This window comes from Sphingobacterium faecium, assembly GCF_003054045.1.
In the GTDB taxonomy this organism is placed as follows: domain Bacteria; phylum Bacteroidota; class Bacteroidia; order Sphingobacteriales; family Sphingobacteriaceae; genus Sphingobacterium; species Sphingobacterium faecium.
In genome coordinates this window covers 57,672-107,574 of sequence record NZ_QBKH01000011.1, presented here as the reverse complement: position 1 = coordinate 107,574, position 49,903 = coordinate 57,672, and the positions used below count along the sequence as shown (strand labels likewise).

General features: G+C 32.9%; 49 protein-coding genes and 2 pseudogenes. 29 read left to right on the top strand and 22 right to left on the bottom strand.

Features of this window, described 5'->3' with window-relative positions:
- A partial coding sequence (locus tag C8N37_RS21860) for an Rpn family recombination-promoting nuclease/putative transposase (protein WP_170114579.1) occupies positions 1-910 on the top strand: 910 nt, incomplete at its 5' end.
- Positions 911-1,189: 279 nt separating this feature from the next.
- Here C8N37_RS21860 and C8N37_RS21855 read toward each other — a convergent pair.
- Positions 1,190-1,750: a hypothetical protein gene (locus C8N37_RS21855; protein WP_108160898.1), complete on the bottom strand. Its 561-nt coding sequence runs from the start codon at positions 1,748-1,750 to the stop codon at positions 1,190-1,192.
- Positions 1,751-2,526: 776 nt separating this feature from the next.
- Here C8N37_RS21855 and C8N37_RS21850 point away from each other — a divergent pair.
- Complete coding sequence (locus tag C8N37_RS21850) at positions 2,527-2,976, top strand: nuclear transport factor 2 family protein (protein ID WP_108160897.1); 450 nt, start codon at positions 2,527-2,529, stop codon at positions 2,974-2,976.
- Positions 2,977-3,068: 92 nt separating this feature from the next.
- Here the strand turns inward: C8N37_RS21850 and C8N37_RS22695 are convergent, their stop codons facing one another.
- From C8N37_RS22695 to C8N37_RS21830, 4 genes are all read right to left on the bottom strand, one after another.
- Complete coding sequence (locus C8N37_RS22695) at positions 3,069-3,683, bottom strand: hypothetical protein (RefSeq protein WP_146171122.1); 615 nt, start codon at positions 3,681-3,683, stop codon at positions 3,069-3,071.
- Positions 3,684-4,911: 1,228 nt separating this feature from the next.
- Entirely contained in the window at positions 4,912-5,469 is a 558-nt protein-coding gene (locus C8N37_RS21840) for a hypothetical protein (RefSeq protein ID WP_108160895.1), read from the bottom strand.
- Positions 5,470-5,672: 203 nt separating this feature from the next.
- A complete protein-coding gene (locus tag C8N37_RS21835; RefSeq protein WP_108160894.1) occupies positions 5,673-6,206 on the bottom strand; it encodes a DUF4304 domain-containing protein in 534 nt (177 codons plus the stop codon).
- Positions 6,207-6,230: 24 nt separating this feature from the next.
- Complete coding sequence (locus C8N37_RS21830; RefSeq protein ID WP_108160893.1) at positions 6,231-6,863, bottom strand: hypothetical protein; 633 nt, start codon at positions 6,861-6,863, stop codon at positions 6,231-6,233.
- A 161-nt stretch (positions 6,864-7,024) separates the two neighbouring features.
- On the opposite strand from C8N37_RS21830, the gene C8N37_RS21825 reads away from it, so the two are divergent.
- From C8N37_RS21825 to C8N37_RS21800, 6 genes are all read left to right on the top strand, one after another.
- Positions 7,025-7,645 carry a hypothetical protein gene (locus C8N37_RS21825; protein WP_108160892.1) on the top strand — a complete coding sequence of 207 codons (621 nt, stop codon included), beginning with the start codon at positions 7,025-7,027 and terminating at the stop codon, positions 7,643-7,645.
- A 524-nt stretch (positions 7,646-8,169) separates the two neighbouring features.
- Positions 8,170-8,502, top strand: a complete 333-nt coding sequence (locus tag C8N37_RS21820; protein WP_108160891.1) for a HEAT repeat domain-containing protein — start codon at positions 8,170-8,172, stop codon at positions 8,500-8,502.
- 86 nt (positions 8,503-8,588) lie between these two features.
- Positions 8,589-8,867: a hypothetical protein gene (locus C8N37_RS21815; protein WP_108160890.1), complete on the top strand. Its 279-nt coding sequence runs from the start codon at positions 8,589-8,591 to the stop codon at positions 8,865-8,867.
- A 284-nt stretch (positions 8,868-9,151) separates the two neighbouring features.
- Positions 9,152-9,250: a CPCC family cysteine-rich protein gene (locus C8N37_RS23320; protein ID WP_211322325.1), complete on the top strand. Its 99-nt coding sequence runs from the start codon at positions 9,152-9,154 to the stop codon at positions 9,248-9,250.
- A 41-nt stretch (positions 9,251-9,291) separates the two neighbouring features.
- Positions 9,292-10,305: an outer membrane protein assembly factor BamB family protein gene (locus C8N37_RS21805; protein ID WP_170114578.1), complete on the top strand. Its 1,014-nt coding sequence runs from the start codon at positions 9,292-9,294 to the stop codon at positions 10,303-10,305.
- A gap of 293 nt (positions 10,306-10,598) precedes the next feature.
- The gene (locus C8N37_RS21800) at positions 10,599-10,922 is read left to right on the top strand and encodes a heavy metal-binding domain-containing protein (RefSeq protein ID WP_108160888.1); all 324 of its coding nucleotides are present in this window, start codon (positions 10,599-10,601) and stop codon (positions 10,920-10,922) included.
- Between the two features lie 98 nt (positions 10,923-11,020).
- Here the strand turns inward: C8N37_RS21800 and C8N37_RS21795 are convergent, their stop codons facing one another.
- The 9 genes from C8N37_RS21795 to C8N37_RS21760 all read right to left on the bottom strand — a co-directional run bounded on the left by C8N37_RS21795 (position 11,021) and on the right by C8N37_RS21760 (position 21,716).
- Positions 11,021-12,358 (bottom strand): HlyD family secretion protein, encoded by a 1,338-nt coding sequence (locus C8N37_RS21795; protein ID WP_108160887.1) that lies wholly within the window; start codon positions 12,356-12,358, stop codon positions 11,021-11,023.
- Positions 12,358-14,577, bottom strand: coding sequence for a peptidase domain-containing ABC transporter (locus tag C8N37_RS21790; RefSeq protein WP_108160886.1), 2,220 nt, complete (start codon positions 14,575-14,577; stop codon positions 12,358-12,360). Before C8N37_RS21790 ends, C8N37_RS21795 begins: the two co-directional genes overlap by 1 nt.
- 17 nt (positions 14,578-14,594) lie before the next feature.
- Positions 14,595-16,751 carry a glycosyltransferase gene (locus tag C8N37_RS21785; protein ID WP_108160885.1) on the bottom strand — a complete coding sequence of 719 codons (2,157 nt, stop codon included), beginning with the start codon at positions 16,749-16,751 and terminating at the stop codon, positions 14,595-14,597.
- A gap of 109 nt (positions 16,752-16,860) precedes the next feature.
- Complete coding sequence (locus C8N37_RS21780; RefSeq protein ID WP_108160884.1) at positions 16,861-17,706, bottom strand: hypothetical protein; 846 nt, start codon at positions 17,704-17,706, stop codon at positions 16,861-16,863.
- A 22-nt stretch (positions 17,707-17,728) separates the two neighbouring features.
- Positions 17,729-17,884 carry a hypothetical protein gene (locus tag C8N37_RS22885; RefSeq protein WP_153198562.1) on the bottom strand — a complete coding sequence of 52 codons (156 nt, stop codon included), beginning with the start codon at positions 17,882-17,884 and terminating at the stop codon, positions 17,729-17,731.
- A 27-nt stretch (positions 17,885-17,911) separates the two neighbouring features.
- Positions 17,912-18,772, bottom strand: a complete 861-nt coding sequence (locus C8N37_RS21775) for a hypothetical protein (protein ID WP_108160883.1) — start codon at positions 18,770-18,772, stop codon at positions 17,912-17,914.
- Positions 18,773-18,785: 13 nt separating this feature from the next.
- A complete protein-coding gene (locus C8N37_RS21770) occupies positions 18,786-19,907 on the bottom strand; it encodes a hypothetical protein (RefSeq protein WP_108160882.1) in 1,122 nt (373 codons plus the stop codon).
- A 48-nt stretch (positions 19,908-19,955) separates the two neighbouring features.
- Positions 19,956-20,591 carry a glycosyltransferase family 32 protein gene (locus tag C8N37_RS21765; RefSeq protein ID WP_108160881.1) on the bottom strand — a complete coding sequence of 212 codons (636 nt, stop codon included), beginning with the start codon at positions 20,589-20,591 and terminating at the stop codon, positions 19,956-19,958.
- A 3-nt stretch (positions 20,592-20,594) separates the two neighbouring features.
- Positions 20,595-21,716 carry an alpha-mannosyltransferase gene (locus C8N37_RS21760; RefSeq protein WP_108160880.1) on the bottom strand — a complete coding sequence of 374 codons (1,122 nt, stop codon included), beginning with the start codon at positions 21,714-21,716 and terminating at the stop codon, positions 20,595-20,597.
- Positions 21,717-22,248: 532 nt separating this feature from the next.
- On the opposite strand from C8N37_RS21760, the gene C8N37_RS23010 reads away from it, so the two are divergent.
- From C8N37_RS23010 to C8N37_RS23000, 4 genes and pseudogenes are all read left to right on the top strand, one after another.
- Positions 22,249-22,575, top strand: coding sequence for a hypothetical protein (locus C8N37_RS23010; protein WP_211322324.1), 327 nt, complete (start codon positions 22,249-22,251; stop codon positions 22,573-22,575).
- The gene (locus C8N37_RS21755) at positions 22,550-23,392 is read left to right on the top strand and encodes an ImmA/IrrE family metallo-endopeptidase (protein WP_211322323.1); all 843 of its coding nucleotides are present in this window, start codon (positions 22,550-22,552) and stop codon (positions 23,390-23,392) included. Before C8N37_RS23010 ends, C8N37_RS21755 begins: the two co-directional genes overlap by 26 nt.
- Positions 23,392-23,892 (top strand): annotated as a pseudogene (locus tag C8N37_RS21750) (DUF4411 family protein). The gene C8N37_RS21755 and the pseudogene C8N37_RS21750 overlap by 1 nt, the downstream one beginning before the upstream one ends.
- A gap of 426 nt (positions 23,893-24,318) precedes the next feature.
- Positions 24,319-24,465, top strand: a complete 147-nt coding sequence (locus C8N37_RS23000) for a hypothetical protein (protein ID WP_211322320.1) — start codon at positions 24,319-24,321, stop codon at positions 24,463-24,465.
- Here C8N37_RS23000 and C8N37_RS21745 read toward each other — a convergent pair.
- Positions 24,445-25,260: a hypothetical protein gene (locus C8N37_RS21745; protein WP_146171121.1), complete on the bottom strand. Its 816-nt coding sequence runs from the start codon at positions 25,258-25,260 to the stop codon at positions 24,445-24,447. The two genes, C8N37_RS23000 and C8N37_RS21745, sit on opposite strands and share 21 nt — an antisense overlap.
- Positions 25,261-25,787: 527 nt before the next feature.
- Between C8N37_RS21745 and C8N37_RS21740 the strand changes: the two genes are divergently transcribed.
- Positions 25,788-26,237, top strand: a complete 450-nt coding sequence (locus tag C8N37_RS21740) for a nuclear transport factor 2 family protein (RefSeq protein WP_108160878.1) — start codon at positions 25,788-25,790, stop codon at positions 26,235-26,237.
- Positions 26,238-26,456: 219 nt separating this feature from the next.
- Positions 26,457-27,398, top strand: a complete 942-nt coding sequence (locus C8N37_RS21735) for an Rpn family recombination-promoting nuclease/putative transposase (RefSeq protein WP_108160877.1) — start codon at positions 26,457-26,459, stop codon at positions 27,396-27,398.
- Positions 27,399-27,618: 220 nt separating this feature from the next.
- Here C8N37_RS21735 and C8N37_RS21730 read toward each other — a convergent pair whose 3' ends face one another.
- Positions 27,619-27,951, bottom strand: coding sequence for a hypothetical protein (locus C8N37_RS21730; protein ID WP_244914502.1), 333 nt, complete (start codon positions 27,949-27,951; stop codon positions 27,619-27,621).
- A 147-nt stretch (positions 27,952-28,098) separates the two neighbouring features.
- Complete coding sequence (locus C8N37_RS21725; RefSeq protein ID WP_108160876.1) at positions 28,099-28,587, bottom strand: hypothetical protein; 489 nt, start codon at positions 28,585-28,587, stop codon at positions 28,099-28,101.
- Positions 28,588-29,149: 562 nt separating this feature from the next.
- Here C8N37_RS21725 and C8N37_RS21720 point away from each other — a divergent pair.
- From C8N37_RS21720 to C8N37_RS21670, 11 genes and pseudogenes are all read left to right on the top strand, one after another.
- Positions 29,150-29,599, top strand: a complete 450-nt coding sequence (locus tag C8N37_RS21720; protein WP_108160875.1) for a nuclear transport factor 2 family protein — start codon at positions 29,150-29,152, stop codon at positions 29,597-29,599.
- 216 nt (positions 29,600-29,815) lie between these two features.
- Entirely contained in the window at positions 29,816-30,589 is a 774-nt protein-coding gene (locus tag C8N37_RS21715; protein WP_108160874.1) for an RpnC/YadD family protein, read from the top strand.
- 52 nt (positions 30,590-30,641) lie between these two features.
- Complete coding sequence (locus tag C8N37_RS21710; RefSeq protein ID WP_146171120.1) at positions 30,642-30,824, top strand: hypothetical protein; 183 nt, start codon at positions 30,642-30,644, stop codon at positions 30,822-30,824.
- 460 nt (positions 30,825-31,284) lie between these two features.
- Positions 31,285-32,016: a hypothetical protein gene (locus C8N37_RS21705; RefSeq protein ID WP_108160872.1), complete on the top strand. Its 732-nt coding sequence runs from the start codon at positions 31,285-31,287 to the stop codon at positions 32,014-32,016.
- 357 nt (positions 32,017-32,373) lie between these two features.
- A complete protein-coding gene (locus C8N37_RS21700) occupies positions 32,374-32,718 on the top strand; it encodes a hypothetical protein (RefSeq protein ID WP_108160871.1) in 345 nt (114 codons plus the stop codon).
- A gap of 2 nt (positions 32,719-32,720) precedes the next feature.
- Entirely contained in the window at positions 32,721-33,632 is a 912-nt protein-coding gene (locus C8N37_RS21695; RefSeq protein WP_108160870.1) for an ATP-grasp domain-containing protein, read from the top strand.
- Positions 33,629-34,390 carry a hypothetical protein gene (locus tag C8N37_RS21690; protein WP_146171119.1) on the top strand — a complete coding sequence of 254 codons (762 nt, stop codon included), beginning with the start codon at positions 33,629-33,631 and terminating at the stop codon, positions 34,388-34,390. Before C8N37_RS21695 ends, C8N37_RS21690 begins: the two co-directional genes overlap by 4 nt.
- A gap of 795 nt (positions 34,391-35,185) precedes the next feature.
- Positions 35,186-36,706 carry a toll/interleukin-1 receptor domain-containing protein gene (locus C8N37_RS21685; protein WP_108160868.1) on the top strand — a complete coding sequence of 507 codons (1,521 nt, stop codon included), beginning with the start codon at positions 35,186-35,188 and terminating at the stop codon, positions 36,704-36,706.
- Between the two features lie 94 nt (positions 36,707-36,800).
- Complete coding sequence (locus C8N37_RS21680; RefSeq protein ID WP_108160867.1) at positions 36,801-38,066, top strand: hypothetical protein; 1,266 nt, start codon at positions 36,801-36,803, stop codon at positions 38,064-38,066.
- 1 nt (position 38,067) lies between these two features.
- Positions 38,068-38,952, top strand: coding sequence for a hypothetical protein (locus tag C8N37_RS21675; RefSeq protein WP_108160866.1), 885 nt, complete (start codon positions 38,068-38,070; stop codon positions 38,950-38,952).
- A 202-nt stretch (positions 38,953-39,154) separates the two neighbouring features.
- Positions 39,155-40,339: pseudogene (locus C8N37_RS21670) on the top strand (IS256 family transposase).
- Between the two features lie 47 nt (positions 40,340-40,386).
- On the opposite strand, the gene C8N37_RS21665 reads toward C8N37_RS21670, so the two are convergent.
- The 4 genes from C8N37_RS21665 to C8N37_RS21650 form a co-directional block, all read right to left on the bottom strand.
- On the bottom strand, positions 40,387-40,956 hold the full coding sequence (locus tag C8N37_RS21665) for a 3'-5' exonuclease (RefSeq protein ID WP_108160865.1): 570 nt from the start codon (positions 40,954-40,956) through the stop codon (positions 40,387-40,389).
- Positions 40,957-41,170: 214 nt separating this feature from the next.
- A complete protein-coding gene (gene drt3b, locus C8N37_RS21660) occupies positions 41,171-43,360 on the bottom strand; it encodes an antiviral reverse transcriptase Drt3b (RefSeq protein WP_108160864.1) in 2,190 nt (729 codons plus the stop codon).
- Positions 43,360-44,865 carry an antiviral reverse transcriptase Drt3a gene (drt3a, locus tag C8N37_RS21655; RefSeq protein ID WP_108160863.1) on the bottom strand — a complete coding sequence of 502 codons (1,506 nt, stop codon included), beginning with the start codon at positions 44,863-44,865 and terminating at the stop codon, positions 43,360-43,362. Before drt3a ends, drt3b begins: the two co-directional genes overlap by 1 nt.
- A gap of 32 nt (positions 44,866-44,897) precedes the next feature.
- A complete protein-coding gene (locus tag C8N37_RS21650) occupies positions 44,898-45,893 on the bottom strand; it encodes an ion channel (RefSeq protein ID WP_108160862.1) in 996 nt (331 codons plus the stop codon).
- A 691-nt stretch (positions 45,894-46,584) separates the two neighbouring features.
- Between C8N37_RS21650 and C8N37_RS21645 the strand changes: the two genes are divergently transcribed.
- The 4 genes from C8N37_RS21645 to C8N37_RS21625 all read left to right on the top strand — a co-directional run bounded on the left by C8N37_RS21645 (position 46,585) and on the right by C8N37_RS21625 (position 48,480).
- Positions 46,585-46,818: a hypothetical protein gene (locus C8N37_RS21645; RefSeq protein ID WP_108160861.1), complete on the top strand. Its 234-nt coding sequence runs from the start codon at positions 46,585-46,587 to the stop codon at positions 46,816-46,818.
- Positions 46,819-46,848: 30 nt separating this feature from the next.
- Positions 46,849-47,088, top strand: coding sequence for a hypothetical protein (locus C8N37_RS21640; protein ID WP_045752350.1), 240 nt, complete (start codon positions 46,849-46,851; stop codon positions 47,086-47,088).
- 528 nt (positions 47,089-47,616) lie between these two features.
- Positions 47,617-47,838 carry a GNAT family N-acetyltransferase gene (locus C8N37_RS23135; protein WP_244914501.1) on the top strand — a complete coding sequence of 74 codons (222 nt, stop codon included), beginning with the start codon at positions 47,617-47,619 and terminating at the stop codon, positions 47,836-47,838.
- Positions 47,839-48,300: 462 nt separating this feature from the next.
- A complete protein-coding gene (locus C8N37_RS21625) occupies positions 48,301-48,480 on the top strand; it encodes a CPCC family cysteine-rich protein (protein WP_066852668.1) in 180 nt (59 codons plus the stop codon).
- Between the two features lie 83 nt (positions 48,481-48,563).
- Here C8N37_RS21625 and C8N37_RS21620 read toward each other — a convergent pair whose 3' ends face one another.
- Positions 48,564-49,733 (bottom strand): IS4 family transposase, encoded by a 1,170-nt coding sequence (locus C8N37_RS21620; RefSeq protein WP_108160860.1) that lies wholly within the window; start codon positions 49,731-49,733, stop codon positions 48,564-48,566.
- Positions 49,734-49,903 lie beyond the last annotated feature (170 nt).

The window sequence follows — 49,903 nt, the reverse complement described above, 5'->3', positions numbered from 1 at the left end:
TATTATTATAAAAAAAACAAAAAGTAACTTAGGTAAGTATGTTGGTTTTAGTGGAGACTGGAGTTTTAAATTTTATTTTGGCAGGGAAGAAAATAAGCCGATTTTAATTGGGTTCTTAAATGGGCTCTTTGAGGGAGGGAAAGTTATTCAAGATCTTCATTATCGGCCTGTGGAGCAGGATGGCGATCTTGAAAATGAAAGGAAGGTTATTTTCGATCTGTATTGTACCGGTATTGATGGTGAGCATTTCATTATTGAGATGCAACAGCTATATCAAGATTTTTTTAAAGACCGAACCGTTTTTTATACATCCAGGCTTATCAATAAACTTATACCCAAGGGCTATAAGGGAAATACATACGAACTTCCCGAAGTATATTTTATTGGTATCTTAGAATTTGAGTTAGGAGAAACAGAATCCGGAAAGTATTTTTATGATGTTGCCCTTTGCGATAAGCAGAGTAATCGTGTTTTTTATGAAAAGCTTGGTTATAAGCTGTTAGTATTACCAAATTTTAATAAGAATGAGGCTGATATAAAGACGGATATGGATATGTGGCTATACTTATTGAAAAACATGAGTAAACTTGATAAAATACCGGATTTTTTGGATAAGCGGGTATTTGGTCTTATCTTTGACATAGGCGAAGTAGCAAAATTAACACCGGAGGATAAGATGGCATACGAAGCAAGTTTAAAACATAAGCGTGATGCAGAGAATACCTATTCTACTGCTCAGCGCATTGGACATGATCGAGGTTTAAAAGAGGGTTTAAAAGAAGGTATTGCAAAAGGCGAGCAGAAAAAAGCTATTGAGACAGCTTTGAAATTTAAAAATATGGGTTTACCTTTAGAACAAATTGCTGAGGGTACCGGCCTTACCATCGACGAGATTGAAAAGCTGAAATAAATCAAATAGATCATATATAAATAATAAATAAAGCCATTCTGTCAAGAATGGCTTTATTTGTTTTATACCCTCCTTACGGCTTTCAGTATTTTTTAATCAAACCGATCACCACAAAAATCTCTTTTCAGCACCAGCTGTTATTGGAGTCAATGCTTTGAGTGCGATCCGGAGCGAGCTTCGTCTTGTTTGCTTCGCAGATCTCTTCGGGATTTTTCGGTGGGCGCTCCCGCAATTATGAAAACAAATTCCAGTAGCTATATTGACTACTTTAAGTCACCCTTATTCTAGATAATTCTCCTTTTCCATTTCTTGTATCTCTTTTTCGATTTCATCATCGACAATGCTAGAAAGATTAGTTTTAACTTCTTTAATAGATTTGTATCTCCTTACGTCTTTATAAAATCGTGATATATAAATATCTTTTTCCCATTTTAGAAGATTAAAACTGAATGTAAAATAGTCTGAAGGTGATTTTATTACACAAGTCACCACGTAGTTGTCGCTACCTTTTTTATCAAAATATGTTTCGTGATAGGAAGAGTTCGTATCAATGTTCAGTTTATTGGCTTTAACTTTTAGTTCATTCCAAGCAACGGGTAATTCCAATTCCGAACCTTGTAGCATTCCTAAGACAAATTCAGCAGGACTATCTTTAAAACTAGAAAAATCTTCTTTTGGAAACAGACTTTTAAGTTTAAGCGCATACTTGAAATCTTCGATTTTTCCTCTTTGTATTAAAAATTCGGTGGTTCTTTTTCCAATATCTTCAATTTTGGTATTGATTTGTGATAGCAAAATGTTGTGTGTAAAAAGGGAGATGATAAGTAAAATTAATTTCATAAATGTATTATAGTATTAAAGGTATTTTTCAAGGGATAAGTACTTCCCATTGTTAGTACAATCATCATCAAAAGAACCATTAACAGTTAATATATGAAAATCGTATATATAATTCCCAGTGATTCAATTTGGAAAATAATAATTATCAAATGCGATTGAAATCTCAATATACAATACTACTAAAAAAGTATAATTTGTTTTAATTTCTTTTTTCTTAGCATTGCGTATAATCAAGTTCTAAAATTTAGTGATTTAAACACCATTTAGATGATATAGGTAGCTATTGTCTTTTAATGACCTTAACTTTAGCCATTATAAGTATATAGGTTAACCGCGTTAAGATACAGATAAGAACCAAATATCTATCATGTAGAATAGTTGCGAATTCTTGAGAATCCATATACATCAAAAGGGCCTAATTCTCATTAGACCCTTTATCTTGGCGTTCAACTGCACAGTAATTTTTATGTTTCTTATCGTTTCCTCTATTTTGTTTCATCATCCAGATTGCTTTCAAGCAATTGGATTTATTTACTGTACTACGTCATTTATCGTTTTACACTTTCCTGTTGAAAGTATATTTGTTATCGCTTTGTATTATAAGAACACCTGTCGAATAGAATAGTTCAAAAAAGTTTAAAATAATTTCACCTATTCATTTCGATCATTCACCGAGTTTTTAGTTGGTTTAGTCTAATTGCCATAGGGTAAGGACGATTTACACCCTACTTTTGAATCAACAAATAAGAACTAACAAACTATAAAATAAAGACATTATGAACACTTTAGCAAAAACATTCGCAGCAGCAGCCTTAATAGCAGTATCTACATTCACTATCGCAGCAGGCAAACCAGAGGTATCAAACCCTAAAAAAGCAGTGGTCAATTTATCTACAGCAGATCTAGCCATTGATCATTATGTTGCGGTTATGACAGCAGGTCAATCGGCTGGAGTAGAGCAGCTGTTTACAACAGACTTCAGTCAAAAAGTTCAGACATCAGAAGATAAAACCAATAGCCGTTTGGAAGTTATCTCCTTCTTGAAAAAACAAAAAGGAGAGCAATTAAACTGTAAAACCAGAACTACCATCGTACAGGAGTCAGCAGACTATATGATCGCCAAAGTAACGATGCAGTTTGAAGGTTTTACCAAAACAGATCTTGTGACTTTAGTCAATGACGGCGGTAATTGGAAAGTATCTCAATCGATCAATTCTTATAAGTAATCAAGTTTAATCCATATATTAACTAGAAGCCATGTCGTAAGATGTGGCTTTTTAGTGTCTCTGTTTTTGATATAAAGAGTGATTTCAATAAGTTATAATTTAATTTTAAATATAGGAGTTTGTACTTTTTTTATTGGCCAATCCTTTTTTCTTGTAACCAATTCCTCCTTAAGCCCGTCAGAGGAGTAAGATGGTCTTGACTGCCTAACATATATCGGGACATTATAATTTGGGATCACATCCAATTCAGCATAACATTTTTTTGCCATGTCAACTATTGCTGTCCTGTTTTCCTCTGTACCTGCGATCTGACTAGCAATGTAAGACTCAGGGCCATAAATTTTTTCATAGATCTTTGAAGCTTCAAATGTCGTGAATTTTGCACGCATCATAATTTGAACTAATACTGAGTATAAGCTATTATCTTGAGGAGATAATTCTATTTGTTGCAATATATTAGGGATCTCCTCCCACATGATCAATTCTACCAATAGATCTTTTGTGTTATCACCAATAAATTTTAAATCGGACCACATTTGATCCACGTAACCAATGATTTCTTTTCTATTCTTATGTAAAAATTGTAATTGTCTATCGCTCCAATACTCTAAAGGTAAATCTGATCGATAAAAGGCACCGTATATTCCTGTTGATTTAAATCGACCAAGACTTCCACAATTTTGCATATAGAATTCTTGTGTCATCATACAGTAGTTAAATCTATCGCGATTGTTTAGCGAATTAAATGTTTTGGCTGAAAGATGGTGGCTCAATGCATAATAGCGATCCTTACTTAAGGTCTCATTTCCTGAGACCAATTCGTCAATATAATATTCTCGCAACAGAGTACTTACAATTGATTTTCTATCAATAACCGGTATATTTTTATATTTATACTGGTCCAACCTGTATACATAAGCCGGCAAATTATTTGTTACAAATTTCGTGGTATCCTTAAGTTTATATTGAGAAAAACAGAGTAAAGGACAACCCCAAAAAAGTAATATTGAAATGTATTTTAATAAGTTTTTAAGAAAAGGCGTACAATTGGTCAATATCATATTTAGCGAAGCTCTAAGTCAATAATATTATAATTTCTTTTATTAAGATAATGAAATTAATGTCCTCATCCTATTTTTTAATACAATAAATTGAGAAATCAATGATAAAGAGATTATTCGCTAACTGCTTTATAAATATTACTAATTTAAAACTGAAGAAAAAAATACCAATACCATCAAGGGGAGAGAAGTCCTGCGTTATTTTGATCTCATTTCAGCAACAGCTGTTATTGGAGCCAATGCTTTGAGTGTGATCCGGAGCTAGCACATGTTGGCGATATGGGCGTACTGGAGTTTGGGAAAATATTAAATACGTTTATTTCGACTATCGATCTGCCTTTGGATAAAAGTAGGGGATCACAAGCTAACCACCATTACTTTTCATAGCTATATTATTTACGAGCAGAATTCCTTTTCAATTGAAAGATAATATAACCAATAAGCGGAAGTGTGGACGAAAGAATAATGTAAATGCATTGAGCTTGAAAATGAGTTACACTTGGAGCTTTATTCAAAATTTTATATATTAATACATCATAGACTATATAGTAAGCCTCAAATGTCAGCCACAAGATCGAGATATCTCTGTTGGTATTAAACTGATAACCTCCTGTTATCAGTATACACGAAACAAGTATTAACAGTCCAATCAATCCGGGCAAGAATATGGATAGATCCTTTTATTATTTTGCCCCTGTACATATCCAGCATACATAAGCCCTGCTGCTTGTATCCCAAAAATAACTAGATTAAAATTTAAATTCTCAGTAAAATAATGTAGCCAATCCCGATCTGTGAATAACGCATAAAAGTCATGATCATAAAACAGAGATGAACAAATAGTGGGGCGTTCATTTTTTTCATTTTACCAATGTTACTTCTTATAAAATCGCAATGTCTTTACCGCATTTAGAAGATCCTTTTCGTTTTGTACTTTTAAATCTGCTGCAGCAAGGTTAAATCGGGTTTTTGAAGAACCTCTCTGCCATAGACTGTCGATGTAAACTCCTGTCAATCCATTACCGGATATTCTAGCAAATACTATTTTAGCATGTCTATTATGAATCGTATCCCAAGATACATTTTGTTTTCTAAACCGATCGGCATCAAAATCTAGCGGTATGTCCTTTACAATAATATCTTTCATGGAGTCAGTAGCACTTTCCTCCATCATCTGTCTCGTGATTATTTCTATGTTATGCTCAGTCAAATTATTAGAGTACATACCCAGATCAAAGTACAGTGTATCAGATTTATCTACAGCAATGGCACCTACATAACTATCTATTCCATTTTTTTTAACCTGCTGCCATTTATAAGGGACATCAAGTGTAAATAGACCAAAATCCATTTTCTTTCTTCGATGTGGATCTTCACAGCCAATAAAAAGCATCATAAGGATAATAACTTGGGCTATTTTTAAAAAATTCATACTATGGATTACTATCTTTTGAATTTACAAAACAGGACTCAAAAATCAAAGTATTTAATAAGTCAACATCATTTCGTCAAGTTTTTTTTATTTGATGTTAATACCTTAAAAAGAATAGGACAGTTCCCATATTTTAAATTATGGATGGTTGGTGCTTGACTAATGATGGGACAAACGATTATATTATTCTTTGGATATTTTTTCTATTCGCCTTTGGCTTTATCAACGATCTTTAGCTCAGCAAAGAATTTCATTTTAGCTGCAGTATGTAATAACGATTCTTCAGATATTTCTAGTTCGTTGATAATGTTCTCCACAGTGTTTAATTTTTCAAAGAATGGTAAAATGAAATCTGAAATATTATATTTCATTTCAACAATGAGCTCATCGACATCTGTCAGACCATTTATATTATACCACACATCTGGCAAATCCTTAATCTCTCCAATTCTTTTTCTTATTAAACATTCGGGTTCGGTTGGAAATGTTGGAATTTCTTTATTTAGGAAATTAAAACAGGCTAGCCAATACTCAGGTGAAAAGATTCCAATGTTAATTGTGAAATTGATATCATCCTTGGTGCTGTAATAACTTTTTTGAATATTTATTATGTGACCTATTTTTTCAAGGGGTAGATAGAAATTATTAGCCTTCTTTTTAAAGCCCAGTCCTTTTAAAGTATCATGAAAACCTTCTTTTATGAGCTTTTCAAATTTTTCTTGAGTATTTGTTTTCATATCTTACTTTTAGCTGGCTTAAAACTAGTCGCGTTTTTTGACAGATTCATCTATAAGTTTCATCATCTGCTCAACAGTTTTTCCTACTTCTTCTTTCCCTACAACTAATGTTTTTTTTTCTAAACCCTTCGGAAGAGTAATTTTACCGTTAAATTCGGGAAGAAACAAATTAATTTTTTCCTGATCCATTTTATTGAAATTTAAGAAAGTCCATCTTTCTGGTTCACCTTCTTTTAACGCTAATAAGTTCGCTGAAGTGATAGCTATTTTGTCTTTTTCAGGCATAGACATTACCAATACTTGAGGAATAAAGCAATATGCTATCCCATCAATTTTTGAGATCTCCATATCAACGTAATTGATGACAGAATCAAATTTAATTCCATAATTTGTAAGCGAAGAATAGACTTCCTTAGTCAGTTTTGTTGCTTGTTCTATTCCGCCCATACATTTAATTAAGCGGAAAGAAGTTTGGCTCAGAATACCTTCAACATCTCCGGAAATCGATGCTTTTGTGATGATTGACAATGCATCCCTAAGCTGCGGATCTTTTTGTGCAGAGCTTGTATTATAGAAAATAGTTAAAAGTATAAAAATTAAAAATGTTCTTTTTGGTTTGAGGTTTCTATATTGGTTAAACAAATCGATATTGTGCATAATTGAGCGAGGGTTAATTCCAATGAATTTACAGGTTTTTAGTGAAAAATCAAATTTAGATAGATATCCTGATTTTCCAATATAATAGCAATACCATTAATTCTTACATACCACAACCGGTTATAGTTTTATCGTCAGTCACTAAATCCTCAAGAGATCTTATGAAGTTTGTCCCCCTGAGTAGAGTCATACTATTAGAATTAAAACGTAACGGTTATAACATTTTGACATCTAAAAATACAGTTGACGACGAAAACCCAACATGGTATCCGTTAACTGTTCCAGATGTTGATGATTATTTGTTACACCTAGATTGTAGTGGAAGCATTGTTCCTATGGAAGAGCAAGCGCTATTGGTCATCGACGATGCACTAGCCAATATAGCGGAGGGGCAGCTTTTAGGAGAAGTATTTATTGAAATAGATCATTTAGGGGAATTGGAGGATAAAATCCAGTTTTACGGCAAGCAATATAAGTTTATCTCCAATCCAGAATATTATGTTTTTTCATTCGATCCGAAGCGGGTCTTAATTCGTAATTATGCCTTGCGCACTGGCAATCATCTCCTTTATCTAGCTTATATTGGCGTAAATTATCCCACTCATATCATCGATGAGATGCGAGATCTTGAAGATCTAACCCGTTCCCTGATCTGTCTAGATCAAGAACAGGCAAGAGAATGGTTTAGTACACATGATGTTACTATGGTACAATCCGATATCTCGATATATGACAAGGATGCTATTTTAACCATATTTTACTTGGAACGGATCAGCAAATAACAATTCCTTTAGAAGAGAAAGATGAGCTGGTTTATAACTTGATGGATACAGAAGACCTACTGCAACTCCGTGATCTATTCTGGATAGATCCGCGAATAAATTAAAAGTTCATTAGTTCAATATTTATTTGTTAATGGTTGAGATGGAGTAAATGACAGACGATGAGGATTATGTTGATAACCAAAAGTTCAATAAATCATCTTTTTACTTACTGCAGAGTCATTTATTGTGGCGAAGGAGAATCCGTATTAAGAAAAATGAAAGTCTAATAAAAAAGAAGTAATATTGTTAGACCACCGGCTTGAATTAGGATTTACATTTAATAATTTGATTAATAGCTTTAAAGTAATTAAGTAATCTTTAATTTTTGGAAATTTTATAAAGGACTATTTAATAGGGATGATTATTTCGATAATTATTGGGATAAGTTCCCTGAGGGGCGACATTTACAGTTTAAAAAAGAAACACTTTCTTTACTGAAAAACAATGTTACAAATAAAGATGAAAAGGGATTAGCTAATACATTGGCCGTTCTTTCTACTGATGGAGCAGACAGTGACTATACAGATATTTTGCTACAACTTTTAGATGAGAAATGGCACATTTCAGAAGAGGACATTATAACCGTTCTTGAATTAATTAAAGACCCTAAAAGTGTGAACAAATTATATGAATTTGCTCTTGACGTTCCTGATTACGACGAAATGAGAGCTATAGCAAAAAAATGTATATGGGCATTAAGTGCAATTAATACACCTGAAGCAGTTCAAAAGTTAAAGTTGTTAACAAAAGTTGATGACCCAATTATAAAGGAAAATGCAATATTTGAACTTGAAGTGGTTCTCAAAAAGAAATAACTGGTAAGGTAATTATGATTTGGAGGAAATAACAAAAGAGTTTTGACAATATGCTTGACTGCAGGTATTACACTACGAAAAACTGAATGACGACAAAAAAGGCATACGAAATATTGGCTTCTTTGCCAGTTTATGGACCAATGTATGTGTCTGTAACAGAAAGTGGAGAACCATTTTATTCCGAAGGTTTTCCTGTTCGTTTCTATAAAAATGACGGCACAGAATGGGTAGCGAACTTTCAACCAGGTTGGACAGACTTTGCAGAAATTATAGAACTTGAAAAAACTCAAAACTTGTTAGTAATTGCTCGTGGCACTTGTTACATAATGAATCCCAACGACACAAAACCTATCGTCGTTTTCTGAGTTGGCTATTGCGATATTTTTAAAGCAAGTAAAAATAGATATGTATTTCAAGACCAGATCGATCTGACAATTTTTGAGCAAGATGGAACACATTGGAATACAGAACCAATTTCGTGTGATGGATTAAAAGAAATTAAAGTTGAAAATAATTTAGTATCGGGATTAGCGTTTTATCCAATGAATGATGCTGACGAATGGATTGAGTTTCAGTATGACCTTGACACAAAAACTTTGACGGGTGGAAGTTTTATTCATTTTGAGAATAAAAAACCTTGGTGGAAAATATGGTAACAGAAAAGTTTGCTTGCCGCTGTTGTAGCTACAAGACATTTAAAGAAAGACCCAATGGTTCATATGATATCTGTGAAGTTTGCTTTTTTTGAAGACGATCCAATTCAACTTGAAGACCCAAATGGTTAAAATTATGAAGCATATATTTTATATTATTCTTGTTATTTTAATAATAAGTTGCAAGAACAAATCTGTCACCACAGAAAAGAATAGAGATATATTAACATCAGTATTACATGGCGATACCCTTATTTATAATACTTTTTCAAAAAGTATTATAATTGAAGATTTGAGAACAAATAATGTAATAAAGAAGTTATCTGTTAATGATTTATTTTATTATTCACCTATTATTAATAGTGGAAAATTATATTTTTCTGAATCAAATAAAAAATTTGTGTGCTATGATTTAACAGAGCAACGAAATATATGGGAACTAGAAACGATAAGCATTGTTAAATCTGTTTTAATTAGAGGAAATGAAGTTATACTAAATTTAAAGAATAACGGATTTATTATCTTAGATAAGGTGACGGGAAAGGAGAAACTCAAAATTCCTTATACTTATTCAGAAGTATGTGCACATCCAGATGTATCCCCTTACTCAATGGAGATTTTGAACGGAAATTTGTATGTAGCAAATTGGAATTGTAACTCCATAAGCATGATAAATCTTGATACTGGAAAACTTTTGAAAAAGGTTAATCTGGGCTCCGGATATACGTATTTAACTGTCATAGGTAATAAGTTATTTGTCGGCTTAAATGGTAATTATAATGGCGGAAAGATTTTTATATTGGATGGAAACACCCTTAATATCGAGTTTTCCGAACGGGTGAATTTTGAAGACAGAATGAAACCCTTAATCTGGAAGGGGAAGTTGATTTATTATACTTTTGATAATCAAATTTACCTGTTTGATCCTGTAAGTCATTCGAATGAAGTCTTATTAAAGTTGTCAGAAAAAGACAATTTATCAGGATCTAAGATGATTCTATCACTAAATAATCTATATTTCCATACTGTCAATTTCGAACTTTTAGAATACAATCTAGAAGACAAAAAGTTGAAAAGATTAGGTATTTTTGGTACGAGAAAGATTGATAATATCTTTTTAAAGGATGGTAAAGTAATAAAAATATTTTAAAGATATAACTATTGAGCATCTGTGCCAAAGTAATGAGCACACAGGCTCTTAGTGATTCTCATGAATACGTGTTATAAAAAGATTATAAATGTAACACGTGTTAATTACGTGTTATATAAAGATTAAAAATGTAACACGTAAATTAAATCAAATAGATCATATAAGTAAAACATCTAAAGCCATTCTGTCAAGAATGGCTTTAGATGTTTTATTCCTTCCTTACGGCTTCCCGTATTTTTTAATCAAACTGATGCTTTATTTTCGGGCTTTTAAAACAGTATTCATCGTACACCATGATCGTTACCAGTACCAATACTATCGAGGGGAGAGAAGTCCTGCGTTATTTTGATCCCATATCAGCAACAGCTGTTATTGGAGCCAATGCTCTGAGTGAGATCGGAGCCAGCTTCGTGGACTTTTTCGGTGGTCGTTCCCGCAATTATGAAAACAAACTACAGGAGCTATATAAGAGCGTAGTGGAGTCTTTAAAGCAAAATGCGCGTAGCTATAGGGCAGATGCCGTTATAGGCTTCAGCGTCAATATTGATGAGCTCTCGGGCAAGGGAACCCCAATCATTTATGCTCACCGCTATCGGCACTCCTGTATTGCTCAATGAAATTAAACATATACAATCAGAAGCGGTAGGTGGAGATATCGATGGGTCTGTTATAAAGAACAAATTCTATACTCGTACTTCAATCCTATATTTCTAATTTAGTTTTGTGGTTGTGCTATATACTTAAGGTTATCAAAAAAGCGTTCTATCAAGCGCCTATCTTTAGTTATTATTTCTGCGACACCTTTAGATTCATATCTGAATTCGAGGTTTGATCCATAGTTTGTTGTTAATCCTTTCGGAAAATGAAGCGTTACTAGATATGTTTCAATATCTCCATCTGCAGTTTTTGTACTGTTACTTACTAGATCTATATTGTTTACTGTAGCTTTAATATATCCAAATTCCATATATGGATAATCTGCTAATTTCACGATTACACTTTGACCGCTTTTTACTTTACCGGCACCATTTACAGGAAGCATGACTTGACCGATCAAATTATTTTGAGATGGAACAATAGAAAATAGATGTTCTCCTTGCTGCACGAATTGATTGTCGTTCCAGAATTTTAAAAATTGAATCTTACCGTCAAAAGGTGCTCTAAATAGATATAATTTTTCCCAGTTATTTAGCTTATCAATTAAATTGTTATAAGAAGTTAAAACTTCTAGATTAAGTTGCAGCTCCCGTTCACTTTTATTGACTTTTATTTCCTGTATATTTTTTTCAGTACCTTGAATCTGTTCACGTATGCTACCTGTGTTACGGATTGACGTTTGGAAGTAGTCATTTGAACCTAAATAGGAGGCTTTCGATTTTTCAAACTCGGACAAACTAATTACTTTTCTATTGAAAAGAATAGAATCCCTTTCATACATTCGATCTGATAACGTTAAATTTTCTTTACTAATGGATTCTTTATGTTTTAAAACTGTTAGTGCTTGAGTTTGTTCGTGTAGTATTCCATATAATGCTTGTTCCTGTTTATCATATAATCGATTGTGTTGATAATCTGCTAACTGTTTTAAGGCTGATAAAAAATTTGTATATGGAGCGGTAATGTCACCTAAGTTTTTATTGTTATACAAATTATTGTAAATATTGTACGCATCATTTGTGGGTAGGTTAAGTTTAGAAATTTGTGTCCTTATTTCTGAAATTAAATGTGGATCTGTAGCATTATCGATCCAGCCAATTACTTGGCCGGCTTTGACCTTTTCTAAAGATTTAATACCATTAAGTCTCAATTTCCCATTGATTTCCGTAACCAATCTTAGTGGAGCCTGATCAGCATTGATTGTTAGTTGTCCAGTAATTATATCAGGATATTTAATGATGTAACCAAAGGAAACCAATAAAATTACAATAAAACATACCACAAGCGTTATATTTTTTGCAAATGTATTAGGCATGCGTTCAATAATATCTGTGATTTCTTCTGTTCTCTTGTCGAGCGAAATAATCTCAGTGGGTTTCTTTTCGATTATCATCATTAATTGGCTAAAAATTTAACTTCAGATTGACTTTCAACCAACTGAAAGTATCTTCCCCCGCGATTCATTAAACTATCGTGATTACCAACTTCCACTATGCAACCATCTCTCATTACAACAATCTGTTCCGCCTTCCGGATGGTGCTCAAACGATGTGCTACAACAATTACTGTTTTTCCATGAAAAACTTCGTCGAGTGCAGTAGTTATTTTGTGCTCATTGATAGTATCTAAGGCATTTGTTGCCTCATCAAAAAATAAGATATCTGGATTTTTATATAATGCCCGGGCTATTAGTACGCGTTGTCGTTGCCCTCCACTCAACCCACGTCCATCTTCTCCCATCTTCGTATGATAACCCAGAGGCAGCTGTTCAATTTCTTGACCGATATTAGCTGCTGTAACCGCTTTAATTAATCTTTCGTTGTCAGGCTTTTCATCATCAAGAATGATATTATTCAATATCGTATCGTTAAAAATTTTGCCTTCCTGCATCACCGCCCCACATTTAGAGCGCCACTGTCTGAGACCTATATTATTAACATTCATATTTCCCACTGATATTTCTCCATAACTTGGTTTATATAAGCGTAGGAGTAATTTTAATAATGTTGATTTCCCGCTGCCACTGTCTCCCACAATTGCTGTTACCTTACCATGAGGGATAATGAGGCTAACATTTTTGAGGATCACAGGAGATACATGTGTGTATTGAAAAGAAACATTTTTTACAATAATATCACTAATACCAGCAAGAGTCATATCATTGTTGCCGATGTCTTCATCCTCATCTGCAAGTGACTGAATTTCATTTAGTCTCATGAAGCTGATTTGAGCAAATTGAAAGGATACCATAAACGATATTAATTGTTGAACAGGACCATTTAGCATCCCGATGATGAATTGTGTTGAAATCATTACTCCAAAAGTAATTTCACCTGCAATAACAGCTTTAGCGCAAAAAAAAGTAATCAGTAGATTTTTAACACTGTCAATAAAGCTTGCTCCAAGATTTTGAATATTATTGATCCCCAGCATTCGCAGATTAATTTTAAAGAGTCTGGCCTGTATACCTTCCCATTTCCATCTTTTTGCCTGCTCATAATTATTAATCTTAATGTCCTGAATCCCTCCAATTGTTTCGACCCAATAACTTTGGTTCTTGGCGGTTAATTCGAAATAGTCCCAGTCCAGTTTTTTGCGTAGATTAAGAAACGCTATTACCCATAATATATATAACACACTGCCTACTATGAAAATATAAAAAATAGTATTGTTGTACATCCAAAGTATGATACTAAATATAAAAAAGGTCAATGTTGAAAATATCAGATTTAGTGAATTATTCATGATGAAAGTTCTGATCCGTTCATGATCGTATGCCCTTTGTAATATATCTCCAAGCATTTTATTCTCGAAAAATGACACAGGAAGCTTCATCAATTTAATTAAGTAATCGGAGATAAGAGCAATATTAATTCGGGAAGATAGGTGTTGAAGAATCCAATCTCGGACAGCTGAACTTAAAGTAATGCTGACAATTAAAGCAAGGTTTGCAAAAAGTACAATATTGATAAAGCTAACATCTTGGGTCTGTATCCCTACATCAATTACCGCTTTTGAAATAAAAGGTAGTATAGCTTGCATTCCCGTAATCAATAACATTACAGTTGCTAAATAAAAAAAGCTTTTTTTATATGGAGTGAAATACCCTAAAATATTTTCTAACTGTTTATTGCGGTGCGATTTCTCACCAGTTTGTCTTTGAGCAAAGTCCGCTTGCGGTTCAAGAATTAAAGCAACACCTTTTGTTACAGTTTCTTTGTTTTTAAACCATCCGTTTTCAAATTCATCTTGATTATATTCAACTTTTCCTTTTGCGGGATCTGCTATAAAAAAACGTAGATCTTTATTTCGCTTTTCTTTTATTTTATACAAGACGACAAAGTGACTATTATCCCAGTGCATGATAATGGGTAAAGGAACTTTTTCGAGAATCTGTGTTACGCTACAATGTGCGGCTAACGTGCGGATACCAATTGTTTCAGCCCCGTGTGAAATACCAGCGAGCGAAACTCCTTCTCTCGTATTACCACATAGATCCCTTAAGTATTGTAATGAATAGTATTTACCATAAAATTTTGCAATCATTTTTAAACATGCGGGACCACAGTCCATCATATCAAGTTGCCTGTCCAGTGGAAATTTCCGAAGATCCATAATGCTTAAATCAATTTTTAATTAATATTGCAGTAATTACGCTTTATGTGATCTTTCATCGTATTTACTGTGAGGACAGAAAAACCCAGCTGTTTTTGTTGAGACCGCAATACCTTCTCAATCCACTCATCTAGTAATTGTATACGCATCGGATTATTGAATATTTTATTGCCCAAATTTTGACTAATTGCAATATGAATTTTTAATTCCTCAACAGAATGATCAATCTTTAATTTATCAAGTTCAGATGAAATTAGACTAGCTGCACTTTCTCGTTGCTCTCTACCATTTTTATTTGATGTATTTTCATCATGAATCCGGTAATGTGTCAGATATTCTGGAATATTAGCAGCTTTATATTTTTTTAAAATTTTAAACCAAAGATGATAATCTTCAGCATGTGGATATTTTTTTGAATACTTGATTTTTTTTGCAATATCTGCACGTATTAAGACTGAGGGATGAGAAAATGGATTTTGGAATAGCATTGCTTGCTGAATTTCCTCATGACTGCTGGGATATTGTTTTAGTCCCATTAATTGTCCTTTGCTGTTAATCACACGATGATGACTACCTACCAGTGCTAATTCATCATTATTTGATTCCTCAAAGTACTTCACCTGTTTGTACAATCGGTTTTGTTGCATGACATCATCCGTGTCGATTCTAGCAACATATTTACCTTTAGCATATTTTATTCCGTAGTTTAAGCTATCAACTATCCCTATATTCCGTTTATTATTCAGTAAGATGATCCGAGTGTCTTTATAACTTTCTAAAATAGTACTACTACTATCTGTAGAGCCGTCATTTACGATAATTATTTCTAGATTAGTATAGCTCTGGCAAAGTATACTATTGATGCATTCCCGCAGATACTTTTCGCCGTTATAACACGGGAGAATTACACTTACAAGTGGATAATTTGAATTGCCATTCAACGTTTTTTGTGCTTCTTGTTCCTCCATCAGTCTATTATATATTTTGACTGTCTGTTGCCCCATATTACTTACTTCAAGATGTTGCTCAGCATATTTTTTAGCTTTTCTGGCTCTACTATTAGCTTTATTTTTATTATTGAGTACGCTTAAAATATTTTGCGAAAGTTTGTTTACATCAATATGTGCATCATTATCGTTTAAGACTAAAGGAGTTCGTAGACTATATTCATCCGGGACTAATTCTTTTAACCCATCGACATCAGCTACAAGCAACGGGAGACTATGATGCATCATTTCTATTGTAGTGTAACTGCATTGTTCTATATAAGATGGAACTATACCTAAATCAGCCATTTGATAAAAATCAAACAGTACTGATTTTTCTAAAGAACCAGTTATCGTTAAATTTGCCCATCGCTGGTTTGCATATTTCAATATCTCGCTGTGGTTTCCATTTCCAGCAATTATTAGTCTAACATTCGGTTTTTCTTCCAATATTTTATCCAGAGCTTTCACAAGTTCAAATACTCCCTTCCTCTGATTCACTACGCCTGCATACAATATAATTTCATCGTCAAGACTAAATCCGTACTTTTTTCTTAATATCTTCGGATCTTTTAATTCGAGCTTTTCAACTTTAAGTCCATTGTGGACAATACTCATTTGATTTTCGGGATATTGAAATAGTTTTTGTAGTGTGAAAGCTGCAAATTTTGTCACACATATTACATGATCTACGGCATTGTAGGCTACCCATTCATGTAGTAGCGATCGATCGACATACTTTATCTCTTCTTTTGAAAGAAGTAAGCCATTTATGTGTTTAAATAAGGGATAATTGTTCGTTATATTATCTCTCCAGGGTATACAATGTTTGGTCAGTATTGTTTTGCATATCATTTTTGCTTTAAGAAATTGCGCAAAAGGCGCGTGATTTATCCAATTAAAATGTAAGATTGTTGCCCGATTTGGATCTATTTCTTTGCTAAGGTATATGGCGAGGTTCTCATCCTTTGTGGTATGTTCAGGAAGCGCGATGTCGTGTGGAACATAGTAGTTTATCCCATATTCACCTTGTTCTTTATAAATATTTTTTTGTTGATCTGCATTGACAAATATAAAGTGGAGTCTAATATTTAGATCTTCCGAAATATAGTTTGTAAGTTGATCTACATATGTAGTCAATCCAGTACTATTTCGATTATAGTAGTCAATAATAAATAGACTAAGCATGATACTTTATTAAATTAGTGCAATTCATTGCAGAATTTTTAGAATTAACTTACTTGTTGAAAAATATAGTTAACTTTTCTAGGTACAGAATGGTTAACTATGATTTATGTTAAAGTATCATTAAAAAATCCTGATCTTCTTTCACGTATTTTTTAATTTTTAATTTTCTTTCACGCCCATTAGCTGATATTGTAAAAGTTTTGTCTGCATTTGCACGTATATAAACATCTATTATACTTTGAAATGGTCTACCACCTTTTGTGTATGGGATTATTAATCCGCTATAGATATTTATTTTATCAGAATTTAAAATGTTTTTATTAAAATATTCGTAATTTTTGAAGAAATAGGTATAAAGTTGATCTTTATTACCATGTAATGCCTCGTTTTCAGCTATTATGCCATTTCTATTCACAACTGCCTGAAAAATTAAAATCGAATCTTCAGGAGCAATAACTAGATCTTTATTGTTGTCATTTAGAAATAAAAGAAATTTTTCTAATATTCCCTTATTAATGCTTGTGTTTAAGGAGGTTGCATGAATGTTGTTTCTAAAATATGCATTTTTACGATCTATGACTATTCTAAAAACTTTCTCATCTTTCGGTTTCTTAATACTCGCCTTTAATTTTTTATTAAAAATAAGATCATATATTAAGGGATAATTTTTCTTTATAAAGCACACATCGCCTTGAAAGTCCAGCGCTGAGTAATATATATGTCTATAGGTCTGATTAGGAATATTTGCTGAATCGCGTTGCACATATATATACAAATCCTTAGGTTCATTGTCCTGAAACTGAATAGATATAGAATCTATTTTTTCGTATGTCGCAAATATAACATCAACTGATCTCTTTATTTGATTTTTGTATGAAACTTTTTGCTGACCCAAAACATTATTGGTTGCACTCAAAAGTACTACCAATAACATTGTTTTAATTATAATTTTCATGTATTTTTACATTTAAATTTTGTTATAAATTATAATATTTTCTAGCGGCCATAGCATACATTGCCCCAGTAGCTCCATCAGCATAAAAATCATTTAAGCTATTGTAATGCTGCGTTACACCTATATCAGATTTACTCCATACTTCGCCAGTAAGTGGATCTCTTCTTAAAGAATTCATAAGAGTATATGATGTGTTTATTAATGTTTAATAAAATATTGGATCATTAGGATTTTTATGATAATCTTTAATTTTTAAACGTCTGTAATTTCCTTGTGCCGAAAATGTAAAAGTTTTATCTGGATTGAGTCGAAGATAAATATCAATTAAACTTGTCCTTTGTGTATTACTAATTCTAGGTTTAAAAAGCCATTTTTCATTTCTGTTTTGAAAATCTCTGCGGTCTTTCTTTTGAAGAGGTTGACTGGCCTCAAAAGAGTGATATGTTTTCATGAAATAATTATAAAGAAATTCCGATTTTCCATAAATTATTTCGTTATCTCCGATTTCACCGTTCCTTAAGATAACAGCCTGAACTATTAACACCGAATCTTTAATAACATCTGTACAATCTCTGTAGTTAGTATTAAGAAGCTTAATAAAATCTTGTTTTTTTTGGGGATTTATAACAGCTCCAACTCCTCCTGATTGTAAAAAATCGTTAATAGCTGATTTTTTCGAAGTAATCGTTAAAGTATAATCTTCTTTATCCGTAGTTTTTTGTATTTCCGATTCTAATTCATCTTGAAAAATAAATTGGTGTATCAGTTTATAATCCTGATCTAACCACAACTGATCCCCTTCAAAATCTACTTTATAAGTAGTTATATCTTTTGTAATATATGGATTTGAATGTTTTTCCTTTAAAGGTTCATATATGAATAAAGTCGATGGGGCCTTATCTTCATACTGAAGATATATAGAATCAATATTTTGATAGGTATTAAATATCTCAGCTATCTTTTCATTTTGTGCATTATTTTTAAATACGGATTGTCCATAGTTCTTTAGAATAGAAGTTGCAAAAATTATATAAAATAGAAAAAGTGTTTTTATAAAGCATCTCATTATAATTGAAGTTTTAAAATTTATAATATTGTTTTACGTTATCTTCATATTTAGTTCTATTTCCATCTGTAGCATAGAAATCCTCTAAACTATTAAAAGTTTGCATTTCCGCATTGTCAGTTTTACTCCATATTTTCCCTGTTGCTGGATCTCTTCGAACCGAATGAGAGAAAACTCCATTATTGTAAAAAGAGATTATAGTAGCATCGGTTTGGTTCGAAGTATAATTATTATTCATCATATCTCTAAATGACTGGTCTTCATGTGATGAATCTATTAGGTTTGGATTATTAGGAATAGGAACAAATGGATCGTGAATCCACAGATTCAGCCCTGTTGCCGAACCATGACAATTTGCCTTATATCTTTCTGGAATGTCAAAGTGTTCGATGTTTTGTGCATCAAAATAGCTAGTGACTTTATATGCTAATACATCCAAGTTGTTTGGTCCTTTTATTATGACTGGTATTAGATTTAATTTTACTTTGTCAAATTTATCTTCAATACTACCTGTATAATCTATAGAAGTGTTAAATTTTCTCGGATCCGTAGGGTCCAGTAAGTATTCTATAACCTCTCCATTAATATCTCGTTCCCATGGGTCATTTGATATATCAGGATCAGCGGGAATAGTTATTCCTCCATTACCAGGTCCCCAATCACCACCAGCACTACCACTACCAGTGCTGCCATTTCCAGTACTATAATTATAACCGCTTCCATTTTGATATCCAGTGCTAAAATGATCGTAGCCGTGACCCGTACTATTTGACCCCGTGCTGTTTATAATTACTTCGTCTAAAACATAACCTGTACTGCTTAGACCAGTCGATCCGTACCCGCTACTAGATCCACTACTGTCACTACTTGAAGTTGTGTAGTTATTCAAGTAAGCATTAAAAGTTGTTTCATTCAATGCTATTTTTGATCCATAAAATAAATCTTGTTCAGATTCAATATTGGTTGCTGTACCAGGATCTGTAAGAAAATCTACTGATTCCTCAAAAGAATGATTAAAGAGTCCGGCATTATTTCCTGAGCTAAATCCACCAACTACCTGAACAAGTTCGACATCGGAAACAAGCGCCAATTCTCTTTCCAATTCTTCAAAAGCGAGTTTTAATTTTTTTTTCATAATTTTTTATTACTGTAAATAATATTCCATTTAATTTTCATCATTAAATTACAGAAACCAAGAGTGTTCCCAATAATGAGTCATAATTCCTGACTTCATGAATACTTTATGGTTTCTAATCTCGTCATATGCATATTCGAATATGTCTTTTACCTGGATCTTTGATTGTTCAATATTTTGAAACTTTCTCATCGTAGCTCGCATACGATATGGACCTGAATAATTTGGTGTTGCCATTAAATCACGCTCATCTTTTATATAAGTACTTATGATGTCTTCAACAATTGTATACAAATATGTATTGCTTGCTAGAGCTGAAAAATGTTCAGATGCCAATGTTTCATTGAGCGGGTCAATGACTACATAACCTCTTTGTTCCTTATCAGCAAGGGAAAGAAAAGCTTGTGAATTATTAAGACTGATGTCCCAGTCAACATAATAGCCACCATAATGATATATCACCAGATAGCGAGCAATATCCGCAGCTTCTGCATGATTTCTGGCATTCAGAAATGCATCTAAGGCAAATTCATATTTGTCTTTTATAAATTTTGCTAAACTATCGTCGTCCCAGTACACAATTTTAAAACCATGGCTAATTGTAGCTTTCCACGATTCAAGACACATTTTAACGAGTTCAGAAGGCTTTTTACCTACTATCTGATGAATAATTTTAGGAACCATATTTTAGACTTCAATTGATTGTGTTGAGTTTTGTAAATTACGTTTATGAATGAAATGTATATATTCATAAAATTTAAAATATGTATCGCTTTCCCTCCAGATCTTCAAATAATCTAAGCATTTATTTTCTAGGTTCTTAATATCTGGTGAGGTCTCCTCGTAAATAACATTTCCTCCGAAATCCACTGTCATCATTCCGTTGACATTTTGTAAATAGACTTCTTTCAAACTGTTGTCATTAGGAAACGACTTTATTCCTTCCCAGCCTCTTTCGTGCAATAATGTGATATCCCATTTTAGCAGATTTCTGTGAAGGAAAGCCACTGCATTTTTATCATCATATTGAATCATGGTATTACCATTAAAAGAATCATTTAACCATGTACCACAATTTGAAGGAGATTTCTCTATCATATAATAAACTGTTTTTAAAGCTGACCAAGCAAATTTGAATGTATCCTTATCCCCATATAAAAATTTATAATAATATTCACCCAGTTGATTAAAATGCATACATAAGTTTAGTTCCTTCCAACAAGTTTCCTTGTTTATTAGTATTTGTCCGCTTTCTTGCTCAGGTAAATGGTACGCATCAGATCCTATAATTTCCCATATCGGATTTTTACTATCTGTGAACCAGTAATCTGGCCAAAATGTTGTACCAGTTCGCTGATAGCCTTCCATGTCAAATAATTCAGATGGATTATTAAAGCAAATATTATCAGCATCCAAATACAGTATTTCTTTAAATTGACTATTTAATATTGCTAGTGGTTTTAAGTGAAATCCAGGTTTATCAACATTGCATACTTCTTTGAAATTTCGGAATTGTACATTCAACTTATTGAAATATTTTATTATGTCCAGTGAGATCTCATTTCCAAGGTGCCAAATTTCAACGGGTAGTATACATCCTGACTCCCGCAGTATATTTATTGATATCCACAAACAAGATACATAGGTAATCCCGCCAGCTGTGTACACAATACCTTTTCCGCCGAATTTATCTATTGGATATGGTGGTATAATTTTGACATGTTCTTTCCATTCGTGGGCCAAAAGCTCAATACTTGATTGTGAGATTTTAAAATCAATTGATCGAATTCTATTCTTCGTAAATCCCATTTAAATATTTAATCTTATATATTGGTTTAATCGATATACTACAACAGTTTAACAACGAACTACATTCTTCTGAAACTTCTTTTCTTTGAAATTTTAAATATTACTTATTGTTGATCTTTAAATTATAAAAACCAGGTTATATTGGTGTGTTATTCTTTTTGTTAATCAATTATACATCGAATTGTCGTAAATAAAAATATTTTATCTGTCATTAACAATCCATTAACAACTTTAATGATTTAGTACCATTATTTATTTAAGAAATATAGGGGTAAAAGGAGTGGAGTTATGGGTTAAAATATAACGTATGTTCAATGGATTCCATATCTTGAACTGTTGTTTCGACCAAAAAGTCAATACATATTTGAGTCAAGAAGAAGTAAGGTTATACATTTAACTCCTACTTTTATCAGGCGAATTACAGTAAAAAGTCGTATCTTAATATAATTAATAATCTAGAAAAAGCAATCTAATACTATTATCATTTTTTTTGAGTGCTTTTAAAATGCCAGAAAATCAATAACCTTGCCTTATGGCTACTACTGTACCAATTAAAGAAAATATTATAACATGGGCGCTAAACCGTGCAGGGTACGATTTGGCCAAATTTTCCAGTAAGTATCCAGCTTTAAAAGTTGATCATTGGTTGCAAGGAGATAAACAACCAACTGTAAAACAACTTGAAGACTTTTCTAAAAAAGTACACATTCCTTTTGATTATCTTTTTTTGCAGGAACCTCCCAATGAAGATATTGATTTTCCTTTTTTTCGTACAGGTAATTTATCTCCCAACTACCAAGTGAGTCCAAATGTTTACAATACAATACTTGATTTTGCAACGAAGGCAAGACTGGCTTAGAGACTATTTAATACAATTAGAGATTCATCCTTTAGCATATGTTGGCAAATTTGGTACTGATACATCCATTGATATCTTTGTTAAAGATCTGAGAGATAAGCTAGGCTTACAAGCTGGCTGGACTATGACGTGTCCCACTTGGGAAGATACATTAGGTATATTGATAGATACTATTGAACGCATTGGTATTATTGTCATCCAAAATGGGATAGTAGGGAATAATACATCTAGACCAATACCAGTTGAAGAGTGCCGAGGATTCGTTCTTGTAGATGATTACGTGCCTTTTATGTTTCTAAATAATGCCGATGCCAAAGCTGCACAGCTTTTTACTCTTATTCATGAGCTTGCTCATGTTTGGTTAGGTAAAAGTGCTGGATTTAATCAAGACCAATTATTACCTGCAAGTAACGAAACAGAGATTTTATGTGATCGTGTTGCGGCCGAATTTTTAGTGCCAGCTCATATTTTACGGGAATTCTGGAAAGATTTAGCAGATATTCAAAAACTCGCAACTCGCTTAAAAGTAAGTACAATAGTTATAGCGCGACGTGCTCTGGATTTAGAGTTGATCAGCAAGACTCAGTTTTATACTTTCTACAACAAATATATAGAGCAATTTAGAGTTAAGAAAGGGGGCAGTGGTGGAAATTTCTACAGTACTTCAAAGCGTCGTGTGAGTCCAACCTTTGCAAGTTTTGTGGATAGCGCTGTTCAAAGTGGAGAATTGACCTATAAAGATGCTTTTAAATTAACAGGCTTGTATGGTAATGTATATACACAATTTATTCAGAAACATGTAACAACGGTAAAATAATGGTTCAATATGTTCTAGATACCAATTTTTTTGTACAGGCACATCGTATGCATTATCCTTTTGATATCTTCCCAAGTTTTTGGAATAAAGTAAAAGAGCTTGCAGAAGTAGGTGTAATTGTCAGTCTTGACAAGGTGAGGAATGAATTAGTTCATAATAAGGACCATTTAACCGATTGGATTGAAACTAACTTACCCAAGGATTTTTTTCAGTCCTCAGAAGTTGTTATAAATCAGTATAGTGCGGTAGCCTCTTGGGCAGCTTCAAGAAGCAGTCATTATACTCAGGCGGCCTTAAATGAGTTTTTAAATGTCGATGAAGCCGATGCTTGGTTGGTAGCTTACTCCTTGGTAGATTGTTAAAATAGAATTTTGATCACCCATGAAATACCTCAACCTCAAGGAAGAAAAAAAATTAAAATACCAGAGGCATGTAATGCTACTGGAGTAGCTTTTATGGATACAATAACGATGATGAGACAGATAGGAATAAGTGTTTAACATCTGTTATCTGGATAACTTTTCATTGATTTCCATATTTACTAATAAAATGAATTTTATAATTATAGCACTTAAACCTATAAAGCCATTCGGTCAAGAATGGCTTTATAGGTTTATTACCCTCCTTACGGCTTCCCGTATTTTTTAATCAAACCGATCCTTTATTTTCGGGCTTTTAAAACAGTATTCATCATACACCATGATCGTTACCAGTACCCATACCATCGAGGGGAGAGAAGTCCTGCGTTATTTTGATCCCATATCAGCAACAGCTGTTATTGGAGCCAATGCTTTGAGTGCAATCCGGAGCGAGCTTTGTCTTGTTTGCTTCGCAGATCCCTTCGGGATTTTTCGGTGGGCACTCTCGCAATTATGAAAACAAATTACAGGAGCTATATAAGAGTGTAGTGGAGTCTTTAAAGCAAAATGCCCGTAGCCTATAGGGCAGATGCCGTTATAGGCTTCAGCGTCAATATTGATGAGCTCTCGGGCAAAGGAACGCCGATCGTTTATGATCACCGCTATCGGTACATTTCTATTACTTCAACACCATTAATAGAATTCATACGTTAACTGAGTTGTACCTTTTATCTTTTCCAGTAAAATTTTCCCATCCAAAAAATCGTTCCAGGAGACCGAATAATAATTGTTTTCAATTTCTTTAATCATTTCAAAAAAACTTTGGCCATGTAGGTGATCGATAGTCGGAGACTGAATAAATTCTGTAGGTAAACCATAATAAAAAACTAAAAACTGTTCTAGCGATTTGTAATCGTAATAATTGTTATAAACACTTCGTACTCCTTTTAGCTTGTTATTCTTAATTACAATTTTTTTGATTTTCCCTTTATTGTAATAATAATCTACAGTCGAAGCATGAAACTGATCTAGCCATCGTCCTCCTATATGTCTTATATGATCCTTATCATAAACGGCTACAGAGTCACTTTTATAAAAGAAATGACCAATATCTCCTATATGAGATAGCTTACCAAATTGAAATGAATAATTCTGCGTGATATTCATCGGTCTATTATCTTTATTTGCAGGAATCCATTTCGATATATTTTCAAATTTTTGTTTCAATGAGTCTATGCCATTAATATAACCAATAGAATTTATATCTAAAACACTGCTATCTTTCATTGCACTGAATTCTATAATAATTCTTCCATTAGCATGTGGAAAAGATTTCAAAAGTTCTTCATAAAACTTATATACACCAATTTTGGGCGTTGGTAGAAAGTTTTCATACGAGATAAATATAACCTCTTTATCTTCTTGGCTTTTGGCGATAAAACTTAAAGCTAATAATGAAACAATTATAAAGTACCTAGATAAGCTATATTTGATAAAGATTGAATACATAGATTTAGTTATTATAAGTATATAGGTTAATCGTATTAAGTTACGAATAAATACCATATATACATCGTGGATAATAGTTGCGAATGCTTGAAAATCCATATACATCAAAAGGGCCTAATTCTCATTAGACCCTTTATCTTGGCGTTTAACTGCACAGTAATTTTTATGTTTCTTATCGTTCCCTCTATTTTGTTTCATCATCCAAATTGTTTTCAAGCAATTGGATTTATTTACTGTACTACGTCATTTATCGTTATCCACTTTCATGCTGAAAGTATGTTTGTTATCGCTTTGTATTATCGGAACACCTGTCGAATAAAATAGTTCAAAAAAGTTTAAAATAATTTCACCTATCCATTTCCTTCATTCACCGAGTTTTTAGTTGGTTTAGTCTAATTGCCATAGGGTTGGGACGATTAACACCCTACTTTTGAATCAACAATTGCTTTAGCAAAGCATCAGGGTTTGAGTTGGTGGATGAGGGGCTGATGCAATTAAGAACTAACAAACTATAAAATAAAGACATTATGAACACTATAGCAAAAACATTCGCAGCAGCAGCCTTGATCGCAGTATCTACATTCACTATGGCAGCAGGCAAACCAGAGGTAGCAAACCCTAAAAAAGCGGTGGTCAATTTACCTACAGCAGATCTCGCCATTGATCATTACGTTGCGGTTATGACAGCAGGTCAATCGGCAGGAGTGGAGCAGCTGTTTACAGCAGATTTTAGCCAAAAAGTACAGGCATCAGAAGATAAAACCAATAACCGTTCAGAAGTTATTTCCTTCTTAAAAAAGCAAAAAGGTGAGCAGTTAAACTGTAAAACAAGTACCACCATCGTACAGGAGTCAGCAGAATACATGATAGCCAAAGTAACCATGCAGTTTGAAGGTTTTACCAAAACCGATCTCGTGACTTTAGTCAATGACGGCGGTAATTGGAAAGTATCCCAATCGATCAATTCTTATCAGTAATCAAGTTTAATCCATATATTAAGGGGAAGCCATGTCGTAAGATGTGGCTTTTTTTTGTGTCCGGAAAGCAAGACTAGATTAACAAGTTGATGCTTTTGTTGCCAGCTAGCCGACAACAAACGACTACTATCGACTACAAACGTTTAATAATTGGCTAATAATTTTAGTTTTTCTGATGTTTGCTTAGCAACATTAATTATTTAAGCAAAAGCTAAAATTATGAAAAATCACGTTCAGCCCGTTTTTATTGATCCGACTACCGATGAGGGCTTTAAACGGTTATTCGGAGACAAAGTCAACTTGATCAACTTTCTTAACATCATCTTTCGTGGTCGAAAGACCATCGTTGATCTGACGTATCGAGATACCGAGCGTATCGGTGCAACCGAAGAGATCGGTAAAGTTATCTTTGATCTAGTAGTTCAGATCAGTACAGGCGAAGAGATCATCATTGAGATGCAGACCAGCAGTCAGACTAATCTAAAGCAACGCATGCTGTATTATGCCAGCAAGGTCATTTCAGATACAGCGCCCAAAGGAAACCGCAAAGCCTGGGGGTATGCCATTCCCGAGGTTTATACCATTGTCCTGATGGACGGTTTTCATATGCCGGGAGGTGATCATAGAACCTATTTTCACGATACTTGCCTGTGTAATAGAGATTCAGGGCAAATATTTTACGAGGGTTTGGGGTTTATCTATTTAGAAATTATTAACTTTGTTAAAAGCGAAGCTGAGGTTGAAGACGAACTGGATAAAGTATTCTTTATGCTCAAAAATATGTCTACGTTAAAGACCTTGCCACGGATCATGAAATCGGCGGTATTTCAACGATTCTTTCAGTTGGCCAGCTACGCAAAATTGACAAAGGAGGAACGAACTATGTATGATATTAGTTTAAAACGTAAATGGGATGCTGAAGCAGTGCGGATGTATCAACAGGAACAAGTTGAAGGACTAGAAAAGCAATTGGGAGGACTAGAAAAACAATTGAAAGAGGTTAAACAAGCATCCAAGAAAGCAGCAATAGAGGCTAAAGCTGAAGGCGAACACAAAAAAGCCATTGAGACAGCTTTAAAATTTAAAAAGATGGGTTTACCTTTAGAACAAATTGCTGAGGGTACCGGCCTTACCATCGACGAGATTGAAAAACTGAAATAAATCAAATGGATCATATAAAATAAACGTATAAAGCCATTCTGTCAAGAATGGCTTTATACGTTTTAAACCATCCTTACGGCTTCCCGTATTTTTTAATCAAACCGATCACCACAAAAATCCCATTTCAGCAACAGCTGCAATTGGAGCCAGTACTTTAAGTGCGACCTGGAGACAGCTAGATTGTTATGATACATGAATCCTTTAGGTTTTTCTGTAGTTATTACGATAAAAACAAGTAATTTTTTAATTCTACAAGTTTATAAATTGCAAAGTTTAATTCATCTTGTTCTGCACCGTATTCTTGTATTTCACCTTCATATTTGAATTCAGAAATATTAAACCCTTCTTCTATATCATTATAATATACTACTAAGTTTTTAAATTTTGCTACTACCCAAAATCCATTTCCTTCATCTCCATATTCAACTTCAGACCATTTTTTTGGTACAGTTTTTATTTTATCCCAAAAATCTAAAAGATTCTGATCCATATTATGTTCACCATTTGAGATCAAAATTTTTAGTTCTTCAAAAGTTATCGGTGTCCAGTTCATTGCTTTATTTTTAAGAATTTATATGATTATTTTACGACGATTGTATCTGGGAACAGCTTGTTTTCTGAATCTTTATTATTCCATGTAGATAAAATTAATATATTTTTATCCTGACTATAGTTTACATTTAATTCATGCGCATAGGCGTTAATATCGTAGTATTCTTTTTTTAGCAATTTCAATACGTTTACCTTTGTAATCATTTAGTGCATTACCCAATGTAAATTCAGTATAAGTTAGGTTAGTTGCTATTTTTTTTGACATTTTAGCCTCATATTCACCTAGTATAAATGCAGTTCCAAGTGCACCAATGGACCCAGCTGACATGCCGAAAAAAAAGGTAAATAACATAAGAATGATGGTGGTCACTTTGATGAATTTATTTTTATGATCTTGTAATATCCAAAATAATAAACTAATTGTAAGATAAATAGTCATTATAATAACCCAGTTTATTTCAGTAGATAATGTAGATATACCAACTCTCATTCCCACAATAGCCAATAAATCCAAGACAATTAATGACCATAATACTCTTCTTAATAATACTGGTTTTCCCTTTGTCAATTGGTAAATAATATAACTTAAAAATGGACATATCCATAATGCAGTTATAACTATAAAAAATATATTCATTGTAATTTTGTGCTATTTTAGATTTAAAAATGTCAATATTGAATACCATATCCAATAAATTCAATCGTATTAAGTTACGTATAAAATGATATACTAACACTGTAAATCATTATGAGAATTAGGCCATTTTTAAACATCAAAAGGGCCTAATTCTCATTAGACCCTTTATCTTGGCGTTTAAATGCACAGTAATTTTTATGTTTCTTATCGTTTCCTCTATTTTGTTTCATCATCCAGATTGCTTTCAAGCAATTGGATTTATTTACTGTACTACGTCATTTATCGTTATCCACTTTCCTGTTGAAAGTATGTTTATTATCGCTTTGTATTATTAGAACACCTGTCAAATAAAATAGTTCAAAAAAGTTTAAAATAATTTCACCTAGCCATTTCCACCATTCACCGAGTTTTTTGTTGGTTTAGTCTAATTGCCATATCGTAGAGACGATTTACACCCTACTTTTGAATCAACAAACAAATAAAACTGCAAAGCAGGCATCAGGGTTTGAGTTGGTGGATGTGGGGCTGATGCAACTTAATAACAATATAATATAAAGACATTATGAACACTATAGCAAAAACATTCGCAGCAGCAGCCTTGATCGCAGTATCTACATTCACTATGGCAGCAGGCAAACCAGAGGTAGCAAACCCTAAAAAAGCAGTGGTCAATTTATCTACAGCAGATCTAGCCATTGATCATTACGTTGCGGTTATGACAGAAGGTCAATCGGCAGGAGTGGAGCAGTTGTTCACATCAGACTTCAGCCAGAAAGTACAGGCATCAGAAGATAAGACAAACAGCCGTTTAGAAGTTATCAGCTTTTTGAAAAAGCAAAAAGGAGAGCAGTTGAACTGTAAAACAAGCTCCATAATCTTACAAGAGTCAGCAGACTATATGATCGCCAAAGTAACCATGCAATTTGAAGGTTTTACCAAAACAGATCTTGTGACTTTAGTCAATGACGGCGGTAACTGGAAAATATCTCAATCGATCAACTCGTATAAGTAGATAAAGTTTAATCCATATGTTTAGTTAAGCCACGTCATGAGATGTGGCTTTTGTTTTTTCTGCATTGATGCTGTCTCGGGAAAAGAAACGCCAATCTTTTAAGATCCCCGTTGTCGATACACCCGTACTTCTACGGTCAAGAAAATAAATAAAAAATGCTAATATATTTAGTTTTTATTTGTATCTTTATTTCTATTAATCAATTGATAGACCGTTATGAGTGTGGATTCAAGACGTTTAAAGCCAGCCAAGAAGAATGATGAGCTTTTGAAAGCCATTTTTGAGGACAATTTTCCTGATTTTTTACGGTTCATGTACCCAGATGCGGATGCTACCTTTGATCTCGGGCGTGGATTGACATTTATGGACAAAGAATTGTTGGAGATCATTCCCTTCCGTGAGCGTAAAAAAGGGAAGCGTGTCGCAGATCTTCTGGTCAAAGTTTATTTAAAAGACGGTAGCGAGAAGTGGATTTTAGTGAATACCGAAATCGAAGGCGGACATGATTCCGACTTTTCACATCGTATCTTTCAATATTTTTACAGACTACTAGATCGTTACCGAGTTCCTGTGGAGACCATTGCTGTTTTTACTGGAGGGCGGTCACAGCCGTGTACTGATGAATACCATTTTGCAGTTTTCCGTACGTCATTACGCTTTCAGTACCTGAGCTATCAAATTTTTGATCATGACGAATCACAGCTACTTGATATGGACAATATATTTGCGTATATTGTTTTGGCATGCCAGAAAGCTTTAGATGAAGATAAGATCCCAGAGCACGAGCTCGCCGAGCAGCGTAGTACAATCGCTCGAAGGCTCATCGAGACCAATAAGTATAGTAAAGATCGTATAATGAGCTTTTTAGTTTTTTTAAAGAGTTTTCTTTTTATACGAGATAAAGAAATAAATAGTAACTTTGATCAATACATTTATCAAGTGACAGGAGGCACAATCGAACTCTCCATACAGCCACTATTTTATAATTAAATTGTATGGATACTCCAGATGGCCAATAAAAAACAAATCATTAACATATGAAATGGGTGTAATAGAAACAATCAAACGACAAGAAAGAGAAAAAGGAATTCAGTCTGGAATAGAAAAAGGCAAGCGAGAAGAATCTATTGCCATTGCTTTAGAATTCAAGAAAATGGGCTTGCCTATTGCAGATATTGCAAAAGGTACAGGTCTTACCATCGACGAGATTGAAAAACTGAAATAAATCAAAGAGATCATATAAAATAAACCTATAAAGCCATTCTGTCAAGAATGGCTTTAGATGTTTTATCCCTTCCTTACGGCTTCCCGTATTTTTTAATCAAATCGATCCTTTATTTTCGGGCTTTTAAAACAGTATTCATCATACACCATGATCTTTACCAGTACCAATACCATCCAGGGGAGAGAAGTCCTGCGTTATTTTGATCCCATTTCAGCAACAGCTGTTATTGGAGCCAATGCTTTGAGTGCAATCAGGAGCCAGCTTCGTAGATCTCTTCGGTGGGCGTTCTCCGCAATTATGAAAACAAATCACAGGAGCTATATAAGAGCGTAGTGGAGTCTTTAAAGCAAAATGCGGATAGCTTTTAACAGATGCCGTTATAGACTTCAGCGTCCATATTGATGAGCTCTCAGGCAAAGGAACGCCGATCGTTTATGATCTCCCTATCGGTACACTCGTATTGCTCAATGAACTCAAACATATACAAACAGAAGCGGTAGGTGGAGATATCGATGGATCTGTTATTAAGAACAAAATCAAAGTAAGCTTGATCATAGAACGCTATACCGGTATCTATACCATGGACAATGCTACATCCGAATTTACAGCCACATCCCGATTGACCGAATTTGTACACCTAATATTCAAAGCAATGAATGAAACAGGACTGGCTCAAGAATATATAAACTGTCAACCCGCGCTCTTTCGTTATTTTGATTTCCTGGACAAAGATCAAGCTATAGCCATACTCTATGGACAGTTGCTGTCGGATGATTTAACCGGTGCGCAGTTTAAGCTCATAAGTAAAGCGATTAGCAGTTCCAATCTGATCGATTACGATCAGGTAGAGAAACTGTTAGCAGGATCTTTATTGACAAAAAAGGCAGCATTGAAGGTACTTACCTTGGACAAAGACTGGTATTCCGTTCAAGATATTGCCTATCTACAGACATGGAGAGGAGAGAGTTTGGTACAGCTATTTCAAGAAGTAGTTACAGTTAAAGAATCAAAAGGCATGTTTTCATCGGGCAAAGAAGTATGGGAATGTTTATGTGGCTATAGCAATAAGCTGGATGCTACAGCATGTAGTTCTTGCACCAAAGATAAGCGAGGCTTCGGTTCTGAGGAATTAAAACCTGAAGCTGTCCAGAAACTGATTAATCGGAAGGTAGCGGTTATTGAGGGGATTTAATGGTGAGTAGAACTTTTTTTCTTTTTATTTTTTAATATTTAATTTTCAAAGTATATTGTGATTGATTTTGAGAAGAGAATCTTAAGCCATGAATCTAAGTTATCTTTTATAGTAAATTATACTATAATTATTATAGAGGCGAATTAGTTGTAATCATTTCAGTATCTTAAAATTAAAATTGCAGTTGCTGTATTAAATCCATAAAAAGATTTTACAGAGATTAGCGAAGGCGTGATCTACTAATATCAATTAAAGTATAAATATGTTCAATGCAACAAAGGAAAGAGGAAGATTTATTGACGACAGCATTGGGCGAATATAATTGTATAGGAAAGAAACGGATTTAAACAAATTATTATGAAACCATTTATTCTTCAATTTAAAGAGTCTCCATTAGATACTAATGTTGACTACTCAGGTATCTCATATGATAAGAATTTAAACTTAAGTATTGATATTCAAACGGGTTTACCTGCTATTTCAGCTTTAGATCTTTCAACTGAAACCTTAACAAAAACTAATAATGAATCTACAGATTCTGATCATAATTATATTACTCGTTTAATGGGAACAGAAACCGTTACTTTAGTTAATAATGAAGCAAGCGATAGTGATCGCGATCGTTTAAATTTTATTATGTTAATGGGTACCAACACTCAGACTAGGACTATTACAGAACAAACTGATAGTGATTTTCATTAAGCATGATTTTAATTATAACCCATAAATTAGACTTCACAGCTGATTACGTTATTAATATACTTAATAAACGAAATATCCCTTATCGCCGATTTAATTGTGAGGATGTTCTTAATGTCAGTTGGGACTTTAAATACAAGCCAGACTTCACTTTCGATTTTTTAGGAGTTGATGATTATCAGTCTGTGTGGTTTAGGAGAACGATGCTACCTGACTTAAGCAATATTGATGAAGAATATAGATTATATATAACAACTGAGATTGATGTATTTTTGAAAAATATTTTTTCTGTAATTGATGCAAAATGGATCAGTGATCCAAATTCGATCTATAAAAGCGAGAACAAAATGTATCAGTTAAGGATAGCGCATAAATTAGGATTTAATATACCAGAAACATTAATTACTTCAAAAAAAGAAGAAATTGTTGAGTTTTATAATAAACATAAAAAAATAATTGTTAAGCCGCTCTCACAAACACGTATTAATAAAAATGATAGTGCTGAGTTTATTTTTACAAGTACCGTTACACATAAACAGATAAATAAGCTTTCTGATTTTGATATCACTCCTTGTATTTTTCAAAAGGAAATTGATAAAACACTTGAAATAAGAGCTACAGTTGTAGGGGATTCTATTTTCTCAGCTCAAGTAAACTCTCAATCTGATGATGAAACTAAAGTTGATTGGAGGAGGAAGAGACTATCTTTTACGCCATTTAATTTACCTCTTGAAATGGAGATCAAATGTATTAATTTAGTTAAAGATATGGGACTTTGTTTTGGTGCTATTGATTTAATTTTATCTCCTAATGGAACTTATACATTTTTGGAGATAAATCCAAATGGTCAGTGGGTTTGGATAGAAAATGAAACAGGGCTTCCAATTTCAGACACATTGATAAATTATTTACTATGATGAGGCTATATGAAATCTTTAGGGATTGGGGAAAAGATATTGGAATAGGTTATGTTCATGATCCTAAAATTAATGATACTTATAGTTCCACTGAATATCAAGAAAAAGATGATCTTGATAAAATTAAGGAGCATAGAGATTTTTTATTACGCTTGGAAGATCAAGAAGAAAAACGATTGGAGAGTATTGAGAATAAAACATCTACTCTAATAGCACAAACAGCAATTGTCTTTTCAATTTTGGGATTGTTTCTACCTTTTATAATAGACAAAATGTCGAGTATTCATTTGATAATAAAGTTTCTGATTACATTTTGTTTATTAAGTTGTTGTTTTTTTTATATTCTAACTATAATTAATGCTATTAAAAATTATAGCATTAATGATTTCAAGTATGTAAGACCATCAGCAAATAATGTATTAATTTTTAAGGAAAAACAAGCAGATTTTGTTTCAGAAGAAGTCCGTGATTTGCTTTTTGCAATTCCAAGAAATAGGCATATAAATAACGAAAAAGGAACGAATTTATTACATTCTTATAATTCTTTCAAATATGCAAATATATTATCTGGAATTTTAATTTTGGCCTGTTGTATTGTTTTATTTACCAATTCCGACAAAGGTGAAAAGAGTGAAATTAATATAAAAATAGTTTCGTCGGATTCTTTTTTTTCTATAAAAACTAATGAATTAAAGATGGACACATTAATAATTGGCTCACATTATTATGACTGGAAACGACAGAATAGATCAAAATGAATAATATATAGCTTTGGTGAAGAGTGTAACTTAAGCTTTGTCAACGCTGGTCATATATTTCAGTCGTATCAGTACTTATCTTAATGTTTTCGTTTTTTACATGATTTTGGTATGGATTTCTAAAATGGGTCATTCAATACCATATTTCTAATGATTATCCTAACTCAAAAAAGCAAGATATGGTTGAGAAGGTTATTCTAATTAATTGAAGAGGTGCATTTGCATCACGGGTAGTAAGGTTCCATAAAGCGAGCTAATAAGCATAAGACCAGAGTTCAATGATCAGTAACAAAGCCGTTTTATTTAGAAAATGCGAGAAAGTTGGGGATTTCCATTCTTGACCATTGGTGGGAACTCACGTCAGAGCAATTTGCTTTTTGTTTCAGGGTAGAGGTTTGAAATTGGGAAATTTACCACATGATTGATCCAGTTAAAGCATATTCTAATGAAAATAATCCTCTTGATTCGTATTGTGTAATCCGGAATGTTAAAATAAAATTTATTTCAGAAACCTCTTTGAGATTAAGGTGTCAAAAAAAATGAATCCTGAAATTTTGTATATTATAGGAGAAAACTTATTTAAATTTTTAGACCTTTAAGTTTTAAACTTAAAAAATGGAATTTGTATTGAAATTATAGCAAAGCAATAAGGTGTAATGTCTGCAATTATGAATGACACTAATGATATTTATATATTATTAATTCTTACTAAACAGATGTTAATTTGCCACTTGTCACGTTGTATCTTGTTCTACCTAAAAACAAAGAAAATAATAAATATTGTAGATAGAAAAAATGAAGAACCAAGAGGAGTTGGTAATAGAGTTAGCCAAAAACAAAGTTCAGGAATTGTCCCATTGGAGAAATGTAAGATATGATGGTGGTCGTTTATACTACGAGGTTACTCGAATTAGCGACGATTTAAGTCACCTTGCTACACCATTTCAAATAATCTATTTAGATTATATTTTAAATGCGAAGTTCATCATTCAAGATAACCTTCCTTCGAGTGCTCCAGATATAACAGAGGAATTAAAATTATGGCTTAAGAAAAAATTATTAAAAGTGAAACTTCAAACATTGGATATGGAAAATAATACTCAAGAAGAGAAATTATTGAAAAATAAGATTTTTATTAGTCATTCATCAAAAGATCAAGAAATTGTAAAATCTTTTGTGTATAACATACTTCAGTTAGGTTTCGGTATTTCTACAGACCGTATCTTTTGTACAAGCATTGAAGGGCAGGGAGTAAGATCGGGAGAATATATTCCTGATAGACTTAAGCTTGAAATACAACAAGCGTCTTTAGCTTTACTATTTATTTCAGAGCATTATAAAAGCAGTGAAATCTGTTTGAATGAAGTTGGTGCTGCATGGGTATCATTAGAGAAAACCAATGTCATTCCTATTATGCTACCTGGGGTAAGTTTTGATAGACTTGGCTTTTTAGATGTAAATAGACTAGGATTGAAAATTGCTAGCAAGTCAGATTTACTGCAATTAATTGATGATCACAAAAGTCAATTAAATACTAATCTTAGTCATGCCAAAATTGATAGCCTGATTGATGATTTTCTTGAAAAAATTAAGTCTGTTTCTACAAAGAAAATTATAATTTCTAATTCAGTTGAGAAAGAAGAAAGTGAGTGGACAAAGTGTTACACTAATAGCTTGACACCTTTTCATGATGTCTTACGGGAAGCAATACCTCAACTAGGTCATGGTATTCATGAAATTACGGATTCCAGAGTTCAAAATAAGATTATGATCTTACTATCACAATCTGAATTTTTAGAAGAATTATGGTACAAAATGGCTGATGGAGACGCTTATGTGGAGAAAATAAAAAAATTATCCTCAGGTAATTGGTTATTTTCTGGGGCTAATTGCGAGATTAGGATTTCATCAATGTGGATATCGAAAGAGATAGAGCATCAAAATGATTTTATTCTTATACGTACAGAAAAACTCGGACCTTATAAAATACAATCTGATGTAGGTGGAGAGGATTATACTGTTGGTATACTTAATGACGGAACTATTGTAAGTAATAATGAGCATAGCAGTGGATTTGCAATAATAAATGATGACACAATAAAGTTAAGTGACTACGATATAGAATTGAGAAATAGAGATACAGAAGCACATTGGATATTCTTTGGCTCCCGCTTTCATAAAATTGGGCATAATCCTGATGAGACTATTGAATTTTGCAAGAAATTAGATAGTGGCGAAGTGGAAGTTAATAATATAGAGCTTTCTCATTTCCTGAGGAACCTGAAAAATCATCCTTTTGTTCTTGCTCATAGATAATAATGGTTGTTGATATAAAAAGGTGATGTAAATTCAGTTTTTTCGATATACAGTTTTTTAAAAGGCGTCAGTATTAAATTAAGATTTATAGAAAATGATAAATGATAAGCCAGGGTATAATAGTGCCTACGTTAGCTTGAGTCTGTTGGATGAATTAGATTACTGTCTTGGAGGCTATGGAAAACCGAATGTTGAGTTTTTATTTTCTCTAAATACTTTCGTTGAGACATTCATTGCTTCATCTGAGTTTTATACGTCTTTAGATGAGTTGAATCATCTCAGCCTCACAACGCCTATACTTTTTCCTAACGGTAGACCTATTTTAAATCTTGTGGCTCGTTATGGAGGTTTAAAATTTGTTGAAGGTGTGGTTGATAATCCATCCTCTGAAATTTATAGAGGCGAAATACTCACAAAGTCTAAAAGGGAAGCATTGCAAGATTTTGTTTTAGAGTATGGTCAAAAGATTCAGGAAAAGTATTTTATACAAAGTGATATCGATAACACTATAGAAAGGATTCCACTTGTAACATCAACATTTGATGAAGATAATTTTATAGTCTCAGAAACGCAGAGCACGTGGGATGAACTGGTCTCTAATTTAATATATGTTTCGAAATCTTCAAGTATTCAGACTTCACTACCTATTTCTCTTTATGGAAGGCAGGTTAATAATCTTCATAGAAGACCTTATTCCATGCAGTCGCTGGATATGGTCGCAAAGATTCATAATGCTAAAGTTGAAGACTTAAAGAATAACCTTAATTATCAGTTTATGCCTATTCCGTCTTTTACAAATATTTTACTTAGCAGTGTATCTTCCGCCAGTGAAATACCTTACAAACTTGGACAGTTAAGAATGGACTTTCAAGTGTTGCGTGACCAATTCGTTCAACTAGAAGTTGACATTTATGAGTCGGCAACAATAAAACAGCAACTGGAGGCTTATGATAAGTTTAAGGAGTTTTGGATAGTATTTAACAAAAAGTATGTAGATCGAAAGCATCGAATTTTTTATGGTGATTTTGATTTTACTGACGGTGGGGATATAGATAAAGGCTTAGATGCTTATTTCGATGGTAATCCGATATCTGAATCTTTCAAAGAGCTTAACATGGGTAAAGTTGCTGGTAATATAATTACCAAAAGTTATTCTTGGTATAAGGATCGAAAGGTAATTAATAGATTCAAAGGTCTTACCAATATTTGGGAATTATTTGAAAATAGCAATTCCATGAACCTACAACTGAAACATTTTGAAAGACTATTTAACGTTCAATTCAGTAATTCTGAAATCAATAGAGTTCATGAATTTGTTAATAAAAATCTTAACAACATAACAAAAGAAATTTCAAGATAAGATGTCATATTTTAATAAGAGGAAATCCACAGGAGTATTCCTTCCTTCTGTTAAAGGGTTTAGTGAGTATAAAGGAGAAATAGGTGATGGGTCAATAAGTGGTATTACCAATATACTTGGTTATCATGGTGATCAACTGTATTCTATCTTTCCTTCTGATAAAGTAAAACCAAAAATATGGGCAATAGAGGTTGAAGTTTTTACTCGCAATATAGCTTTTGTAGTCGCGGATACAAGTGTTACTTATTTGACTCAAAAGGATATTAATAAGCATATGAAGGATTTTTCAGTTGCTAAAGAATTTAATGCGCTTAATATAAACGATATATTGAGTACAGCATTAGAGAATAGTAGCTTTACAACGGAATTTCTATCGAAAGTTTTAAACTTGTCAGGTGTTTCTAGAAATGGAATGTTCTATTCAGAAAAGATTAAAACATATCTTTATTTCACGAATGGTATCTTAACGAATTTTCAAGTAGATGATGGATTGATGCCGTACGCAAGATACTTGCAAGAAGTCAACAGCATAATCTATGGTCGAATTTCTGAGCTAGCATATAAATATTGGCCAAAGGATGATTTTAAGGCAAAAAGAGAAATAAATATTCATTGCGAGGCGTGGAGTAGAATTCCTGATGCGTTTAGAAACAAGTTTACGGATCTCCATCGTACTGAAAATGGGGGGACAAACCTACATATGTTATTGGTGTGTCATTATGGTCAGGATATAAACTTTCTACAGTTTCAGGAAATCAATATTGGGAGATTTCAGATTGAACAAAATGACGCAACCGAAGATATTGTGGCCATTAAGATGGGGAATTTTCGATATTACTTTGATAAAGTGACTGAAAGGCTGCTGTCTTTTGATCAACTAATTTAAAGAGTTGTTTTTTAGCAGACAATCAACTATTTTTCAACTTTAGCTAATATAATGGAGACTGTAACGTGAACTGTGTCAACGGAATAATTATTCAAACGACATGGTCATGAAAGAAAAGACCCCATTTGATTTTTCATTCGTATTTGTTTTTTAATTGTATTCAAGAGGGCTTCGTCGTTTTGAACGCTTCAAAGGGGAAGCTATGCAAGGTCTTTATAACGGAAAGAGTTTATCTCCCAATGATGGCGTTCTGGCGCCCTTAATGAAGCACTTACTGGAGTCGATGATGGATAGCGAGCTGGAAAGTCACCTTCAGGAAGATAAAGCTTCCGGGAACTCCAATCGTCGGAATGGCAAGACCAAAAAGACTGTTCGAGGTCTTAATACAGGTACATTTGAACTTGAATCTGGACGGGATAGATCTGGTACATTTTAGCCCAAGGTAGTTCCCAAACGTCAGCTTAATATAACAGAACAGCTGGAAGGTCATGTGCTGAGCATGTATGCCAAAGGTATGAGCACACGTGCAATAAGTGATTTTATCCGTGAGATGTATGCTATGGAGATTTCTGCAACTGAAATATCCCGTATTACAGAAAGCGTCATGCCTGCTGTTAACGAGTGGCGAAGTCGTCCGCTAGAGGCCGTCTATCCCTTTGTTTTCCTGGACTGCATGCATTATAAAGTCCGTCAGAACGGTACGGTTGAGTCCCGGGCCATTTATAATATCCTGGGCATAGGCATGGATGGTCGCAAAGAACTGATAGGGCTATATAGTTCGGAAAACAAAGGAGCAAAATTCTGGTTATCCGTACTCACCGATCTAAAGCAACGCGGTGTAGAGGACATCCTGATAGCCTGTATTGATGGACTGAAGGGCTTTCCTGAAGCTATAGAAGCTATTTTTCCAAAAACAAAAGTTCAGTTATGCATTGTTCATCAGATTAGATCAAGCATGCGCTACGTTACAGAAAAGGACAAAAAGGCTGTTATTGAAGATTTAAAGCCCATTTATAAAGCTGTCAACGAAGAAATGGGATATGAAAAACTACTGGTCTTTGAAGAGAAATGGGGCAAGAAATACCCCATAGCCGCTAAGTCATGGCTCGATAACTGGATCAACCTCTCTACTTTTTTTGAGTATGATGAGCAGGTCCGGAAGACTATCTATACCACTAATCCTATTGAAGGAATGCACCGTCAGATCCGAAAAATAACGAAGTCTAAAGGTGCATTCAGTTCTGAGCAGGCTCTTATGAAGCTGATGTTTCTGATAATAAAGGACATCTCTAAAAAGTGGACAATGCCAGTGCATAACTGGGGCTTGACCATATCCCAACTTTACATTAAATTTGGGGATAGGCTCAAACTGGATAGAGGCTTTTAGATTTTGGTTAATTATCCAATGACACAGTTTGAGTTACACTCCCGTACTTACAGAATACCCATTTGACGAAGTTTCCAAAAACATTTCGCCGTTGCCTCCACGTCAATATAAGCATCATGAGCATTTAACAAATCTGAATTAAATAATTTTTGATAAAGTTCAGAAAGCTTTGGTTTTTTAAAACCATATGGTGTTGGGATTTGACAAAAATCTTTTGTTGAATTCATGGTGCAGAACTTTCTTTTGTATTCAAGCGGTTGGCCCATATTTTGTCTCAGGAACTCTGCACCTAATATCTTTTCATCAAAAGAAATGTTATGTGCTACTAGCGTACTTGATTTTTCAACTAGTTCATTAAATAGAATTAGACTCTCTTTTAAATCTTTACCCTCTTTTAAAGCTCTCTGAGTTGTAATGCCGTGTATGTTGGATGACTCGGTTGGTATAGAAAAGCCTTCTGGTTTAATAATAAAATTACCTTGTATTATTTTATTACCTTGTTGGTCATACTGAATATAAGCTAACTGTACCATACGCGGCCAGTTTTTTAAATCTGTTATTGGAGCCGACCAACTTTTTGGAAGCCCTGTTGTCTCAGTGTCAAAAAATAAGTACATATCTTAAAGTAAAAAAAGGCGAGTGCTCTACGCTCGCCTCATAAAAGTAATAATTACCCTTTAGGAGATTGTGTGTGTTGGTTGCCTCAATATCTCTACAATTCTTATCTAATCTAACAAATTTCAATTTAATGAAATTTATTATCTCATCAATTTCATGTAAAGCCTAACCAATAATTCAGGGCTTTTAGATTTCTCCAAGTATCTTATATAGTTAATAAACTTCGTGACCTCGTTTAGTATTAAGCTCTTTTTCAAAGTTAGGGTTTTTCCAGTCAAAAAAGTACATATTTTTAAAATTAGCAATGCCTTCAATAAAAGCTTTTTTATCATTTCTTAATGTACTAGAATTGAAGAAATCTGCACTGTTTAAGGATTTTAGTCTAAACACCTCTAAATCAGAATCATTATAACCAAAATTAGGGTTAGTTAAAACTTCAAACAACAGAAAGGTATGTTCAGAGTTTTTTCTATCAAACCATTTAAGTACTTCTAAGATTTTGTTTTGCAATCTTGTTATTGTTGTTGTAAACTCTGTTCTTCTTTCAATAAAATTCAACAGAAATGTTATAGTGAAGTAATTATTGCTTTTATCTAATTGATCAATAAAGAAATGTTTGTTAAGTATTTCTTCACTAACACAGTATTCATTGCCTAAGTTTTTAATAATAGGTAGTAGATATAATGTCTCTATTTCAGAAAAATTATTAATTACTTTTTTTTGGAGGATGGTGAGAATTCCATCAAAAATTCTTTTAAAGACATCATGTTTAGCGTCAAAGTCATAATTAATTAACATGTGACTGTCCTTTATAAGGATACCTTTGCTTTTAAGATTGCCGATTGTACTTTCTGCATTTTTGATAAAACTTATAATTGTGATTAATATTTGACTTAGTTTGATAGCATATGATACTCTAGGTAATACGGTGTATATAAAAAAAGAAAGTTCAATGATCTCACCTAATTTTTTCTTTAGGCTTTTATGTCGTTTTTTTAGTTCTTTAGATAAATCAGAGTATTTGAGCTTTAATTCGTCGTTAGAACTATCATTAAGCAAATCTTTATACAGTTTTATTAATCTATTTTGATCAATCGAAATTTCTTTAAACAATTTGCGTAAGTTACGGAAGATGCTTGCTAAAAAATAATTTTGTAGATCTTTATAGCTTGTTTTTGTGGTTTTTAAAATGCTTTTATAGTTTGTAATAATATCTTTGGCAAGATAGTGCTTCCTTATTTGTGGTTTTTCATCACTAAATAAGAAGATTGCTGATTCGTTTAAAAGTTTTTTTATTTCTTCTTTAGCAATGGTGATCTCTGTGATGATTGGCTTAGTATACTCTATAGTCTTAGATTCATTGAAATAGAGATTGTATTTCTGTAATTCTTTTTTAAACGAATCTATTATTAAATCTTTATTAATAGGCTCATTTGTATAAATGAAATAATCGTCAACATACCTAGCTATTTCAAAGTCTTCTCCATTTTTTAGATTTGCTTTTTCCAGTATTTTTTCGACGTTCTGATCCACTTTCTGTAGAATAATTTCTGCAAATATTCTTGATAGCTCTGGGCCAATTATAATTCCGTTTGTTTCGTTGTAATTATGTTTTTGCATTAGCACATCGAAATGATGGCCAAATGTGCTTTTACCCTTTGAGTGTAAATTGTCCTTTGATGCTTTTTTGTTAATTGTTGCCCATACTATTGAATGCGTATAAATACTATCAAAACATCTTGAGATGTCAAACTTCAATAAGTGACTGAATTTTTTCTCAGCTTTTTGAAAGTCATAAGATTCATAGTATCTATATATGTTACTATGTTTTTCATAGGAAAAATAAGTTTTAAGACTTCTATATTCTTTTTTATTCAATTCAATAAATTCCTCAGCTTTTCCTTTTTGAGATTTGATGGTATTTTTAAAATATCTTAAAGAAGCTATTCTGTGGGGTTTACGAAGAGAAAAATTGGAGCGTGATGTGTAATAAAGAATTGTAGAATTATATTTTTTATAAAAGTTTATAACTTCAAGCTGGTTGATAGGGTGCATCACAAATAATTTCCTGTAGTCAGTGTCTTTATGCGATATTTTGAAGTCAAAAGGTATTGTCTCATTTTGTTTTGCAGATATATTAAAATATTGATGCTTGTCATCTGGCCTTCCTGATCTTAAAGAGCAATTTTTATTGTCAAAACCAAATAAAATTTTTATTATGTTTAAAACTTCTTTAGGACTGTCGCGTTTAAATTTTAACTTATTTTCATCAATATGAATGTCATATTCAACCACAAAATCGTAGAATTTTCTATTGCTAAAAAATGGCGGGACTTCATACGGTAGTATATCTGATAAAAGAACTCTAGCGTCTTTGTAACCAATTGTTTTCTTATATTTCATTATTTCCAGATCGATGTAATCTCTTTTATTCCAAATTTTAAAACTCCATAGTTTTTTTTGTTGTGTATGTCAGCTCTGTTTGCATTGTATTGGTAATACCTTTTATTGCCAAAGCTATGTTTGATTAGTTCTTTCTTCTTGTAATAATCCTTAAATGAAAATTGTTTTAGGATTTCCTTTTCAGCTGATGATAGGCCAGTTCTGCTTATATAATAATTAAGGCTATTATCTATTTTTTTTAATTGAGCTTCTGAAGAAACAAATGGGTAGGAATAATATAATCCTACATATACATTAGACTTGTTGTTACTTAGACGAGTATTATTTACAAGATATGCTAATCTTGATTTTAATAATTTTAGAGATCTAGAAGGGTTATGTCCTTTCTTTTTATTGTAATGTTCAAATACAATTTTAATTTTATTTTTATATTCAAGCACTTTATGATCTGATATATCTACAAAACTGGTGTAGGTATCTTTTTTCTTGTCATCTACATTTTCAGTTACCCTTTTGAATCCTATTACATAACCAAGATAATTGATAGCTTTTTTATAATTAATATTATTAGTAACAGGAGAAGTAGTTGAATCAATGGAGATAGCCACAATAGGTGATATGTCATTTTGTAAATCATAGGAAGCCGTTTTTTCGGAATGAAGTTCTAAATGGTTTCCTGAATTGTTTTGTACTATTTCACGTATATTTTCTATGTAATGATTTATATCTGTTTTTTTTCCACTATTAGGGGTGAAGATTGCTATAATATCATCGACATATCTTGCATAGTATACTAAATCATCTATTTTTTTTATCTCGGAATCAATTGATTTCATGTATATTTCAGATAGATAGGCACTTATACCAATTCCACGAGGGAGTCCAAGTTCAGAGTTGTCCGTAAGAGTAGAGTTGAAGCTATTTAGAATTCTTTTTATGCCACGCTTAGTATTAATTGTAATTAAGTGATCGGTATCAAGTTTTTCAAGTAACTGTGGTTGAGGAATACTTTCATAGAATTTCTTTATATCGGTCCTAATGACGATTTTTGGAAAATTATCAGAAACAAAGTGTATGATAGATTTTAAAATATGGTACCGAGATTGTTGTTTTACTTTGTAAGTATCCCTTAAATTTTGTTGCAAAATTTTGGAATAGAAATAGCTTTCAACAGATACCCCTAGGGTATAGCAAGTCATGGATTTAATTATTTTTACACCAACACTAGGGGTATATGATTTAATATTTATTGATATTTGCTCAAAAATGTCGTTAAGAACTTCTTCTCTTAACACTTTTCGACTATTTAACGTATCAATTAATTCATTCCTTGCAGAAACATTTGTTGCGTATTTAATTCTTTTTCTTATATCTTTCATTTCGGCGGTCAATGCCAATGAAGCACTGAATGTTGATTCAAATAACTTTTCTATATTGGTGCCTCTTTTGTTTTCAGCATCAAATACAGCCTCGATGTTTTGTGGTGAAAATGATTGATCTATCATGTCTTTATTGTATAGTCCTTGGTTAGGTGATTTTAATTTTTATTTATCTGTTCAATACATTTTATCAAAAATCTTTTAGAAATACCTAGTTCTTTGGCAATTTCTTTAAGGTCTTTTTTTGGATCAAAATTATCACTTTTATATTTATTTATATTATCTATTAGTTCATCTGTAATTTCTGTTCTATATGTATTAGTCTGTTTTTGAATTGAGGTAGAAGATGCTTTTCTCTCAAGAATCAGCTCCTTAAGAACATTTGTTGCTTTGTCATTGTCTTTATAGAACTGCTTCATGCTTTTGCCAATTTCAGATATAGAGTTGACGATTCTCCTGTGTGAAGAAATAATACCTTGATTGACACCAAAGGTTTTTATAATAATCAGCGATTGCTTTTGTGTTTTTTCTAAAGAAATATACAACCTTTTTAAGGTTGAATGATTTCCATATTTTGTTAACTCCCCCTCTAAAGACTGCACTGTTAAATACTTCCTTATGACAGATATTAGATCATATAAATTCTTCGATGTATCTAATAGACGCTTGTTATCATGTGCATTATACCAACGTTTTGTTTCTTCAATTGATGCGTTGACATCATTGATTAGCTCAATTATTTTTTGATGATTAATGCTGGCATAAATAAGTGTTAATTTACTTGACTGTCTTTCTGAAGAAATTTTACCAATAAAGATTGCTGCAAGAAACATTCCAGTTGAAACTTCAATTATTGCAAGAAATTTACTAAGACCTTCTGGGAGAACATCTCCGTAGCCTAAAGTTGTAAATGTAACAGCACTGAAATAGAGGCAATTTGTAAAGCTGGGTGGATTTATACTTATACCATTTCCTTCAAAATATGTGTCCAAAATAAAGTAAAACGCAGCAAATATTAATATCGTAGCTAACATGCAAAACAATATCGACCAATATGAAAGTTTATCAATCAAACCTCCAAGATTTGTATTTATTTTGGGTTTTAATTTTTTTTCCCTTTTTTGTGAATTAGAAGATTTATATTTTATTGGCATGTATTTAAATAATTGTTATCACTACATTTACTTTATTTTTATCAAAATAAATTTTAAACTCTTTTATGATGAATATTTTTGCTTTTCATCAACAATTTCTTTTAACTGAATTTCGATCATATTTTTTAATAAATTCTTTGATTTCAGATGTTACAATTTTACTATTCTTGAAATCTTTGAAGATTCTTATGATTTTAATTTTTTTAATACATCTGAGATATAGTATATGTAAATAAAAAAAAATTAAAAGTTATAATTCCAATTTAGCTTATCACTTGTTAATAATTGCTTCTCCTAAGATATGCAGACCTTTTATGAAAAACAAGCTTTGTTGTTGATTTTAACTTTGTATTTTTTAATATTCTGTTAATTTTCGGAAATATTGAAAAAAATATTTGCAGGAAACCGTATCTCAGTTTTATAAAGTGCAGATATTCAATTAAAACCAACAAAACTAAAAATTATAGCAAATTAAAACTAATATATTTAGTTTTATTATTTATCTTTGGATATTGAATAAGGATGGACACGATATAAGATAACCGGTTGCTCAACATTCTTGCGTGTTCATCCTGTTCAATATTGAATCAAAGCAGGGGAGGGTTACTGAGAATGCGCTCTATAGTAACGTGAGCGGATACAAAAGTGTAACCCTGTTGGAAAAAGGTGAAAACGATAAATACTAATTGCGATGAATGTACCATTGACAATCGGGATCTTGAAGGACTTAAAGCCTAAGGGATACAATATCCTGAAGTCTGACAATAGTGTGGATCATGTTATACAGCATTTTGTCCCGACAAAAGTAAACGACCTGTGGGCGTTTATGAGTGAATTTAAGGAAGAGTCTGCAACAGTAGTGATTGAGCAGATCCTTGATGTACCAGAGGAAGTGTTAGAAGGGAAACTCTTAAGAGTTTTGTGATTGATCTTTTAATTTTAAAAAACTATACAGATGAATTTAAAACAAATACACCAAGAATATATACTAAATCATCCTACAGTTGTCAAAACTGCAAAAAGCAGAGCACAGCTAACTTTTAGACAGATTGCAGGTATCCGAGAGTCCGCTTTTAGTATCTCCCAGTTATTTACCATAGTTGATGGGGAAGAGATTATTAGACAAGGTTTTGCTCGATGGCCAGATGTTATAGTAGGAGAGTTGGCGTTGTTTAAGAGACGATTTGTTGTTTAATGTATCGTAATGGGAGAGTTTTCTTCGAATTGTAGAAGCTTTGCATGTGGAGAACATTGATCCCAACATTGAGAAATTGATTAATCAAAGTAATGGAGGTTTATGTCTATGCACTTTATCTTAAGTAAATTCATATGGAAATGTAAACCATGGGAAAGAAGATGCAGCATACAAATTTAAGGAAATAGACATTGCTATATGCACAGCTCTGAAAACAATAAAGTCGTCAAGAAGGTTCAATGTTAATCACATTGGCTTTTTTCTTAAATTAGATGTTGATAAAGCAATTTTACCAATTCATAATGGATATGTTTATAGAAGCGGAACGACTAATTTTATTAGAGTTAGAATATAGACCAAGGTGATTTGTTTGAAATGGATTCTGATCCAGAAGTTCATTTATATATTGAAAACAGTCCTGTTAAATCTATTGACGAAATAACGAAAGTAATTGAAATGCTAAAAAAGCAATATGCTGAAAATGGGATTGCTCGTTAGGCAGTTGTTGAAAAAGTAACTAACGAATGTATGGGATGGGATGGATTAAAATATTTCAGAGAACCTTTAAATAATCACGTTAATTTCTACGAGGTTGGTTATAGATTTAAAAGAAAACATTGGGGCAAAGGTTTTGCTACCGAAGCATCAGTCGCAATACCGGATTATGGATTTACAAGCCTTAATGGTGATAAAATTTATGCAATAACAGACCCAAAAAATGTGAATTCAAAGAAGGTTTTATTAAAGTAGGCTTTGACTTGCAAGAAACTTTTGACTATGAATGCGACCTCACAGATTGGTTTGCATTGACGAGAACAAGTTGGGAGAATGAAAGTTAAATCTCTAGTAAATATTTTGGTAGCTTTAATAAAGTATACCAGCGAAGTCCGAGGTCGTGTAGTTTCTAATTTTAATTTAAGATAAATGGATATATCAGTATTCTCAGAAAAGAAGCAAAATTTGATAGATGTAATAAACTGTGCATTAAATAAGACCGACATAATCGACCAGGAAAGGGAATCTCTTAATGCACTTCTGGATGTAGTAAATCAATATACATATAAAAATAGATTGCAAAAAAAAGGATTCTTGTCGCATTTTATTATTGATAGTTTGGATGTTGGGTATTCGTATGGAGAAAATTTTATAAAATTTGACAATGAAATAAGTTGAATTTTTGCTAATATTACTATTTAAATCAAGTTTCAAAATATGGAAATTAAGCAAAATAGATTTGGGAGATACCAATGCCCTTGTTGTGGCTATTTTACTTTTATTGATAAGCCAATTAATACTTTTCAAGATTGTCCTGTTTGCGTATGGGAAGTCGATGGTATTCAAAATGAAGATCCATTTTATGAAGGTGGGGCAAATCAGTACTGTCTTAAATAAATTTTAGCGTATAAAAAATCTATCCTTATCTTCAAATAATTTAGATTTAGCTGTTTTTAAAAAAAGTAACCCTACCTTTTCGATTAAAAGAGGACAAACTGTCCCTTTTTATTAGGAGATCTTGCTGAAATGAACGAATCATTGGCCCATTTCCATAGGTCTATTTTTACAAAAATATTTAATCGTATAAAGTTGACCAGATTCGATAGATTCCAATCGTATTTAGCCTTCTTTTGGATATACTTGAAGAGTAATATTCCGATCAATGCGGTCCATATTTGTTTAAACACCGCATTTTGGGATGTGCCTACAAAACTGGTGACCTTTAGTCTTTGTTTTAGATTTTTGAAGAATGTTTCAATCTCCCACCGTTCCTTGTAAAGAGATGCTACTGTCTTGGGTTTCCAACTAAAATTGTTTGTTAAGAACTCATACACTACGTTTTTAGTGCTGTCCAAAACACGAACCTGGCGTATCTTCTTTCCTCCATACCCTACAATTGGTAATCCAACTAGCTCAATGGTCTGATCTTCAATTATTCCACCTTCCATTAGAGCCTCACTCTTAATTGTTTTGATCACAGTGTACTTCATGTTGGATTTGCTTCTGGTAACAAAGAAACAGCCGGTGCTGTCCAAAATGTTCATCCAGGCGTAATCTACATATCCCCGATCTACCACAAGAACACATCCTTGAGGAAAAGAGAAGGTTTTGGCTACTTTGGATTCATGTTGTTTACCATCTGTAATATGCACGAAAGTAGGCATACAGCCATCATAATCCAATATCGTATGAAGTTTAACCGCTCCTTTTGCACTTCGGAACTTCGCCCAATCAAATGCACTCAGGCATAAAGGAATGATCGTGGCGTCCATCAACAGAATCTTACTCTTCAATCTCCGCAGCTCAGCTCGCCTGTGAGGATCCCTGTTCCAGAGCAGATCTAAAAGACCATAATAAAGATCCCTGAAAAGACTATGGTCACGATGCGAGTTCATATAGGATAGGTTAGATTTGCTTGGCGTCCTGGAAAGACCCATATAACTCATATTGCCCGTAGTACTGCGAAGCCCATTGGAAATATCCCGAACAGAATCGGCCGAGGATAACTGGCAAAATAGCATGCTAACAAAGTGGGTCCAGCTGTTTATACCCTTGTGATGTGTGTCGGACTGGTATTTCTGAACCAATCTGTTGAAAATGTCACGGTCAACTAGACCTAGAATTTGAGAAAATACGTTTATATTTACCATGGCGGTGCATGATTTTTAGAGAAATAAATATAGCAATCTATGCTATACAAATTCACCGCCTTTTTTTATTTATTTAGGACGCTACTGATATCATAAATAAAATAATTAACGAAATAGCTGTTATGATTGATATAATGAAAAAAAAAATAAAAGCCCATATCATAAATTTC

What these genes read in the sequence shown, in the direction of transcription:
- C8N37_RS21855 (WP_108160898.1), bottom strand. Translation starts at nt 1,750, where the DNA reads ATGAAATTAATTTTACTTATCATCTCCCTTTTTACACACAACATTTTG.
- C8N37_RS21850 (WP_108160897.1), top strand. Translation starts at nt 2,527, where the DNA reads ATGAACACTTTAGCAAAAACATTCGCAGCAGCAGCCTTAATAGCAGTA.
- C8N37_RS22695 (WP_146171122.1), bottom strand. Translation starts at nt 3,683, where the DNA reads ATGATGACACAAGAATTCTATATGCAAAATTGTGGAAGTCTTGGTCGA.
- C8N37_RS21840 (WP_108160895.1), bottom strand. Translation starts at nt 5,469, where the DNA reads ATGAATTTTTTAAAAATAGCCCAAGTTATTATCCTTATGATGCTTTTT.
- C8N37_RS21835 (WP_108160894.1), bottom strand. Translation starts at nt 6,206, where the DNA reads ATGAAAACAAATACTCAAGAAAAATTTGAAAAGCTCATAAAAGAAGGT.
- C8N37_RS21830 (WP_108160893.1), bottom strand. Translation starts at nt 6,863, where the DNA reads ATGCACAATATCGATTTGTTTAACCAATATAGAAACCTCAAACCAAAA.
- C8N37_RS21825 (WP_108160892.1), top strand. Translation starts at nt 7,025, where the DNA reads ATGAAGTTTGTCCCCCTGAGTAGAGTCATACTATTAGAATTAAAACGT.
- C8N37_RS21815 (WP_108160890.1), top strand. Translation starts at nt 8,589, where the DNA reads ATGACGACAAAAAAGGCATACGAAATATTGGCTTCTTTGCCAGTTTAT.
- C8N37_RS23320 (WP_211322325.1), top strand. Translation starts at nt 9,152, where the DNA reads ATGGTAACAGAAAAGTTTGCTTGCCGCTGTTGTAGCTACAAGACATTT.
- C8N37_RS21805 (WP_170114578.1), top strand. Translation starts at nt 9,292, where the DNA reads ATGAAGCATATATTTTATATTATTCTTGTTATTTTAATAATAAGTTGC.
- C8N37_RS21800 (WP_108160888.1), top strand. Translation starts at nt 10,599, where the DNA reads ATGATCGTTACCAGTACCAATACTATCGAGGGGAGAGAAGTCCTGCGT.
- C8N37_RS21795 (WP_108160887.1), bottom strand. Translation starts at nt 12,358, where the DNA reads ATGATGATAATCGAAAAGAAACCCACTGAGATTATTTCGCTCGACAAG.
- C8N37_RS21790 (WP_108160886.1), bottom strand. Translation starts at nt 14,577, where the DNA reads ATGGATCTTCGGAAATTTCCACTGGACAGGCAACTTGATATGATGGAC.
- C8N37_RS21785 (WP_108160885.1), bottom strand. Translation starts at nt 16,751, where the DNA reads ATGCTTAGTCTATTTATTATTGACTACTATAATCGAAATAGTACTGGA.
- C8N37_RS21780 (WP_108160884.1), bottom strand. Translation starts at nt 17,706, where the DNA reads ATGAAAATTATAATTAAAACAATGTTATTGGTAGTACTTTTGAGTGCA.
- C8N37_RS22885 (WP_153198562.1), bottom strand. Translation starts at nt 17,884, where the DNA reads ATGAATTCTTTAAGAAGAGATCCACTTACTGGCGAAGTATGGAGTAAA.
- C8N37_RS21775 (WP_108160883.1), bottom strand. Translation starts at nt 18,772, where the DNA reads ATGAGATGCTTTATAAAAACACTTTTTCTATTTTATATAATTTTTGCA.
- C8N37_RS21770 (WP_108160882.1), bottom strand. Translation starts at nt 19,907, where the DNA reads ATGAAAAAAAAATTAAAACTCGCTTTTGAAGAATTGGAAAGAGAATTG.
- C8N37_RS21765 (WP_108160881.1), bottom strand. Translation starts at nt 20,591, where the DNA reads ATGGTTCCTAAAATTATTCATCAGATAGTAGGTAAAAAGCCTTCTGAA.
- C8N37_RS21760 (WP_108160880.1), bottom strand. Translation starts at nt 21,716, where the DNA reads ATGGGATTTACGAAGAATAGAATTCGATCAATTGATTTTAAAATCTCA.
- C8N37_RS23010 (WP_211322324.1), top strand. Translation starts at nt 22,249, where the DNA reads ATGGCTACTACTGTACCAATTAAAGAAAATATTATAACATGGGCGCTA.
- C8N37_RS23000 (WP_211322320.1), top strand. Translation starts at nt 24,319, where the DNA reads ATGCCCGTAGCCTATAGGGCAGATGCCGTTATAGGCTTCAGCGTCAAT.
- C8N37_RS21745 (WP_146171121.1), bottom strand. Translation starts at nt 25,260, where the DNA reads ATGTATTCAATCTTTATCAAATATAGCTTATCTAGGTACTTTATAATT.
- C8N37_RS21740 (WP_108160878.1), top strand. Translation starts at nt 25,788, where the DNA reads ATGAACACTATAGCAAAAACATTCGCAGCAGCAGCCTTGATCGCAGTA.
- C8N37_RS21735 (WP_108160877.1), top strand. Translation starts at nt 26,457, where the DNA reads ATGAAAAATCACGTTCAGCCCGTTTTTATTGATCCGACTACCGATGAG.
- C8N37_RS21730 (WP_244914502.1), bottom strand. Translation starts at nt 27,951, where the DNA reads ATGAACTGGACACCGATAACTTTTGAAGAACTAAAAATTTTGATCTCA.
- C8N37_RS21725 (WP_108160876.1), bottom strand. Translation starts at nt 28,587, where the DNA reads ATGAATATATTTTTTATAGTTATAACTGCATTATGGATATGTCCATTT.
- C8N37_RS21720 (WP_108160875.1), top strand. Translation starts at nt 29,150, where the DNA reads ATGAACACTATAGCAAAAACATTCGCAGCAGCAGCCTTGATCGCAGTA.
- C8N37_RS21715 (WP_108160874.1), top strand. Translation starts at nt 29,816, where the DNA reads ATGAGTGTGGATTCAAGACGTTTAAAGCCAGCCAAGAAGAATGATGAG.
- C8N37_RS21710 (WP_146171120.1), top strand. Translation starts at nt 30,642, where the DNA reads ATGGGTGTAATAGAAACAATCAAACGACAAGAAAGAGAAAAAGGAATT.
- C8N37_RS21700 (WP_108160871.1), top strand. Translation starts at nt 32,374, where the DNA reads ATGAAACCATTTATTCTTCAATTTAAAGAGTCTCCATTAGATACTAAT.
- C8N37_RS21695 (WP_108160870.1), top strand. Translation starts at nt 32,721, where the DNA reads ATGATTTTAATTATAACCCATAAATTAGACTTCACAGCTGATTACGTT.
- C8N37_RS21690 (WP_146171119.1), top strand. Translation starts at nt 33,629, where the DNA reads ATGATGAGGCTATATGAAATCTTTAGGGATTGGGGAAAAGATATTGGA.
- C8N37_RS21685 (WP_108160868.1), top strand. Translation starts at nt 35,186, where the DNA reads ATGAAGAACCAAGAGGAGTTGGTAATAGAGTTAGCCAAAAACAAAGTT.
- C8N37_RS21680 (WP_108160867.1), top strand. Translation starts at nt 36,801, where the DNA reads ATGATAAATGATAAGCCAGGGTATAATAGTGCCTACGTTAGCTTGAGT.
- C8N37_RS21675 (WP_108160866.1), top strand. Translation starts at nt 38,068, where the DNA reads ATGTCATATTTTAATAAGAGGAAATCCACAGGAGTATTCCTTCCTTCT.
- C8N37_RS21665 (WP_108160865.1), bottom strand. Translation starts at nt 40,956, where the DNA reads ATGTACTTATTTTTTGACACTGAGACAACAGGGCTTCCAAAAAGTTGG.
- drt3b (WP_108160864.1), bottom strand. Translation starts at nt 43,360, where the DNA reads ATGAAATATAAGAAAACAATTGGTTACAAAGACGCTAGAGTTCTTTTA.
- drt3a (WP_108160863.1), bottom strand. Translation starts at nt 44,865, where the DNA reads ATGATAGATCAATCATTTTCACCACAAAACATCGAGGCTGTATTTGAT.
- C8N37_RS21650 (WP_108160862.1), bottom strand. Translation starts at nt 45,893, where the DNA reads ATGCCAATAAAATATAAATCTTCTAATTCACAAAAAAGGGAAAAAAAA.
- C8N37_RS21645 (WP_108160861.1), top strand. Translation starts at nt 46,585, where the DNA reads ATGAATGTACCATTGACAATCGGGATCTTGAAGGACTTAAAGCCTAAG.
- C8N37_RS21640 (WP_045752350.1), top strand. Translation starts at nt 46,849, where the DNA reads ATGAATTTAAAACAAATACACCAAGAATATATACTAAATCATCCTACA.
- C8N37_RS23135 (WP_244914501.1), top strand. Translation starts at nt 47,617, where the DNA reads ATGGGATGGGATGGATTAAAATATTTCAGAGAACCTTTAAATAATCAC.
- C8N37_RS21625 (WP_066852668.1), top strand. Translation starts at nt 48,301, where the DNA reads ATGGAAATTAAGCAAAATAGATTTGGGAGATACCAATGCCCTTGTTGT.
- C8N37_RS21620 (WP_108160860.1), bottom strand. Translation starts at nt 49,733, where the DNA reads ATGGTAAATATAAACGTATTTTCTCAAATTCTAGGTCTAGTTGACCGT.